A 56556-nucleotide genomic window follows, 5' to 3' on the forward strand; every position below is an offset into this window, starting at 1 on the left:
AGAGCTACCGCTTGAGAGAAAAATTGGAAAACTAGGGAGTGGGCAGGTGGGTCAATTTTGTTGTCCGAAAATGGATTAAATTTTTTGGCCATTGACACTTTGAATTTAATCTCTTAAACACCTTTAAAAAGGTAATACTTATTAGAAATTAAACGTGTATTTTTTCATTAAAAATTTTTTATAATATTTTATTTTATAAATAAAATATTATAAATAGTTAATATTTTTTAATATAAATTTAATTTTTATAGATAGAAAAAAATAATTTTTTTATTAAAAATAATAAAAAGTAGTACTTAATGACTGGATGTAAGGGAAGAGAGGTGAAACTCCTCCGCTGCCCCGCAGCCGTAACCGAGGACGAAAGCCACTTGGGCTAAGTTCAAAAACTCAGCCGACAAGCCACTGGGGATTAAAAATAACCCTGGGAAGGTGTGGCAAGTAGGATGATTCGGAAGCCGGAATACCGCTCCAGTTAAAAAACTCGAGGGGGTGAAACAATGAAAACCTTTTTCTACTATCTACTTCTTTAGTTTCTTTAGTCTTTTTAATTTAGCACTTTTCCATTTTCTATCAAATCTTTTATAAACGGAGGTAATGTATTGTGAAAACTCTGGCTTTTGGTTTTCCCAAATTAGGTGAAAATCGTGAATTTAAAAAAATTATTGAAAGTTACTGGAACAATTTGATTGACGAAAAAAAATTATCCAATGAAGTCGAAAAATTAAAATTGAAAATAGCCAAGATATATACTCAAAAAGTAGATATTTTTCCAAGCAATGAAGTTTCTCTTTATGATTTTATGCTCGATACTACAATAATGTTAGGAGCTATACCTAAAAGATTCAAACCCTACCAAGGGTTATCTACCTATTTTGAAATGGCTAAAGGGAAAAAGGCACTGGAATTAACGAAATGGTTCAACACAAATTATCACTATCTCGTACCAGAAATAGAAAAAAATAACTTTTTTCTTTTTAAAAATTTTCCTTTAGAAGATTTCATATTTTATAAAAATAAAGGATACAACACCCTGCCTAAACTCATAGGACCTTTTACTTTTTTAACTCTTTCTAAAGTTTATATCAATAACGAAAGAGAATCAAATCTTAATAAAATTGAGGAAAAAAGCATTTTTGAAAATTTTTTTAAAAAACTTATACCAGTATATAATAACCTTTTAAAAAAAATTTTTGAATTCGAAGCAAATTTAATACTAATTGAAGAACCTGCTTTCGTAATGGAATTAGAAACATGGAAATGGAAGTTAATAAAAGAAGCTTACAAAGAACTATCAAAGACTGGAGCAATATGTGTTCTTACCTATTACGATAGTGTCTCTGAATACAAAAATCTTATTGAACTTCCTGTCAAGGGAATCGGACTCGACTTAGTATCAAATTCTGAAAATCTTGAAAATATTTTAAAATTTGGATTTCCAGATGATAAATATCTCGTAGCAGGAATTATAAACGGAAGACAAGTTTGGAAGGCAAATCTTAAAGAAAAACTTATTCTGATAGAAAAACTTTCTAAAGTTTCCAAAAACCTTATAATTTCTAATTCCTGCCCACTTTACCACCTTCCTATATCATTAGAAGGAGAAAAGCATTTAGCTTCTTCTCTTAAAGAAAAACTTTCTTTTGCTAAAGAAAAACTTGAAGAGCTTAACATCCTAAAAAAGGCAATTGAGGGCAATCAAGATACTTTAAAATTTATTGAAAAAAATGAAAAGATTTTGAACAAAGAATTAGGGAAAAATGAACAAGTAAGACAAAAAATTATAAAACTCTCTGATACAGATTTTAAAAGAGAAACCCCTTATACAAAGAGGATATACATTCAAAAAAACATTCTAAAACTTCCTTTATTACCTACTACAACTATTGGTTCTTTTCCACAAACAGAAGAAGTAAGAAAAATGAGGGCAAAATTTAATAAAGGAGAAATCTCAGAAGCGGAATATAAACTCTTCATAAAAGAAAAAATTAAAGAAACAATAGAACTTCAGGAAAAAATCGGACTTGATGTACTGGTTCACGGAGAATTTGAAAGAACAGACATGGTTGAATTTTTTGCTCAAAAACTGGAAGGCATCGCTACCACCAAAAATGGTTGGATTCTTTCTTATGGTACAAGAGGCTACCGTCCTTCGATAATATATGGAGATGTATTTAGAACCTCCCCTTTAACCTTAGAAGAAATATCCTATGCTCAATCTCTTACTCAAAAACCTGTTAAAGGGATGCTCACAGGCCCAGTAACCATCTTGAACTGGAGTTATTACCGGGAGGATATTTCTAAGGAAGAAATAGCCTATCAGATAGCTTTAGCTCTATGGGAAGAAGTAAAAGATTTAGAAAAGGTGGGGATTAAAATAATACAAATAGACGAACCTGCTTTTAGAGAAGGAGCGCCTATAAAAAGAAAAGACTGGAAAAATTATTTTAACTGGGCAATAAAGGCTTTTAAGCTTTGTTCCAGAGCCAAGCCAGAAACTCAAATTCATACTCATATGTGCTATTCTGATTTTAACGAAATTATAGATTATATATATCAAATGGACTTTGATGTTATTTCTATAGAGGCTTCAAGAAGTAAAGGGGAAATACTTGAAGCTTTCGAAAACTATAAAAACTGGGATAGACAGATAGGAATTGGTGTCTATGATATTCATTCTCCAGCTATTCCAACAAAAGAAGAGATACGAGAAATTATAGAAAGAGCTTTAAAGATATTTCCAAAAGAACTTTTATGGATAAATCCAGACTGTGGACTTAAGACCAGAAAGTGGGAAGAAGTTATTCCTGCTCTAAAAAACATGGTAACTATCAGTAAAAATTTGAGAAAAGAATTATAAAAAGACAAAAATTACAAAAACCTAGCACACAACTGTTACCCAAAAGCCCCGCTCATTGGTGGGGCTTTTATTTCATTTCATATTTTTTATTTATTTTTTTTGGGTTTGCTTCACCTACGCCACCTAAAGCATAAGCGACATCAACCTGGAACTCTTTAATTTTCTTCCCTAACCTATCGCAAACAATCACCTTTAAATCAAACCAAAAAAATAGTTAGCTGAAATAGCTAAAAGAAAACCAATCATACTCTTCTACCTACTCACCTAACACTCAATAAAAATTAAAACCTCAATCCTTGACTTCCTGTATTTAAAAACTTAACTAAAAGTTAGTTTAAACTAATTTTACAAAAAGAGGTGAACTTGATGGAACATATTATTTTAGCAGTGATTATTGGCTTGAGTGTGTTTTTTTTGGGTAAAAGATTCTGGCAAATTTTTAAGGGCCAAAAGGGATGTGGTTGTGCAGGCTGCAAGTGTGGAAAATCTTAAAATCAACCTACTACCACTCTATTTTTACCTTCTTTTTTGGCCAGGTACATAAGCCTATCTGCTCTCTCCACAATGCTTTCTGAAGTATCTTCTGGAGAAACCAGAGTGGCTCCTACTGAAATTGTAAAGCGAAGAACTTTATCCTGATAAAAAGCCTTGCTATGCTCCACGATTACCCTTAACCTATTGGCTACTAACTGCAATTCCTTAAGGCCTTTCACTATGACCAGGCCTAAAAACTCTTCCCCACCAAAGCGGCCAAAGACATCTCCTTTCCTGGCCAGATTTTGCAAGGTTTTTCCCAGCACTTTTAACACTTCATCGCCTGCTCCATGACCATAGGTGTCATTTATCAATTTAAAATTATCTATGTCTAGAAATATTACACCAAAAGAAAAATTATAGCGTTTAAACAAATTAATATTTTCTTCTAGCTTGGTTAATAAATAACGACGATTGGGAAGGCCAGTTAACGGGTCTAACAGGCTACTTTGAGCTAGCTTTTCAAAGTGATTGAGTACAAAATAATCATCATAACTTTCTTGAAATAATTCTAAAACATATTTTTTATCCTGAATATAAACAGGAAAAGTTTTTATTTTTACTCCTACTCTATAACCCTTTTTATGTTGTAAATAAGCCTTGTTCTGTTTAGTTACGCCTTTTCGTAAAGATATTAAAGCTGGACATATTTCTTTACAAAGCTCTCTCCCATCTTCTCCAATATGCACCAGAATATTATCCCGACAGTGCCTACCCACAACTTCTTTTTGTGTATAGCCTGTAATAATTTCTGCTCCCCTGTTCCAGTAAACAATGGTCCTGTCCTCATCTAAAAGATAGGCTCCTTCCCAGAGATTATCTAAAATTTTAGTGCACGCATCTTCTAAAAACATATCTTTTCCCTTTTAGTTAGCAGGGGGCTATCCCCTGCTAAACTTGCATGGCAATAAAATCGCCCATTTGAGAGCAACTTACTTTTTTAAGACCTGGTCTTAAAATGTCTTTGGTTCTATAACCAAAACCAAGGGTTTGTTCAACAGCTCTGTAAATAGCGCCGGCCTCTTCTGAAAGGTTAAAGGAATATTCCAGAAGCATGGCCACAGACATAATGGTGGCAATGGGATTAGCCATATCCTGCCCGGCAATATCTGGAGCAGAGCCATGAATGGGTTCATATAAGCCAAATTCCTTGCCCAAGGAAGCAGAGGGCAAAGTTCCTAAAGAACCAGTAATTACGCCAGCTTCATCAGATAAAATATCCCCAAAAAGATTCCCTGTAACCAGAACATCAAAACTATAAGGCCTGCTTACCAGTTGCATGGCTGCATTATCCACATATAAGTGCTCCACTTCCACTTCTGGATAGTCAACTTTGACTTTTTCCACTACCTGTCTCCAGAGCCTGGACACTTCTAAGACATTGGCCTTATCCACAGAAGTTAATTTTTTCTTCCTTTTTAAAGCCAGTTCAAAGGCAAGCCTAACTATCCTTTCCACTTCTGCTTCTGTATAACGCATGGTATTTATGCCTACTAACTGGCCCTGTTCTTCAAAAATCCCTTTGGGCGTGCCAAAATAAATACCTCCAGTAAGCTCCCTTACCACCAAAAGGTCAATTCCCTTTTCTACAATATCCTTTCTAAGCACACTGGATTCCTGAAGCTGGGGAATGAGTTTTACTGGCCTGAGGTTGGCAAAAAGGCCAAGCTCCTTGCGAATAGCCAAAAGTCCTTTTTCTGGCCTGAGTTCTGGAGGATTATTATCCCATTTAGGACCACCTACAGCACCCAGTAAAATCGCTTTACATTCCTTACACTTTTTAAGGGTTTCTGCTGGCAAGGGTTCACCATACTTGTCTATTGCTGCGCCCCCAATAAAAGCTTCTTCTAGCTTAAGAGTATGCCCAAATTTTTGGGCCACAGCCTTTAAAACCTTTACCCCTTCTCTTACCACTTCAGGGCCAATGCCATCTCCTGGCAATAAACAAATTTCCAATTCCATTTCTAAGCTCCTTTTATCCTGGCTTGAGCAAAATTAATAAGTCCACCTGCATTAATTATTTTTTGCATAAACTCTGGAACAGGGTTTACCTTTATTTTTAGTTGTTTATTTACTATTTCAATTTCCCCTCTTTGGGTATCGATTTTTAGTTCATCTCCCTCAGAAATTTTTTCCACTTCTTCGCCTACCTCTAAAAGCAATAAGCCCATATTAAAACCATTACGGTAAAAAATCCTGGCAAAACTATGGGCAATTACCACAGGAATACCTGCGCCCAAAATGGCCAAAGGTGCATGCTCCCTGGAAGAGCCACAACCAAAATTCTTGCCTCCAACCAGGATGTCTCCTTTAGCCACTTTCTGGATAAAGTTTTCTTCTAACCCAGACAAACAGTGTTTGCCCAATTCTTCTGGGTCTGTGGTTACTAAGAACCTAGCTGGAATAATGGCATCTGTATCTATGTGATCACCTACCTTGTGTGCTTTTCCCTGAAATATCATAACGCCTCCTTAAATATCTTTGGGATGGGTAATTACCCCTGTAAGAGCTGAAGCTGCAGCCACATAAGCACTGGAAAGATAAACTTCGCTTTCCAAACTGCCCATACGCCCCTTAAAATTGCGGTTGGTAGTAGCAAGGCACCTTTCTCCTCCAGCTAAAATGCCCATATGCCCTCCAAGACAGGGGCCACAGGTAGGAGGTCCAACCACTGCTCCTGCTTCCAGGAAAATCTCCAACAACCCTTCTTTTAAAGCCTGTTTAAAGATATTGGGAGTAGCAGGCAAAATAATCAAGCGCACGCCTTTGGCCACTTTTTTACCCCTTAAGACTTCAGCTGCCTGCCTTAAGTCACTAATCCTTCCATTGGTACAAGAACCTATGACTACCTGGTCAATTTTTATTCCCTTTACTTCTTCCACTTCTTTTACATTTTCCGGCAGGTGAGGACAGGCCACCACAGGCTGCAACCCATTGGCATCTATTTCCACTACCTGCTCATACCTAGCCTCTTTATCTGGGAAAAGGGGTTTATCTTCCCTTCCTTTTTCCCTGGTATAAGCCAAAGTCTTTTCATCAGCAGCAAATAGTCCTGCTTTGCCTCCTGCTTCTATGGCCATATTGGCAATGGTGAGACGACCTTCAATATCCAAGAGTTCAATGGCCTCACCCTGAAACTCCAGAGCTCGGTACAGGGCCCCATCTACGCCAATAAGTCCAATTAACTTTAAAATAATATCCTTGGCAGTAACAAAGGGATTTAACTTGCCCCTAACCTTTACCAAGATGGTCTCTGGCACCTTGAACCAGGTTTCTCCAAAGGCCATGGCATAAGCTATATCTGTAGAGCCCAAACCAGTGGCAAAGGCACCCAGCCCACCATAGGTGCAGGTATGACTATCTGCTCCCACCACTATTTCTCCTGGTCCCACCAGCCCCAGTTCTGGCAAAAGAGCATGCTCTACGCCGGCTTCTCCTCCTTCATAATAGTGAAGGATTTCCTGAGCTGCAGCAAATTCTCTAACTTTTTTTACCTGCTCAGCAGACTTAATATCCTTGTTGGGAGTAAAATGATCACAGACCAAAATCACCCTATCTTTAGCAAAGACCCTTGTGGCACCCATCTTTTTAAAAGATTCTATGGCCAAAGGAGCAGTAATGTCATTGGCCAATACCTTATCCACCTTTACCTGTACAATTTGCCCTGGGCCTGTTATCTCTTCCTGGGTATGGGCCTGCAAAATCTTTTCCGCCAGAGTCTTACCCATTTTTCTTTTCCTCCTCTTTTTTTACCAACCTGTTCAAAGCATTGATGTAGGCTTTAGCACTGGCTACAATAATGTCTGGATCTGAAGCTCTGCCCACAGAAGTAAGGTTGTTTTCTTCAATTTTTACTGTAACTTCTCCTTGAGCATCAGTTCCACCAGTAATGGCATTGACAGAGTAGCGTAAAAGTTTAGGCTTTCTACCTACAATTCGCCCAATGGTATTAAAAACCGCATCAATTGGTCCTACACCAAAGTGAGCAAGTTTTTTCTCTTCCCCATTTACATCCATTTTTAATACTGCTGTAGGAATGGCCATATTGCCAGAAATGGCACTTAAATAAATCAACTTATACTTGTCTGGCAATCTAAAAATCTCTTCCAAAACCACAGCTTCCACATCTTCTTCAAAAATCTGCTTCTTTTTATCCGCCAATTTTTTAATGGCCATAAACACCTGGTCCAATTGCTCTTCACTCAAACGATAGCCCAGTTCTTCCAGTTTTTTCTTTACTGCATGCCTGCCAGAATGTTTTCCCAACACAATATCTGAAGAAGTTTTGCCCACACTCTCTGGAGTCATGATTTCATAAGTGGCCTTATGCTTTAATACGCCATCCTGATGGATACCAGATTCGTGAGCAAAGGCATTGGCACCCACAATGGCCTTATAGGGTGGAATGGGTTGGCCAATAATCATGGAAAGTAAACGGCAGGAAGGATATATCTGCTCACTTTTTACATTGGTAAGAAGTTTATAGCGGTCCTCTCTGACCTTAAGGTTCATAATCACTTCTTCTAAAGCAGCATTGCCAGCCCTTTCTCCTATACCACTTAAAGTCACCTCAGCCTGCCTGGCTCCTGCTTTTAAAGCCGCCAGGGTATTGGCCACAGCCAATCCCAAATCATTATGGCAATGAACACTAAAAATAACTTCTGGACCTCTTTTTACATGCTCTATTAAATATTTAATCAGCTCTGCAAATTCATCAGGCTGGGTATAGCCAACTGTATCCGGTACATTTAAGACCTTGGCTCCAGCCTGAACTGCTACATTAAAGACTTGAACCAGATAGTCCCAATCTGAACGAGAGGCATCTTCTGCAGAAAATTCCACATTGGGGCACAAACTGCTGGCAAACCCAACAGCCTCTCTGGTCAGCTCCAAAACCTCTTCTCTACTTTTCCTGAGTTTGTGTTTTAAATGAATATCTGAAGTGGCAATAAAGGTATGAATCCTGGGATTACTGCTCTCCTTAACAGCCTCATAAGCCAGTTCAATGTCCCTTTTCACTGCCCGGCAAAGGCCTGCAACCTGCACTTCCTTTACTGCCCTGGCTATTTCCCTCACGGCCTCAAAGTCTCCAGGACTGGCAGCAGGAAAACCTGCTTCAATAATATCCACGCCCAGACGCTCCAGTTGTCTGGCCAATCTCACCTTTTCCTGCAAATTCATGGTAGCGCCTGGAGACTGCTCTCCATCACGCAATGTGGTATCAAAAATATAGACCTTATCCATAAAAGGAATCCTCCTGTTTGTTTTAGTTAAACTTAAAAAAAGAGAAAAAAATTTTTATGTGGGGGGTTAAGTGCCTTACGAGAGTTCCTGGGGGAACTCCCGTAGGTTGGCCTTTCTTAGGCGTAGGTAAAAAAGGGAATAAGCATAACCAGAAATAAGATATGCTAAAAAGAAAAGAAATCCCAAGAATTTGGGTTCAGAAGCAATAAGGGCAAAAAGGAAAATAACTATTACCGTACTGGTAAAGGGATGATTTTTAACCATTTCTATATCTTTAAAAGATGCATACTTAATGCTGCTGACCATAGTCAAAGCCAGAACAAAAGTCAAACCCAGAGTCAAGGCAGCCAGCCATCTGGGAGTTATAAAGGCGGGCAAATAACTGCTAAAAAAGACAAAAGTAGCCAAAGTACAGGCAGCTGCAGGTATGGGTAAACCTAAAAAGAACTTTTTAGAAAGGGATTTGGTCTGGATGTTAAAGCGGGCCAAACGCAAAGCACCACAGGCCAGAAACAAAAAGCTAATCACCAATCCAATTCGCCCAAAAATATGGGTCTGCCAGAGATAGACCAGCACCGCAGGCCCCACCCCAAAGGCCACTAAGTCTGCCAGGGAATCGTATTGAATACCAAAATCTGAACTGGCCTTGGCCAATCTGGCCACTTTTCCATCTATACCATCAAAAAAACAGCTAATCAAAATGGCCAAGGCAGCTTGCTCAAATTTTCCCTCCAGGGAAAAAAGTATTCCCCAAAACCCCACAAACAAACTGGCTGTGGTTAAAAGGTTGGGTAAAATGTACAGAGATTTATATTTGGGTTTATCCTTATCCATCTTTTTTTCTAGCCAAAATGGTAGCGCCAGCTAAAACCTTATCTCCTATCTTTACCTCTGGTTCATAAGAGGAAGGCAGGTAAAGGTCAACCCTGGAGCCAAATTTTATCAAGCCAAATCTCTCTCCTCTTTGCAGGGCTTCCTCTGGCTTGGCAAAGGAAACAATACGCCTGGCTATAAGTCCAGCAATCTGTACCACTGTCCACAATTTACCTTCTTCATCCTGCAAGAGGATTAAATTGCGTTCGTTATCCTTACTGGCCTTATCCAGAGAAGCATTAAAAAACTTGCCTGGAATGTAAACTTGTTTTTGCACCTGGCCTTTGATGGGAGAACGGTTGATATGCACATTGAAAACATTCATAAAGGTAGAGATTAAAAGCCTATCTTCACCTGTTAAAGGACACTTTGCTGGCTCGATTTTGATAATTTTCCCATCAGCAGGAGCTACAGCCACATTGGCTTCTGGAGGAATAACCCGATGAGGGTCGCGAAAAAAATTCAAAATCAAAACAAAAAGCACAAAGGCCAAAAAGCTTAAAAATTCACACTCCCAAAGGGCCAAAAGCAAGGCTAAAAAACCAGTTACAAGAAGATAGGGCACACCTTCAGGACAAATTCTTGTTTTAGGCTGATACATTTTTTCTCCTTGGTTTTAATTTCTTCTCTTTTTTTAAGCACTTGTCAACCAGGTTGTAATCTGGACCTATTTTTTAGGGCCCAAGTACTGTTTTTTCCACTCTTCCAAAAACAAAAAAGCTGCCTCAATGGGAGTAAGCTCTTCTTGCCCCTGTTTAATAGTATGGATTATATCTGCAAGAGAACTATCCACTTTTAATCCCTTTTCCCGTAAAAAACGCTCTATTTCCAGCCTCACCTCTTCAGGTAAAGAAGAAGTCTCCAGTTTAAGCTCATCCAGAGGCTTTAAGCTCACCTTCTTTTCTAAAAAGGAAACCAGTGTCTGCATTCTGTGGGCATAAGTGTGTTCCCTTAAGGCCCTTGCCCTGGCCCTGGTTGCAATTTCATGCCTTTCCTCTTCCCGAGGTAAAAAATAGTTAATTTTCTCCTTTAAGTCTTCCAGAGACTCAAAGGTAATAACTTCTTCTTCACTAAACAAGGCAGGCAAAAGTTCTCTCCTGTCCACCAGTTGAAAACAACCACACCCTGCTATTTCAAAGGTCCTGGGATTAACAAAATCCCCTTTACTTACCAACTCCTGGTCCTGCAGGCTGGAATGCAGGTTTAAGTTTATTTTAGAGGCATTAAAAATCTTTACCACCTCTTCAGAACTGACCCTTCTTCCGCCTTCTTGCACAAAAGGTTCCAGTAAGGGCTCTCCTTCCCATTCTGTGCCCCAGATCTTTAAATCATACTCTACCAATTCCTTAAAGGCCTTTCTTCTATTGGGATAGCCTGCTCCCATAAAAGAAAGCTCACTGCCATAACGCTTCTTATCCACAATATTTAAGTCCAGAGGCCGATGAAAAGAAGGCAAACACGCCAGAGGGAGATAGAGGTGATTGCTTACGCCTATGTTATTCAAGGCAGAAAAAAAAGGTTCTTGTTGAATCACCGCAAAAACATCATACAAAGGAGCAAAACTTCGCCAATAGGTAAAGAGACGAAAATCCTCCACAAACCACATTACAGAAGGGATATTTTCCTTTTTCAGCCTGAGTAAGACCTGGCGGGTAAGAGGCGCCTGGGCTAAGGCCAGGACAAAACCTGGTTCAAATTCTTCTATTTTAGCCCAAATAGCTTCAGATACTACTTGAATGAACCCCTGTTCCAGTTGCTCCAACCTGGTGGAGTTGATTCTAAGTTGCTTTAAATTTTGCAAAGAAGAATAAAAAAGACCTGAATCAAAGACCTCCACCAGATGTCCCAGTTCCCTTAAACCTTCTGCAGCAAACTTACCTATGGGATAGGACCCTCCATAAAAGGGAAGGACCACCAGCACTTTGTATCTAGGCATTTATCTCCTGCACCAATTCTTCAGTTAAAAGATACATTTCTTCCCCATGCTCAAAACCAAGCAGGTGTAAAAAACCGTGAATGGCCAATCGCCAGAAGTGCTCCTCTGGCTCTTGAGCATAAAGAAAGGATTCTCTGACCACTGCCGGGATACTTATCACCAATTCTCCCAGATAATCTTCCCTTTCTGCTGGAAAACTAAGTACATTGGTAGGTCCAACGCACTGCAAAAACTTTTCATTTAGTTCTGCCAGCAAGGCATCTTCCGCCAGAATAACTTCCATCCCCTTGGAAGAACAGGCAAACTTATCCATCAAGAACAAAAATCCCTCTTTTATTTCCCTGGGACTTAAATGCACTAAAAAAAGAAGATTGGTCTTAAGACTTATTTCCATTGTCATTGGGAGCAAAATTTTCGTAAGCCTCTACTATTTTTCCCACCAAAGAATGCCTGATTACATCCTTTTGGTCAAAATAAATAAACCCTACTTCAGGTAAGTTTTTTAAAACTTGACTGGCCTGAATAAGCCCGGAGGTAACCTTTTCTGGCAGGTCCACCTGAGTAATATCTCCAGTAACTACCATTTTGGAATTAAAGCCCATGCGGGTCAAAAACATCTTCATCTGCTCAGAAGTAGTATTTTGAGCTTCGTCCAGAATAATAAAGGCATCATTGAGAGTGCGTCCACGCATAAAGGCCAAAGGAGCCACTTCTATCTGGCCACTATCTAACATTTCCTGTACTTTCTTAAAATCCAGCATATCATTTAAGGCATCATAAAGAGGTCTTAAGTAGGGATTTACCTTTTGCACCAGATCCCCGGGTAAAAATCCCAGTTTCTCCCCGGCTTCCACTGCTGGCCTGGTCAAAACAATCCTTTTGACCTTATTTTGTAAAAAATAGGCCACAGCTACAGCCACAGCCAAATAGGTTTTACCTGTGCCTGCAGGGCCAATGGCAAACACCAGATCCTTTTTCTTAATGGTTTCCAGGTATCTTTTCTGGGAAAGAGTCCTGGGCGAAATGACCTTTTTCCCAGCTACGGTTAAAACCTCTTCTTTAAAAAAACGATGTAAATCTGTTTTGTTATCTTTAGCCAGGACCTTTAAGGAAGCTTCTACATCAGCAGGATAAACTTTATATCCTTTTTTCAACAACTGGTACAACTCCAGAAGACACCTCTTGGCCCAACTAAGGTCCTCTTTATTTTCTGACCGCAAGATAAGTGTATTTCCCTTATTTTCCAGAAAAACCCCAGTTGTCTTATGGATTAGTTCCAAGTGCGAACCCAAAGGACCAAACAAGTCCACCAGGACTTTTTGGTCTTCAAATTCTAAAATTTCTTCTTTCATTCCTTTTCTTTATTCTTCCTCCCCATTGGTAATTTTATAGTTTTCTCTTTTAGCCTGTCTTACAATGGTACCTGGAGGCACATCATGGGTAATCCATACATTACCGCCAATAATAGAGCCTTTGCCAATGGTTACCCTGCCCAAAATGGTAGCACCAGCATAAATAATTACATCATCTTCCACAATAGGATGCCTGGGAAGACCTTTGATAAGAACATTTTTCTCATCTTTGGGAAAACTCTTGGCTCCCAAGGTAACTCCCTGATAGATTCGCACATTATTGCCAATAATACAAGTCTCTCCAATAACCGTGCCTGTACCGTGGTCAATAAAAAAACTTTTGCCAATGGTGGCGCCAGGATGAATATCAATACCAGTTTCTGAATGCGCCAATTCAGTAATAATCCTGGGAATTATTTTAACCCCCAGTTCATGTAAGGCATGGGAAATTCTATAATTGGTCAGAGCTCTCACTGAAGGATAACAAAAAATAGCCTCTCCTGGAGTTTTGGCCGCAGGGTCACCAATGTAGGCAGCCTGTACATCTGTTGCCAGTAAACTTCTAATCTCTGGTAACTTTTGAATAAAGGCTATGGCTACTTCCTCAGCTTCTTTTTCGCAACTAATACAGGTGGTGTCTTCATCGCCACAGACAAAACAGCCACCATAGAGGATTTGATTTTTTAAAGCTCGGTACACCCTGTCCAGAGTTGCGCCCAGATAATATTCCTTGGCTCTTTCGTCGATATGACAGGGACCAAAATAGCCAGGAAAAAGAACTGCTCGCAAATCTTCCACCACCTCCCTTAGCACTGCAATGGAAGGAAGAGGCTGGTTGCTTTCTATGGACAATTTACTCTTGGGAAAATACTCTTTTTCTACTAACTCCTTTACAACCCTTTGAAATACTTCTTTATCCATTTTATTCTTCTCCAAAAAGCGGTGTTGATAAGTAGCGTTCAGCAGTATCACAAGCTACAAAGACTATAAGTTTTCCTCTATTTTCTTCCAATCTGGCCAGTTTTAAAGCAGCGGCCAGATTAGCACCAGAAGATATGCCAGCTAAGATGCCTTCTTCGCCAATGAGCCTTCTGGCCATTAAAAAGGCTTCTTCATCTGCTATCTTTTCAATCTGGTCAACTACTTTTAAATCCAAAACCTTGGGGATAAATCCCGCACCTATGCCTTGAATTTTATGAGGTCCAGGATTACCACCAGAAAGCACCGGAGAGTTTAAGGGCTCTACTGCCACCACTTTTATGGCTGGATTTTTTTCCTTTAGCTTTCTTCCCACTCCCGTAAGGGTACCGCCAGTACCTACTCCAGCTACAAAAATATCCACTTTGCCCTCTGTATCCTGCCAGATTTCTTCTCCTGTGGTCAGGTAGTGAACCTCTGGATTAAAGACATTCTCAAATTGCATGGGCATAAAGGCCCTGGGCTCTCTTTCAACAATTTCTTTGGCCTTTTTCACTGCTCCAGCCATTCCTTCCTCAGCTGGGGTTAAAATCAATTCTGCTCCCATGGCCTTAAGCAACTTTCGTCGCTCTATACTCATACTCTCAGGCATGGTTAAAATTAACTTTAGACCCAGCACCTGACAGGCCAGAGCCAGCCCTATCCCTGTATTTCCACTGGTAGGCTCCACAATAACACTACCCTTCTCAATTAACCCCTGTTCCAGGGCCCGGGTCAACATATTTTTGGCAATCCTATCCTTCACTGAACTCGCTGGATTGTAATATTCCAGTTTGGCTGCTACCCTGGCTGGCAGACCCCGGGTCAATTTATTCAAATAAACCAGAGGGGTTTTACCCACTAACTCTAACACATTGGAATAAATCATTTTTTCACCCTAAAAGTTTTCTTCCCTAATGACAGGCACATTGGCCCCAGTTATCTTTTCCCTGTTTCAACTCCTTTTCCATTTCCTCAGGAGAAAAGGGAGAAATACTGCGTAGCTTTTCTATTATCCTGGGCATTTCTTTCAGCACAAGTTCTATTTCTTCTTCGCTATTATACCTGCTTAAACTAAAACGAATGGACCCATGGGCATAATTAAAAGGAACTCCCATAGCCCGTAAGACATGGGAAGGCTCTAGACTTCCTGAAGTACAGGCAGAGCCTGAACTGGCACAAATCCCCAACTCATTTAAAAGAAGCAAAATAGCCTCTCCTTCCACATAACCAAAGGAAACATTGCAGGTATTGGGAAGTCTTTTCTCTTTATGGCCATTTAAACGGGTATACGGAATTTTTAACAATCCCTGTTCCAGTTTGTCGCGCAAAGCCTTTACCCTGGTTCTTTCTTCCTCAAAATTATTTGCAGCCAGCTCACAGGCCTTACCCAGACCTATAATGCCAGTGGTGTTTTCTGTACCAGCCCTTCGGCCTCGTTCTTGATGGCCTCCAATCATAAAAGGCTGAAAAGGAGTTTTTTTACGAACAAAAAGGGCACCTACTCCCTTGGGAGCGTGCAGTTTGTGACCAGATAAAGAAAGCATGTCCACTGGAAGCTTACTCAAATCAATCTCCTCTTTACCCACTGCCTGGACTGCATCAGTGTGGAACAACACACCTTTTTCTTTGGCAATTTCAGCAATTTCTGCAATGGGGAAAACAACTCCTGTTTCATTGTTGGCCCACATAACGCTGATAATGGCAGTGTCTGGTCTAATACTTGCCTTTAATTCTTCCAGATCCAACTCACCCTGGGCATTAACTCCCAGATAGGTAACTTCGTAGCCCAATTTTTTTTCCAGGTACTTACATAAACTCAATATGGCTGGATGCTCTACCTTGGTGGTAATTAAATGCCTTTTTTCTGGAAAACTGCGTAAAGCAGAAAAAATAGCAGTATTATCGCTTTCTGTACCACAGGCAGTAAAAATTATTTCTTCAGGAGAACAGTTTAAAATAGCCGCAACTTTTTCTCTGGCCTTTTTAATCTCCTTTCCCACTTCACCACCAAAAGAATGCATACTGGAAGGGTTGCCATACCTTTCGCTAAAAAAGGGAAGTATCTCCTCCAGTACTTCCGGAGCTACCCTGGTGGTAGCATTATTATCCAGATAAACCACCTTATTCATTTGCTTCCTCCACTGTCAGTTGAGGTGAAACCTTCTCTTGTAAGCTCTTTTCCACAAAGTCCTTAAGAGTTAACTGGCTGGAAGGACACCTGGTACACTTTCCTCTTAAAGATACCAGCACCTTATCTCCTTCAATATCTATAAGTTCAATATCACCACCATCTCGCTGCAAAGCTGGTCTTATTTCTTCTTCCAGTACCTTAAGCACCTTTTGCATCTTCTGTACATTAGATAATTTTTTGGGCTTTTTCTCCTGAGCTTGTTCCAGTTCTTTACGCACTTCTGCTAAAATCTCTTCCAATTGAGGTAGACAATTTTCACATCCTCCACCAGCCTTGGTGTAATAGGTAATGTCTTCCACACTTTTTAAATCATTTTCCTTAATGGCCCTGCGAATCTCTTCATCTGTAACCCCAAAACACTCACAGACAATCTCTCCTTCCAGTTGCTTTTCTTCTACCTCTTCTCCTAGATAGTTCTTAATGGCTGCTTCTAAAGCCTGCTGCCCCATTACTGAACAGTGCATCTTGGCTTTGGGCAGCCCGCCTAAAAACTCGGCAATATCCTTATTGGTAATTTTTCTGGCTTCTTCAATGGTTTTTCCTTTGATAAGCTCAGTAAGAGCAGAACTAGAAGCAATGGCACTGGCACAACCAAAGGTCTTAAACTTGGCATCCACAATTTTCCCATCTTCTATTTTCAAATACAACTTAAGGGCATCTCCACAGGCAATGCTGCCCACTTCTCCCACTGCATCTGCATCCTCTATTTCTCCCACATTCTTGGGATTTAAGAAAAACTCTTTTACCTTATCTGTGTATTCCCACATAACCTTACTCCTTTGTTTACTTTGAACTTAAGTCTTAAAAAAGTTAATAAACTCTTTTAGCAAAAAGTAAAGAAAAAAGTTAGGAGAAACTAATATTTTTTAAAAAATACTCCCTTTACCTTTTTTCTTTTTTAGTCTACCTTAAAAGCTATGCCTAAAAAGCCTCAAATCAAGCTAGTTTTTTCCTTTTTACTCTGGTTAGCTCTACTTATAGGGATTTGTTTTAGCTTAGAAAATTTGCTTACCCAAAGAATCAAAAATAATTTTTTTCGTCAAAAGGGCCTGGAGTTTACTCAAAACATAAATTCCCGCTTTAAGCAAAACTACCTTCTTGCCACCAATAAGCCTGACCTTTTTTGGCCTAACCTGGCTACAAGCATAAGGGAATACTTAAAAGCAAAAGATGTTTTTATTATTGATGTAGACAGCTCTCTTCTAGCAAGTACCCAGATAAATCCAGACAACAAGTTATACCTGGAAGATAAAAATTATCACCTGGCTTTAAAAAAACAAACCTTTAGTTATACAGAAAAGGAGGATAGTATAATTTATTATCTTCCTTTTTATTTTGGAGATAAAGTTTTATACTTAAGAGTGGATTTAGATAAGACCTTTTACCTGCATAAACTAAAGCAGCTGGCACAGTTTCAAGACCTTTTACTTATAGCGATGCTGGCTATATTTATTATTTCTTCCCTGCTTTTTGCCTTTATTTTCTATAGGAATCACAAAGAAAAAAAGCAGATGATAGAAGAAGATACAGCCCTTATCGAAGCTCTAGCCTATCAGGCAGAAGGAAGGGATTTGGAGACAGGTAAACACCTGGAAAGGACCAAACTCTATGTTTATAATCTGGCTTTATACTTAAAAAAACATTCTCCTTATAAGAAAATTATTACTAATAGATACCTGGAAAACCTGATAAAAGCTTCAGTTATTCATGATATTGGTAAAGTAGCTGTGCCAGAAAATATTTTATTTAAACGAGGTAAGCTCTCTATTCAGGAATTTGATTTGATTAAAGAACACTGCCTTTATGGGGCTAAGATTATCAATAGAGCCAAGAGTAAGTTTCCCAACTCCCAATTTTTAACTCTGGCCATGGAAATAATTTTATATCACCATGAACGCTTTGATGGTACAGGTTATCCCAAGGGCTTAAAGGGAGAAAATATTCCCTTAAGTGCCAGAATTATGGCTATAGTAGATGTCTACGATGCTATGCGGAGTAAAAAGTGCTATAAAGAAGCTTTAGAGCATGAAAAATGTGTACGTTACATCCTCTCCCAAAAAGGCATGCATTTTGACCCTGTATTGGTGGATGCCTTTTATTCCCTGGAAAAAACCTTTTTAAAAATTTCTTTAGATTACGCAGATAATACCAATTATTTTTAACTTACTAAAGGAAAAAAGATGTTAGCTATTATTGATTACAAAGCAGGTAATTTAACTAGTGTCAAAAGGGCCCTGGATTATCTAGAAATTCCCAATAAAATAACTGCTTCTGCTCAAGATATTTTGCAAAGCAGGGGAATTATTTTTCCAGGCGTAGGAGCAGCAGGCTCTGCCATGCAACATTTACAGAAGACTCACTTGGACAAAGTACTAAAAGAAGCAGTGGCTAAAGATATCCCTCTTCTGGGTATCTGTCTGGGCTGTCAGATTATTTTAGATTTTAGTGAAGAAAATAAGACCCATACCCTGGGCCTTATTCCAGGAAAGTGCTTACGCTTTCAGGAAGATTTAACTGAAGAAGATGGCTCTCCCATCAACATTCCCCATATGGGTTGGAATCAGGTTACCTTAAAAAAAGATTGTCTGCTTTTTGAAGGTATTAAGCCAGAAGCTGAATTCTATTTTGTCCATTCCTATTATCCCGCTCCAGAAAAAGAGTTTATTCTAGGTACTTCCTTTTATGGTCTGGAATTTTGCTCTGTTTTGGGAAGAGAAAGCCTCTGGGCAGTGCAGTTCCATCCAGAAAAAAGCGGAAGACCTGGCTTAACCCTCTTAAAGAACTTCTACAATTATGTGAGGTCAAAATAATTATGCTTAGTAAAAGAATAATCCCCTGTCTGGATGTGAGAGATGGAAAACTCACCAAGGGAATAAAGTTTAAAGACAATGTGGACATTGGCGACCCTGTAGAAACTGCCAAAATCTATTATGAACAAGGAGCAGATGAAATAGTTTTTTACGATATAACTGCCTCCCATGAAGGCAGGTCCATCATGCTCAAGGTGGTGGAAAAGGTAGCTGCTCAAATTTTTATCCCCTTTTCGGTAGGAGGGGGAATCTCCTCTATAGAAGATATGCGAGCAGTTCTTCTGGCAGGAGCAGAAAAAATTTCCATTAACTCTGCAGCAGTGAAAAATCCTTCCCTCATTAGTGAAGGTGCTGAAGCCTTTGGCTCGCAGTGTATAGTGGTAGGCATGGATGTTTTAAAGGTCCCTGTATCTTCGCAAATACCTTCAGGGTATGAGGTGGTCATACACGGCGGCAGAAAGCCCATGGGGATTGATGCCCTCTGGTGGGCCCAGGAAGTGGAAAAACTGGGAGCAGGTGAAATCTGCCTTAATTCCATTGATGCTGACGGTACCAAAGAAGGATATGAACTGACCTTAACCAGGCTCATTGCTGAAAATGTCCGTATCCCAGTCATAGCCTCTGGAGGGGCAGGTCATCCTGAGCACATGGTAGAGGCAGTAAGTAAAGGAAAAGCTTCTGCAGCTCTCATTGCTTCTATTGTTCACTATGGAGAATGGTCTATTCCAGAGATTAAAAAATATATGCATAATCAAGGAGTAAAAGTAAGACTTGTCTGGTAAAGAGAATAAGAAAATAATTTTAGAAGTCATGACCCAATGCGAGGCAGAGGTAATCAGCAAAGAAATCACCATTAAAGAAGATTTAAAACAAGAACTTAAAGAAACTCTAGAAAAAATGCGCAAAAACAAGTTTCAAAGTGTGGCCTGGTTAGGAGATAAATACTTAGGTGGAACCTGGTTTGATCTAAAAAACTTTAAATGGAGTGCTGAACTGGAAGAAGAAGTATGGCAGGATTAAAAGTAAAAATTAATCTGCTTTAAAAATACCGCTCTTACCCCCCTCTTTGTATAAGAGCCTGCTCTTTTCTAAAATAATATCCTTTTGCACAGCCTTACACATATCGTAAATAGTAAGCATGGCTACATTGACAGCAACCAAGGCTTCCATTTCTACTCCAGTCTTATCTGTTGTTTCCACTTTACTTTCTATCCTAATTCTTTGCTCTTCTTCGAGTACTTCAAAACTCACATCCACAAAAGTAAGCTTTAAAGGATGACAAAGGGGAATAAGCTCTGCTGTTTTCTTGGCAGCCATAATCCCAGCTATCTTGGCGGTAGTAAGCACATCCCCCTTGGGCAGGGCCTTTTCTTTTAACAGCCTTAAGGTCTTAGCATTTAAGCGTATAAAACCTTCGGCAATGGCTATTCTTCTGGAGTCCTGTTTTTCTCCCACATTGACCATCTTTATCTGACCTTGCTCATCTAGATGGGAAAAGCCCATTTTATTCACCCATGACCTTGCGAAAAATATTTTTTACTCTACTTTTCTTTTTTTCTTTTTCTATGGCCTCAAATTCTTTTAACAACTCTACCTGTCTCTTGGTTAAATCAGTTGGCGTTTTTACAATGACTTCTACCAACAAGTCACCTCGATAGGCACTGTTTAAGGCGGGCAAGCCCATTCCTCTTATCTTCAGCACCTTACCAGACTGGGTTCCCTTGGGAATTTGCAACTCTATGGGGTCATCTAAAGTTGGGACTTCTATTTTACAACCCAACGCAGCTTGCACAAAACTGATTTCCTGCTGAATAATTAAGTCCTGTCCCTGCCTTCTAAAAACTTCGTCTTCTTCCACATAAATTACCACATAAAGGTCTCCTGGAGGGCCTCCAAATTCTCCAGGTTCGCCTTCTCCTCTAATCCTAAGTCTGGTCCCATTATCCACACCTGCAGGCACGCGCACCTGAATCTTTTTATTTACATGCACAACTCCCTGGCCTTTACAACGCTTACAGGGATTAGCAATAACCTCTCCTCGACCATTACACATGGGACAGGGCATGGATACCCTAAAAAAACCCTGGGAACGATAAACCTGTCCTCTACCTCCACACTGTCTACAGGTCTCCACAGAAGAACCAGGCTCTGCTCCACTGCCAGAACATCTATCACACCTATCCCGTTTGGGGATTTTGATTTCTACTTCTGTACCCTTGGCTGCTTCTCGAAAAGAAATCTTTAAATTATAACGCAAGTCAGCCCCAGGCCTTGCCCGAGAACCGCTTCCACCGCCAAATCCAAAAAACTCAGCAAAAATATCACTAAAGGTGCTAAAAATATCCTCTGCACTGCTAAACCCCTCAAAACCAGAGCCGTTTACTCCAGCATGCCCAAAGCGGTCATACTGGGCTCTCTTTTCAGGGTCTCGCAAAACCTCATAGGCTTCAGCAGCTTCCTTAAACTTGGCTTCAGCTTCAGGGTCGTCAGGGTTGCGATCTGGATGATATTTAAAAGCAAGTTTGCGATAGGCTCGTTTTATTTCTTCCTCTGTAGCATCTCTGGATACACCCAAAATTTCGTAATAATCTCTTTTACTCATAGCCAAAACTAGTTATCCTGATTTCCTTCTTCAGCAACCAAAACCTTTCCCGCAGCAATCTCTCTCAATGCTGTAACCACTTCTTTATTCTTACTTTCTACCAGAGGCTTATAACCTTCTTTATATTGCTTTATTCTCTTGATAGCCATATGAATAAGCAAAAAACGATTATTCACCTTTTTTAAACAATCATCTACAGTAATTCTAGCCATTTAAAACCTCTCCCTGTTAATTTTCTTTTAATTTAGAAGTTAAATTTTTCACCAAATCGGTCTGCACCAAATAATATCTATCTTCAGCAATTTTTACCCAAAACTTATCTTTATCTTTGGTGGAAAAGAATTCTACATCTACTAAGTCTTTGTTCATCTTGTTTTTAAGGGTAAGACTTAAAACAACAGATAAATCAGATGGAAGTTTACCAGTAATGTCTAAATATTCTAAATCCTGCAGTTCCCAAAGATAAAGACTGGCTCCACTAAATTCTTCTCCAGAACCAACCACCTTCCACACCTTTTCCCTGTCCTTATAAACAATATCCAAACTTTTTTCTGGAGAAGCAAGCTCTATTCTCTTCACGTCTTCTTGGACAAAATTCAAAAAGTGCCTATCCTTCAACAAAAAAGGTTTTTTATTTATCCCATTTAAGCCTGCCTGGTCAAGTAAATAATACCAGGGATTTTTATCTAATTTTAATAGATAGTTAGAATCCTCATAGGAATAGATTTGCAAAGAAAGAGAAGTTAAATTTTTTAATTCCAGGGTATAGGTATAAAGAGGTGGGCTCAAATTTTTTGGGTCCACATAAAGTAAGTCCTGGGCTTTTAGGGTAGCTAAATTAAAGAATAAACTAGTGGCTTCAGAGGAATTAACCTTTTCTTTTTTATACTCTTCAGGGTAAAGAAATTGAAAATCTTCCTTTTCTCCTTTTTTCAAAACTAGATAGGGCTGACCCTTTTTTTCTATTTGAACTTTTTTGAGGTCTTCATCAGCAAAGGAAAAAATAGCTAACTGATAAAAATCCTTAGGGTTCTTTTTCAATTCTTGCTCATAATCAAAGGGCAAAAGAAGCAAGGTATTGGGCAAAATATTACTCAGGGCATAGACTCCATCCTGGCTGGGATTTTCTCCTCCCAGGATAAGTTGGATTTGTTTTTCTTCAGCTTCAATTACCAAACTATTGTCCTTGTTTAAGCCAAATTGAGACCATTTATCGCTATTTATTTTATCCAAAACCCGCTTGGGTTTATTTTGGCTAATAAATCTAAGTAAACTCTCTACTTCCTCTTTATTGGCTGGAAAATCCTGCTCTTTTACCCTAACTTTCCACTTTCCAGTCTGATTAAGTAAAGAAAAATCTTTAAAAATAATACGGTTAATATTTAAAGAAACCAGATTAGGCCACTGAATCTGTTCTTCTTTAGAGCTATCTACGTGAGGCCATAAGTAAATCCCCAACCACAAGCCAAGAGCTATGCCTGATAACCACAAGATGCGTTTCATAACTCCTCCCTAAGAGCGTCTTCTTAGAGCAACCAATCCTGCCAAAAGCAAACACAATAGTGGTAAAACCAGCAAGGGCACCACAGTAATAGTTAACTTTTCCCCTTGACTTAAAAACAAAAAGGAATTGGCTACCTTAGGCTTAGACAAAGAAAGGAGCTTTTCTCTGGAACGTAACCAGCTTAACCCTTTGCTTAAAAGTTCTTTATTTCCTCCCAACTCCACATATTTATCAGTAAGCCAATCATCATCTCCAAAAACAAGGATGCGAGTTTCTTTTTTTCTATCCTTTTTATCCTTTTCCTCAAACCACACTGCCAGGTTTAAAGGACCTCGTACATCCTGCCCCTCATCAAACTGAGCTTCACCTTTTTTAAGGCGCTTTAAATCTGTTTCCAGCCAGGCGCCTTCACTGCTTTTAATCAAAGGAGAGGCCTTGCCCTTGCCTGCCTTTATTTCCAAAGCTAAAGCAGTGGGAAATACAGTCATAAAATTAAAATCCTCAGTAATGGGATGATAGGGATAATCCTGCCCCACTGCAGCCATAAAACTTCCTAAAACCAGCTTACCTACCGGGTCTAAAACAAATCCCTGTTTAAGTTGTACTCCCAGCTCACTTTCCAGCCAACCCCAGAGATTGTTTTTCTCTTCAGCCATAAGGGCTACCAGCAGTCTACCACCCTGATCCAGATACTCCTTAAGTATGGAAAGTTCTGATTCCAGAAAATCCTTTTTTGCTCCTACAATAAGCAAAGTTAAGGCATCTTCCGGTACCTTACCAGCCTTTACCAAACTTATTTCCTCTACCTTAAGTCCCTGCTCATTTAAAATCTTTTTAAGCTTGCTTAAACTTCTATCACCTCCAGCAAACAAGCTGGCTTCTCCATGTCCACTTACTATATATATCTTACCCTTTTCTTCACTACTTAATCGCATTAAAGCATTGCTTAGCTTTTCTTCATCGGGTAAAAATAACTTCTCCTTTTTATTTTTAAACTTTACAATTACCTCTCCAGATTGATGTATTTCATATTCTTTGGCCAGTCCAGGTGCTCTATCCGGGTCTATAAATTCATAATTAAAAAGTTTATTTTCTTTAGCATATAAACGCAAAAGATCTTCTAGTTGTTTTTTACCTCTCTCTCCTGGTCGATAAAAACAAAGTACATCCACCTTTTCTTTTATACTTTTTAGCAAATCTTGACTGGACTTACTTAAGGAATAGCGTTTATTTTTGGTTAAATCCATTTGCCAATCTATTTTTTTTACTAAAACATTGATACCTACCAATATAAAAAGTCCAAGCAAAACAGTTAATAGTAATTGACCTTTATTTTTCATCTTCATCTTAAGCTCTCCACCTCTGGTTTTCTATGCTTAGAAAAGTTAATCCCAGAAAGGCCACAATAAAAGAAAAAAAGTAAATCAAATCCACTCCAGTAAGAACTCCTTTGGCAAAGGACTCAAAATGGGAAAGCAAAGAAAGGCCTTCTATCCAGCTTTGATAGGTTTTAGGCAATACATCCTTAATCCAGGCCAAAAGCCATAAAATAAGTAAAGCTCCAAAACTCAAGGATGCAGCCACGATTTGATTCTCAGTTAAAGAAGATAAAAATAAGCCCAAAGCTACAAAGCTACAACTAAGTAAAAACAAGCCCAAATAACCACTCAAAGTACTTAAAACCTCTGGCTCAGAATAAATAAATAACAACAAAGGTCCACAAGCACTTAAAACTAGGGCCAGCAATAAAAACACTGCCACACTAAAGAACTTGGCCACAACCACTTCCCATTCCTTTACTGGATAACTTAAAAGCAACTCAAATGTACCTAACTTTTTCTCTTCACTAAAAGAACGCATGGTAATTAAAGGAATAAAGAAAAGTAAAATAATGCCTGAGTTTTGGAGATAAGGACGAATAATCCATTCCTGGGGAGTAAAATTTTCTATGCCTGAAAGTTGCATAGCCTGTAAACTAAAAAGCTGGTACTGACTGACCAAACTAACAAAAAAATAGCCACTTAAAAAAAGAAAAGAACTTAAAATAATATAAGCCAGTGGAGAACGAAACAAAATAATTAAATCCTTTTTCGCCAAAGTTAGTGCTCTCATTTCTGCTCTCCCTTATAAACAAGATTAACAAATATTTCTTCCAAGCTGGAACGTTTGGGCCTAAATTCTAAGACCTTACCTCCATAACTGGCCACCAAGTCAGCCACTACAAACCTTATATCTTCTTTATTTTGGGCCTTAAACTCCAAATGAACTTCCTTTTCTGTTCTATCTTCTGCAGTTATTCTTACGACCTTTTCTAAATCTGCCCTTAGTTCACTTTTATAAGAAGAACTCTCCAGACTTAAAAAGTACCTTTCTGTACCTTCTTTAATCAGGTCTTCTAAGCTAGCTTCAGTTAAAATCCTTCCCTGGTTAATGATAATGACCCGTTTGCAAATAAGTTCTACTTCAGACAAAATATGCGTACTTAATAAAATGGTCTTTTCTTTTCCCAGTTCTCGAATCAACTCTCTAATTTCTCTTACCTGGGTAGGGTCTAAACCTACTGTAGGTTCATCCAGGATAATCAACTTGGGATTTCCTATTAAAGCCTGGGCCAATCCTACTCGCTGGCGATAGCCTTTACTCAAGTGACGAATAAGTTTTTTCTCCACCTCTTTTAAGCCACAGCGTTCCATAACCCTATCCACTTCTTTTTGAGGCTCAGCCGCCTGTTTTAGCTCTGCTACCCATTTCAAGTACTCTCTAACGCGTAGCTCCAGATAAAGAGGATTGGTCTCTGGCAGATAACCCAGGTTTTCCCGTAAAAAAAGGGGAGACTTACTTACTTCTTTGCCCAGAAAACGTACACTTCCTGAAGAGGGAGTTAGATAACCTGTTAAAATCCGCATGGTGCTGGATTTACCAGCTCCATTAGGGCCTAAAAATCCCAAAATTTCTCCCTGTTCCAGTTTAAAATTTAAATCAAAAAGGACCTGGTATTTGTTGTAGAAAAGATTGACATTTCTCACTTCCAGCATGCATCTGCTCCTTGGAAAGTTGGAATTGGGGTTAAGAGGAACTGAAAATAAATATGATTAAAAAACAACTATAAATTCAGATTCTTACTTGTCAAGAAGATTACTTGACGGATAGATAACTCTTTTTTAGTTGTAACCTTTTAAGTAAGTACTATGAGCCGATTACGCAAACTTCACTATTCCCAAAAAAGGGTCCTGGGACTGTGTGGAAAGCTTATGCAAAGCCAGAAAATGCTTTTTCCCGGGGCCAAAATAGGTATAGCCCTGTCTGGTGGTGTAGATTCCTGGACCCTGGTTCAAACCCTTATCTTGCGCCAAAAAATCGTTCCCTTTTCCTTTGACCTGATGATTTTACATTTAAACCCTGGCTTTAATTCCAGGAGCCACGAGCCCCTTTTACAGTGGTTAAAAACCAATCCAGTCCCTGCCCATGTAGAAATAGGAGACTTTGGCCTGCAAGCTCATTCAGATAAAAACCAAAAAAAATCCCCCTGTTTTTTGTGTGCCTGGCAGAGAAGAAAGCGTTTATTTGAGCTCTGTGCTCAATATAATCTTACTCATCTGGCCTTTGGACATACTCTGGATGACTTAACCACCAATTTTTTCATGAACCTGATTCAAAATGGAAGAGTAGATGGACTTTCTCCCAAAGAACCCTTTTTTCAGGGAAAGTTAATAGTTATAAGACCCCTTTTAGCTGTGGACAAAAAAACCATTGTTGAAGCAGCTAAACGCTGGTCTCTTCCTGTATGGAAAAATGACTGTCCTTCAGCCAACAACACCAAACGGACTTATTACCAGGATTTAATCGCCCAAATTGCCCCTAATTCTAGACTTTACAAAAATATTGTCCAGGGTATAAGGCGGTGGCAAGTTGACTTTTAATAACTACTTGTCTATAAACTAAAAAATAAGGTCAAAGCCATGTTTAAATCCAAATATGAAATTCTAATTTTTAAAAGCTCTCAAGGTTTAAGTAAAAAAATCTGCATAAGTAAAAGAAGTGCTTTCTTTTTAAGTTTTCTTATTATTGCTGCCCTAAGCCTTAATGTCTATTTTGCCTATCGCTCCCTTAATTACTTTTACCTCCAAAAACGCTATGCTCAAACAGTGGCCAAACTGGAAAAACAAAATGTCCAGTTGCTTAATCTGGCTCAAAAAATAAAAAAATTAGAAGCAGATGTAATTCGCATGAGCGAACTGGATAGAAAACTAAGAGTAATGATGAATGTGGAAAATGACGGCAACATGATGCAAGCCATAGGAGGAACTCCAGAAAGTTCTTTTACCTTTGACCATATACCTGCCTATAGACAGGAAGCCCTGGCTCGTAAAATGCACAACTTCTTGGAGCAACTATCCACTCAAAGCAAACTGGAAAGCATTCGGCAAAAAGAACTTTTAGAATTGGTGCAGGATAAACAACAAATTTTGGCCAGCACTCCTTCTATCTGGCCCACTCAGGGCTGGATTTCTTCAGAATTTGGCTATCGTATTTCTCCTTTTACCGGGCAAAGAGAGTTCCACAAAGGTTTAGATATATCTGGACCAGAAGGTACGCCGATTATTGCTCCTGCTGAAGGTGTAGCCATTTTTACAGGTAAAAATGGTGCCTATGGATTGTCCTTAGTACTGGATCACGGCAATGGCATCACCACCCGTTATGCCCACTTATTAAAGATAGTTATAAAAAATGGAGAAAAGGTTAAACGAGGAGAGATTATAGCCTATATGGGTAATACTGGCCGTTCCACTGGTCCTCATCTTCACTACGAAGTACGCCTAAACGGAGTACCTGTAAATCCCTTGCGTTATATTTTAAATTAAAACCACTGGTCCACATTTTGCTAATTCCTAAATGTGGACCTTTTCAACTTTAATTCTCAAATTTTTTTCAGTTTCTTACTTACCCTTTTTAGGGTAAGTATTATCATCTTTTTTCTACCCTTTTTTGGTGCAGGGACCATTCCCGCTAGGGTCAAAGCCTTAATTGCCCTTATCTTAAGTTTTTTCCTCTGGCCCTACCTTAAATTCCCAGGCACTTACTTTCCTGCACATCCCTTTGATATTTTTCTAATTTTATTAGGTGAGAGCATTTTAGGACTCACCCTGGGGCTGGCTGTGCGTTTCCTATTTGCTGCCATTCAAACAGGAGGACAACTTATTGGCTTTCAAATGGGTTTTGCCATGATCAATGTGGTGGATCCAGTTACTGGCGTATCTGAAGCTGTAACTGCCCATTTCCTCTATATGGTTTCTATCCTCACCTTTTTAAGTTTAAATGGGCATCTTATGTTACTTAAAGGGCTTGCTGACAGTTTCAAACTGGTTCCTCCTGGAAGTATTTTTTTAGCACCTGAGTTAGTAGACAACATTCTCATCTTTTCCAGTCAAATTTTTGTCCTTGCCATCAAAATTGCGGCGCCGGTAATGGCTGCCCTTTTCCTGGTAGATCTGGCCCTGGCCCTTATTTCCAGAGCAGCTCCTCAAATGAACGTACTTTTTGTAGGCTTTCCCTTGAAAATCGCTGTTGGCTTTATCTTTTTAGCTTTTATCTTTGAATTTATGGTTCTCTACATGCAGGGATTTTTAAGTGATTTAGGTAAATATTTTTTCTACATTCTAAAGGGAATCTAAAATGCCTCAAAAAGATCCTTCTCGTACGGAAAAAGCAACCCCGAAACGCAGAAAAAAAGCCAGAGATGAAGGTAATGTCCCGCGCAGTACAGAATTGGGCAAAGCGGTATCCATTTTGGCTGGGGTGCTCATCTTAAGATTTTTAATTGAATTTCTAGATAAGAATATACGAGAAACCTACCTTTATTTTTTAAGGCAAAGTTTTTCTTTAGAATTAACCAGGGAAAACGTATATCACATCTTCCTATATTCCTCCAAACAAATTGGCCTTATGGTCTTACCCATAATGTTTTTTGTTTTTCTCATCTCTTTACTTGTAACCAGAGCCCAGGTGGGTTCACTCTGGACCACCAAGCCCCTTACTCCTAAATTTAAAAATTTTAATATTATTCAAGGATTAAAGAAAATTTTTGTCAACATCCAAACCTTAATCAATTTAACTAAAAGTGTTTTACAGGCCTTTTTTGTAGGTCTTGCTCCCTATCTGGTTTTAAAAAGCGAATTAACAGAAAATATTTTGCCTCTTTTTTACGCTTCAGTATCTGATATTGCTGCTTATATTTTAAACACAGGCTTTAAGGTCACTGGGTATGCCCTGGTCCCCATGCTCCTTATTGGAGTGGCTGACCTCATTTACACCCGCTGGGATTATGAGGAAAATCTAAAAATGACCAAGGAAGAAGTAAAAGATGAACGCAAACAGGCTGAAGGTGACCCACAGATAAAAAGCAAACAAAAACGAAAAATGCTTAAGGTCATGCAACAGCGCATGCTACAGGAAGTACCCAAAGCAGACGTGGTTATTACCAACCCCACCCATATTGCTGTGGCTTTGGCCTACAATCCCCTTAAAGCCCCTGCTCCCATTGTCCTGGCCAAAGGAGCAAACAAGGTGGCAGAAAAAATCAAGGAAGTGGCCCGTAAACATAATGTGCCCATCAAAGAAAATAAGCCTTTGGCATGGGCTTTGTATAAAAGTGTAGAAATTGGGGAGATGATCCCTGAAGAACTTTACCGAGCTGTAGCAGCTGTCTTGGCCCAGCTCTATAAATATCGCAAAAGGAAATAAAGCCTTAAGTCAAAAAAATGGCAATAAAAACACCTACCCTCAACATAGACTATTCTCGCTTTTCCAGACAAGGAGACTTCTTACTAGCTGCTGGAGTAGTAATAATTCTCTTTGTCATGCTTATTCCCCTGCCCACTATTTTTTTAGATGTAATGCTGGCCTTTAATATCTCCTTTTCCCTGGTGGTATTAGTTACCACCATGTTTATGAAAACTCCTCTGGAATTTTCCATTTTCCCTTCTCTACTTTTAATAACCACCCTCATGCGACTGGCCTTAAATGTTGCTTCTACCAGACTAATTTTACTTAATGGCGACCAGGGAACTGTGGCTGCAGGCAAGGTCATCCAGACCTTTGGCAACTTTGTAGTAGGTGGAAATTACGTTATTGGCATAGTTATTTTTCTCATCCTCTTTGCCTTAAATAAAATGGTTATTACCACAGGTACAACCCGTATTGCCGAGGTTGCTGCCAGATTCACCTTAGATGCCATGCCTGGTAAACAAATGGCCATTGAAGCTGACTTAAATGCAGGCATTATTGACGAAGAAGAAGCCAGACAACAAAGGGAAGCCATTCGGAAAGAGGCTGACTTTTACGGTGCCATGGATGGTGCAGGCAAGTTTGTCTCTGGAGATGTAAAAGCAGGAATGCTCATTACCCTTATCAACATCATAGGTGGTTTTTTTATTGGAGTTCTGCAAAAGGGAATGAACTGGATGGAAGCTGCCCAAACCTATACCCTTTTAACCATTGGAGATGGGTTGGTCTCCACGATTCCTTCTCTTATTATCTCCACTTCTGCAGGTATTATTGTCAGTAGAGCAGCAGCTGAAGCCCAGTTAGGTGAAGAATTCTTAGGCCAGCTCACCATGCATCCCAGGGCCTTAAAGCTGGTCAGTGGCATCTTGCTTCTCTTTGGTTTAGTTCCAGGCATGCCCACTTTTGCTTTTCTCCTTTTAGCTTCTGTTTTGTTTATGCTTTCCACCATAGCCAACAAGCAAAAGGCCCTTTTAGAAAGTCAAAGTAAAAAGAAAAGTAAAAGCCAGGCAACCTCTCTGGACACTCCAGAAGAGGTATCTGCTCTTTTACCTCTGGATACCTTGGCTTTAGAGGTAGGATATGGACTCATTCCTCTGGTAGATGAAGAGCAAAACGGGAACTTACTTACCCGCATCAGGGCCTTAAGGCGTCAATTTGCTCTGGATATGGGAGTGGTTATTCCTTCCATGCATCTAAAAGACAATTTAGAGTTAAAGCCAGGTGAATATAGAGTGCTCTTAAAAGGCAATGAAATTGGGCGAGGAGAAATCTTAATTGACCACTACTTGGCCATTGACCCTGGAGATATAAAACACCGCATTAAAGGCATAGAAACAGTGGAGCCTGCCTTTCAAATGCCAGCCCTATGGATACCCAAAAACAGAAAAGAAGAAGCACTCTTGGCTGGCTATACCGTAGTTGACCCTGCTACAGTTATAACCACTCATCTAACTCAACTTTTTAAGAGACATTTACATGAGTTCCTGGGACGCCAGGAAGTGCAAAACCTTCTGGATACCCTGGCTCAACGCGCTCCCAAAGCTGTGGAAGATTTGATACCCAATATCCTGTCCCTGGGTGTGGTGCAAAAAGTCCTGCAAAACCTGGTCAAAGAAGGCGTCTCCATAAGAGACATGCTGACCATAGTGGAAACCCTGGCTGACTATGGTCAACAAACCAAAGACCCGGTTCAGCTTACAGAATATGTGCGCCAACATATGGCCAGAAACATTGTCAGTCCCTACTTGGCCAAAGACAATACTCTACCCATTATCCTTCTGGATCAGGAAATAGAATCCCTGTTTCAAGAAAATATCAAACAAACCGATACTGGGGCCTTTTTAACCATGGACCCCCACCTGGCTCATCAAATTATTCAAAAGATTATCAAGACCCTGGAAAAGGCCATAGTTAAAGATGGTCAACCAGTGCTTTTGGTCTCTCCTCCTCTAAGACCCCATCTGGCACAAATTTGTGTGCGTTTTATTCCCAACTTGCCGGTAATTTCCCAGGCAGAAATTCCACCAGAAATTCAACTGGAAACCATAGCTCAAGTGAGATTGGACCATGCAAGTTAAAACCTTTCAAGGCAAAAATCTTTCCCAAATTATGGCCCAAATCAAAAAAGAAATGGGGCCGGAAGCAGTTATTTTAAGTAGTGAATGTATTGGACAAAATGGCTCCTCTCGTTATGAAGTGGTGGCTGCCCTAGAGACTCCTGCAGCCAGGACAGCCAGTAAAACTCCTGACTTAGACCTGCTTCAACAATTTTACTCAGAGTGGGAAAGCTTCAGGGACTCCTTACTTACGGTCTTAAAACCAGAAGAACAGTTAAAAGTTCCCTCCAAGTATCTACAAGCCTTAAACTACTTAGAAAAACAAGGCGTGAAAAAAAACATTCTTCTCCAATTAAGCCTGCAACTGAACCAGGGACATTCTCTTTTAACTCTCTTAAAAAACCACTTAAAGGTAAAACCCTGGCCAGAACACTTTCTGGATAAAAAATATCATCTCTTTTTAGGCCCCCCAGGCAGTGGCCAAACCTCTTCTTTACTTAAAAGCGTGCTGGCTTTAAAAAGAAAAAATAAAAAAATACTCCTTGCCTATCCACCTAACAGCTCTCTGGAAGGAAAACTACTTTTAGAACACTACGCCCAGTTAATTGACCTGGATTTTCAACCCTGTAGTTTAGAAGAACTGCCTTCTTCTAAACACGAGTCCTATGATTTTATCTTTTTAGACTTACCCCATAACTCTCTTGACTTAAAGAATTTTTTTGAAAAAATAAAAACTTTAGCCCACTTACATCTGGTGTTAAGCCCTGTCTATCAGGAAAATTATCTACGCTCTTTTTTGAATCAAGTAGGCAGTAAGCATATCTCCAGTATTATCTGGACAAGAGTAGATGAAGCCTGTAACTTGGGTAGCATGTTAAATTTTAGCTTTGACTACCCCATTCCCATCTCTCTGGTCAGTTATGGGGCTCATCTAAAAAACAGTTTTTTTAAAGCAGATGCAGGGAAAATTTTACGCTACTTATTCAAAAGGGAATTTTAAGGAAGGTAAAAAATGAGTTTTTCTCCTTTAGTCATATCTGTTACTTCAGGTAAAGGTGGAGTAGGCAAGACCAACATTTCTGTAAATCTGGCCTGTGCTCTGGCTGAACTAAACCAAAGAGTGCTTCTCCTGGATGGAGACCTGGGCTTAGGCAACGTAGATGTGCTTTTGGGACTAAATCCTCCCTTTAACCTGGCCCATCTTTTAAGTGGAGAAAAAGAAATAGAAGAAATAATTTATCCCACAGAGTTTGGCTTTTCCATTCTGCCTGCAGCCTCAGGGGTACCAGAAATCACCAAACTAAGCCAGGGACAAAAACTAGAACTTTTAGAAGCCTTTGACCCTTTAGAAAAAAAAGTGGACTATCTTATTGTGGACACTGGAGCAGGACTTCACGACCATGTTATTTATTTTAACCTGGCAGTTGAAAAAAGAATCATTATTTTAACTCCAGAACCCACTTCTTTAACTGATGCCTATGCCTTAATTAAGGTGCTAAAAAATCATCACCAGGTAAATAGCTTTGAAGTAATTGTAAATATGGCCAAAAGTGAAAAAGATGGTAAAGAAGCCTTTAAAAAATTATACCTGGCCTGCGAAAAATTCTTAGGAAGTATTTCTCTAAATCTTTTGGGCATAATTCCTTTGGAAGCAAAGATAAAAAAACATGTACAAAATCAGGAGCCTTTTTATTTAAATAAAACCTTAAATAGCAGTCGGCAGTTAAAAAACATAGCTACTGCTATCTACAATTGGCCTAAAAAAAGAGTAATTGATGGAAACATTAAATTCTTCTGGAAAAAACTCCTCTTTCAGGAAGGCTAATCCCTGGCAAACCAGTGTAGCTCCACGAAAGTTTTCTCAACTCTCTTTAAGAGAGCAAGAATCTTTAGTCAAAAAATATGCTCCAAAAGTAAAAATAATAGCCCTGCGTCTTAAGAGCAAACTTCCCCATCATGTGGAATTAGAAGAATTGATCAGTGCTGGTACTCTAGGTTTATTAGAGGCCTTAAAAAATTTTGACCCTCATCAAGAAATTCTTTTTGAGACTTATGCAGAAAACCGTATTCGAGGAGCTATGCTAGATGAGTTAAGGAAAATGGACTGGCTTTCCCGCAATATGCGCTCTAAAATAAAAAAAATAGAACATATTCTACAAAATCAAAACAATCTCAATCTAAATTCAGAGGAAGCCAGAAAAAAAATAGAAGAAGAAACAGGCTTTAAACCAGATGAAATAGAACAACTGCTTGTAGCCTTGCAAAATCAGATTTTAATTAGCTTAGATGCTATTCAGCAAAACTTAAGCACCCCAGAGGAACTTACCTATCAACCTCAAGAAAAAGTCATTAACCAGGACCTGGTTGACAAAATTGCCAAACTCATCAAAGAATTGACTAAAAAAGAGCAACTGGTCCTTTCCCTCTACTATGTAGAAGAGTTGACTATGAAAGAAGTTGCCAATATTTTAGAAATCACAGAAGGAAGAGTTTCCCAATTGCACGCTCAGGCTTTACAAAAGCTAAAGAAAAAATTTAAAGAACGATTTGAACAACCTTGAGGAGGAAAACATGGCTGTTAACAAAAATATGCGGATTTTAATCGTAGATGACTTTTCTACCATGCGCAGAATCATAAAAAACATTCTTCGACAACTGGGCTTCAACAATATAGTAGAGGCAGATGACGGCACTACTGCCTGGGATATCCTTAATAAAGACAAAATTGATTTTGTTATTAGTGACTGGAATATGCCTAAAATGACTGGAATTGAGCTTTTAAGAAAGGTACGCGCCAGTGAAGAATTTGCTGATCTTCCCTTTTTAATGGTCACAGCAGAAGCTCAGCAGGAAAATATTATTGAAGCAGTTCAGGCCAAGGTTTCCAACTATATCGTAAAACCCTTTACCGCTGAAACCTTACAACAAAAAATAGATAAAATTTTTGAAAATAGATAAATATGCCTGATAACTTAGATGAAGAAATCTTAGAAAAAAAACAAGATTCGCCAGAAGAAAAAGTAGAGCTGGACCTAGATGAATTAGAAGACATAGACAGTAGTACTGAAACCCAAGGAGAGAAAGTAGAGTTAGATTTAGATGACGCTCCTTTTTTACAAGAAGAGAAAGAAGAGGAGAAAACAGAGGAAAAAAAACCTGAAAAAGAAGATAAGCCAGTTGAAGATGTAGAGCAGGCAGAAGAAAAGGCAAAGCCTTTTTGGAAAAATAAATGGTTTTTGATAGGAGGAATCCTTTTAATTTTAGGCATAGGAGGAGGAAGTTACTTCTTATTAAGTAAAGAAAAAGCAACACCTCCCCCGCCTCCGCCTAAAAAAGTAGAAAAAAAAGAAGAAGCAAAGCCCAAAGCTCCGCCACCACCAGAAGAACAACTGGTAGAACTGGATGGTTTTATTGTAGAACTGACAGATAACCAAAAGAACCCTCATTTTCTGGAAATAAAACTCAGTTTTGCTTCCACTGATGGCAGATTGGTGTGGGAAGCCAAAAGGAAAAAAATAATCCTGAGAGATGCTATTTACTATTATTTAAACAATAAAGAACTTAGCTTTCTCCAGAATCCTAAAAACCTGGAAAAAGTAAAAAAAGATATTTTAAATGTAGTTAATCAATATTTAAACAACGGACAACTCCAAAAGGTTTTAATAGAAAAGTACATAGTGAGTTAAAGATGGTTACCCCTATTGATTTGCCTGTTCTATTTTCTCAGCTTCCCCATTTACAACACCTGCAACATCAGGCTCAAAATGGGCCCCAGGGCAGTCAAAACATCCTGGCTGATGTAGTTGTACAAAAACAAGAAGAAGCCAAAAATAAAATTTTTCAAACTGAAAAGGCTAAGGCCCAAAGCAAGGTATCTCCAGACAAGGAAAAAGACTCTGCCCATACTCCCAACTTTACCTCTTCCCAGAAAGAAAAAAAATCCAAGCTGCCTGAACTTAAAGACAAAGGACAGATCATAGATCTCCAGGTCTAGTTTATGAACAAATGGGAATTTATCTTGCTTATACTTTCCTTTCTGGAAGTAATTCTTTTAATTCTGGTCATATTTTTCTTTTTACGCCTTAAAAAATCAGAAAAATTTCTCAAAGAACTCCAGCAAAAACAGGAAGATTTTATTCAAAAGCTCTCCTTTAGCAGCCAGTTAGAAAAAGAACTGGTGGAAAGCTTTGCCTTACGCCAGGAAGAATTACTAAAGTTAGAGGAAAAGCTCTCTGCCCGCAGCGAGGAATTAAGAAGGTTGATTTTACAGGCAGAAAAGTTTACCAATTCTCCTCTTTTCTTAAGGCAAGTAATTATCATGGGCCATAAAGCTGGTGAAAGTATCGAAAGTTTAGCCAAAAATTTTGGTTTAACTCAAGAGGAGGTAGAATTAATCCTTGAACACCAAAAATAATGTCTATTTAAGCATAATCATCCCCATCAAAGATGAAGAAGATAATATCCCTATTTTAGCCAACGAAGTAAATGCAGCCCTCAAAGACTTTAGTCAGCCCTGGGAGTGCATCTGGATAAATGATGGCTCCACAGACAGAAGCAGGGAAAAGTTAATCCAGCTTACCCAGGAAAAGGCCAATCATTGGTTTGTGGATTTAGACCAAAATTATGGCCAATCTGCAGCCATGTACACTGGTTTTAAGGTAGCGCAGGGGCAAATTCTGGTTACTCTGGATGGAGATGGCCAAAATGACCCCAAAGATATACCTCGTTTGGTAAGTTTTCTGGAAGAGCACCAGGCCCATGTGGTAAATGGCTATAGAGCAAAACGACAGGATAGTATTTTACGAAAAATCGCCTCAAAAATAGCCAATGGCTTTCGCAACTTCATTACCAAAGACAAAATTAGAGATGTGGGGTGTTCCCTAAGGGCCATGCGCAAGGAATGTGTGCAGAACATTTTTTTGTTTAAGGGAATGCACCGTTTTCTCCCCACTTTAATTCGCTTACAAGGTTTTGAAAAAATTGTAGAAATACCTGTAAATCATCGTCCTCGCACCAAAGGACAAACCAAGTACACTATTAACAATCGTCTCTGGGTAGGTCTTTTTGACAGTTTTGGAGTTCTTTGGATGCGTAAAAGAAGGGTATTACCTCAAATAAAGGAAATAAAAAAATAATGGCTGAAAAGATTTGGTTAATTATTGGTTTTTTAGCCCAGGCTATGTTTTCTGCTCGTTTTATAGTTCAATGGATTGCCAGCGAGCGAGCTAAAAAAAGTATTATCCCGGTTTATTTCTGGTATTTTAGCCTTATAGGTGGCATTATGCTTCTGGCCTATTCTCTTTACCGCAAAGACCCGGTCTTTATTCTGGGGCAGGCTACAGGAGTGATTATCTACAGCCGCAATCTTTATCTTATCTATAAAGAGAAAAAAGGATATGCCTCTGCAAAAGAAGAGAGTGGCCAGGTTTAAGGAAAAACACCAGCCAGGCGAGGTAGTAAAGGGAAGAATAATTAGATATTATACTAAAGAAAAGGCCTTACTGGAAGTTGAAGGGTTAAAGTTAATAGCCAAGGTATTTACCTTTTATCCTGAAGGCACACTTATCGACCTGGTCATCCTATCCCTATCTCCCCAAATCCTTTTAAAAGAATTAAAACCTGGAAGAATAGAAAAAATTATTTAATTTTCCCATGAAGGACTCTCTGCCCACTAAATCTCCCTGGTTAGCACCTCTGGCAGGCTTTTCTGACCTGCCCTTTCGCCTGGTTTGTAGAGATATGGGGTGTAGTTTTGCCTTTACTGAAATGGTCAGTGCTACCGGGCTTATTTATAATACACCTGGCACCTATAAACTCCTGGCAACCAATCTAAAAGACACTCCTTTAGCTGTACAAATCTTTGGGGCAAAGCCCAAAAACATACTGCTGGCCACTAAAAAACTGCTAGAAATGGGTTTTACCTATTTTGACTTAAATTGTGGCTGCTCTGTAAAAAAAGTAACTAAAACCGGAGCAGGTGCAAGTTTACTCAAAGAACCCAAGCAAATTGTAGAATTAGTCAAAGTCATGGGCGAAGTAGTCCCCTTTTCCCGCTTAGGCGTAAAAACCCGTCTGGGTTATGAGCTAAATCAAGATGTCTATCTCTTGCTGGCTGAAGATTTAGCCAAACTAAATATAGGCTGGTTTACCCTGCATCCCCGCTATGCCAGACAAAAATTTTCCGGCCAGGCTGACTGGCAAAAATTAAAAATTTTAAAACAAACTATTCCAGAACTCACAGTAATTGGCAGTGGGGACCTCTTTACAGCCCAAGATGGACTGCGCTGTCTGGAAGAAACAGGTATTGATAATATCATGTTTGCCAGAGGAGCCCTGCGTAATCCCTATATTTTTACTGAATTTAAACTCTTAAAACAAAAAAAATCCCCTGGAGAAAAGAACAAAATTATCGCCCTTCTTTTAAGAAAGTTTGTCCACTATTACCAAACCCTTAAACCCGGGCTTTCTGCTTTAAAAATGCGAACCATCCTTCCCAAAATGGTCAAAGAGCTGCCTGCAGCTAAAAAAATTCGCCATAAATTAACTCAAATTTCCTCCTGGGAAGAAATAGAAGAAATAGCTTTTTTACTAGAACAAGGAGCCTACCATGACTAGAGAAATCCTTTTGGCCTCCAAAACTGGTTTTTGTCTGGGAGTAGATCTGGCCCTAAAAAAACTGGACCTGGCTCTAACCCAAAGTAAAAAGCTGGCTACTTTAGGGCCCATTATCCACAATCCTCAGGTACTGGATAAGTATGCTCAAAAAGGAGTAAAAATTATCTCTTCTCCCCAGGAGATAACCGATGAAGATACTGTGCTCATTAGAGCACATGGCTTACCTGCCTACTTAGAGGCAGAATTAAAAAACAAAAACATTAATATTGTGGATGCTACCTGCCCCAAGGTCAAAAAGGCTCAAATCCTTATTGCCAAAAACACCCAGACCAACCCCCTGCTCTTGTATGGAGAAAAAAAACACCCTGAAGTAAAGGGACTAATTAGCTATGCCCAAAATGAAGTTTTGCTTTTTGAAAGTCTAGAAGAACTGAAAAGCTTAACCCTAAACACCAGCCTCACTTATACGCTGGCCTCCCAGACTACTCAAGATCAGCATGAATTTGAGGAAATCCAGTCCTATCTCAAAAACAAAAAAATCCAGTTTAAAACCTTAAATACCATCTGCAATGCCACGGAAGAAAGGCAACAAGAAGCCTTAAAAATCGCTAAAGAAGTGGAATTAATGATTGTGATAGGTGGAAAAATGAGTGGCAATACCCGCAGATTGGCCAAGCTGGTAAGTCAGGTGACCTCTCACATCCACATTGAAACCAAAGAGGAACTTCTAGAACAGGAAATAAAAAAGTATAAAAAAATTGGCATTACTGCAGGGGCTTCCACGCCTAAAGAAATAATTGAAGAAGTTATTGCCAAACTAAAAAGTATTAGCTAATTATCTGGTCTCTAAAATAAAATAGAGCCTAAAAATATGTTACAAGAAATAAATGCCTTTCTAACTTATCCTTTGCTCCAATTTAAAGATGGAGAAATTACCACCTTAAGCCTCTTAAAAGCCATTCTGCTTTTGGGCTTAGGGCTCTGGCTAATTCGTTTTAGCAGAAAAAAAATTTTGAATTGGCTTTTAGGTCATACCAAAATTTCTCCTGCCCTGGCCAATTCCATAACCACTCTTACCTATTATGTTTTACTGATTTTATTAATCTTGAGCACCATTTCAACCATTGGCATTGATATAAGCCAGTTAAACATTTTAATTGGAGCTTTGGGTGTTGGTGTAGGTTTTGGCTTACAAACCATTGCCAATAATTTTATTAGTGGCATAATTTTATTAGGTGAGCGTGCCATAAAAATTGGGGACCTGGTAGAACTAGAAGATAAGACCATAGGAGAAGTTAAAAAGATAAACATCCGCTCCACTGTAATTAGAACCTATGAAGGACAGGAAATTATTGTGCCCAATTCAGAATTTATTTCCAAAAGGGTCAACACCTGGACCCATAGTGATGACTGGCGCAGAGTCCACATACCCTTTGGGGTATCCTATAAAGAAGACCCGGAAAAAATAGCCAAAATAGCTGAAGAAGTGGGCAAAACCTGCCCTTTAACCGCTGAAGATGAAGACCACCCTGTACGAGTCAGATTTGAAAGTTTTGGCGATAATAGTCTAAACTTTACTCTAGTAATCTGGACCAGGGCAGAAAAGATTAGAAAAGCCCATTCAGGAATAGTTAGTGATTATTATTTTGCTCTATTTAAAAAATTCAAGGAGCACGGAGTGGAAATACCTTTTCCCCAAAGGGATTTACACCTGCGCTCTGTCTCTCCAGAAGTTATAGAAAAATTCAAACAAGCCCTAAAAGAAGAAAGTTAATCCCTTTTTAGCTTTTAATTTTACTCTGTACTCTTCAAAAATCCCCTCTTTTTTACAATTGCCCTTTATTTAAGAAAAGGATATACTTGGTAAATTCAAATTTTAAGGAGGATAAAATGATTCCTAAAGATTTACTCTATACCAAAACCCATGAATGGATAAAAATAGAAGGCGATACAGGCATCATAGGCATTACCCACTTTGCCCAGGAACAATTAGGAGATATCACCTTTGTAGAGCTTCCAGAAGTGGGAGCAAGCTTAACTCAAGGGGAAGAAATGGGCAGCATTGAATCTGTTAAGGCTGCCAGTGAACTTTACGCTCCAGTAGATGGCGAGGTACTGGAAGTAAATACTGCCTTAGAAGACGCTCCAGAAAAGATAAATGAAGACCCCTATGGTGAAGGCTGGCTGTGTAAAGTAAAAATCACTGGTGGAAAGGAAAACCTTTTGGATGCTGATGCTTATGCCCAGCTAGTAGCTGAAGAAGAACACTAAAAAACAAAGAAGGTAAAGAAAATGCCTTATATCCCTTATACTGAAGAACAGGTAAAAGAGATGCTGGCTACTATTGGGGCCAACAGTATTGAAGAACTTTTTGCTGATATTCCTCAAGAACTAAGGCCCAAAAGCTTTAATCTGCCAGCTGGAAAATCTGAACAGGAAGTAATCAACCACCTGGAAAACCTGGCTCAAAAAAATAACACTCACCTGACCACCTTTTTGGGAGCTGGCTTTTACGACCACTACATCCCGGCAGCTATAAAAGCCATCACCAGCCGCTCAGAATTTTATACTGCCTATACACCTTATCAGGCAGAAGCTTCCCAGGGCACTCTCCAGGCTATCTTTGAATATCAAACAGCCATGGCCAGGCTTATGGACATGGATTTTGCCAATGCCTCCCTATATGACGGAGGCACTGCCCTTTATGAAGCCATGATGATGGCCTTACGCCTGACCAAACGCCAAAAAATTGTTATTTCTGAAGGGGTAAATCCCATTTATCGCCAGATGCTAAAATGCTATACTCTCAACCTAAACTTAGAACTCATTACCGTACCTCAACAGCAGGGAAAAACCGACCTAAAGGCCCTGGCTGAAGCTCTGGATGAAGATACAGCCTGTGTCATTGTTCAAAACCCCAATTTCTTTGGGCAGATAAATGACTTCACTGAACTTTTTAATCTGGCCAGAGAAAAGAAAGTCCTGAACATCATCTCTGTATATGCGCTTATGCAAAGTGTGTTAAAAACTCCAGGAGAAATGGGAGCAGACATAGCAGTTGCTGAAGGGCAATCCCTGGGCTTACCCCTTTCCTTTGGAGGTCCTTATCTGGGCATTATGACCACCAGAAAGGAACACATTCGGCAGATGCCAGGAAGGGTGGTGGGAAAAACCACAGATACAGAAGGAAATCCTGGTTTTGTACTCACCCTGCAAGCCAGAGAACAACACATCCGCAGAGAAAAGGCGACTTCCAATATTTGTTCCAACCAGGCCCTTTGTGCCTTTCAGTCCCTGCTTTATGTCTCTTTGCTTGGACCTGAAGGCCTGAAAAGAACAGCAGAAGTATCCATTGAAAATGCCCATTATGCCGCCCAGAAACTCACTTCCATTCCAGGGGTAAGCTTACTGAACGACGCTCCCTTTGCCAATGAGTTTACCCTGCAATTACCAGTTCCTGCCTATGATTTAATAAACCATCTAACAGAAAAAGGTTTTGTGCCTGGCTTTCCTGTAGGCAGGTATTATCCTGGTTTGGAAAAGTGTTTGCTGGTGGCCTGTACAGAAAAACACACCAGAGAAGAAATTGGCATTTTAAAGGAAATGATGGCCAGCTATCTGGAAAATCTCTTCTAAAAGCATAAACCAAAGAGGTATAAGAAATGGAAACCATTTTTAGTAAGTCAAGACCAGGCCGAAGAGGAGTTTGGCCCAAACCAGCTCAAAAAGAAGCTAAAAGCTATCTCCCAGAAAACCTTCTCCGCTCCCAAAGACCTAAGCTGCCAGAAGTAAGTGAACTGGATGTGGTTAGACATTACACTTTACTTTCTCGCAAAAATTTTGGGGTAGATAGCAATTTTTATCCCCTGGGCTCCTGCACCATGAAATATAATCCCAAATTTTTGGAAGAAGTTGCCAGTTTACCAGGATTTACCAAGCTCCATCCTCTTCTTCCTCAGCTAAAAAGTGCAGGGCACCACACCCAGGGAGCTCTAGAAATTTTGTATGAAACAGAAAGGTTACTCTGTGAAATCACAGGTATGGACGCCTTTACCCTGCAGCCCCTTGCTGGTGCGCACGGAGAGCTCACAGGAGTTATGCTTATTGCTGCCTATCACCAACACAAAGGCAATAAAAAAACCAAAATCATAGTGCCTGACTCTGCCCATGGCACCAATCCTGCCTCAGCAGCCATTGCTGGCTATAAGGTAGTAAGCATTAAATCCAAAGATGGCATTATTGACCCCAGGGCCCTGGAAGAGGTCCTGGATGAAGAAGTGGCTGGTCTGATGATGACCTGTCCCAATACCCTGGGACTTTTTGAAAAACATCTTCCAGAAATAGTAAAACTCATTCACTCTGTGGATGGTCTACTTTACTATGATGGAGCCAATTTGAATGCTATTTTGGGTAAAATGCGAGTGGGAGATGTGGGCTTTGATGTGGTGCATCTAAACTTACACAAAACCTTTGCCACTCCTCACGGAGGAGGAGGACCTGGAGCAGGGCCTGTAGGAGTAAGTAAAAAACTGGAACCCTTCTTGCCCATCTCCAGAGTGGTCAAGCTGGAAGATGGTCAGTTTTTCCTCAATTACAACTATCCTCTTTCCATTGGTTATGTTGCTCCCTTTTATGGCAACTTTGGGGTTATTCTAAAGGCCTATGCCTATATTTTGCGTTTGGGTAGAGAGGGATTAATTAGAGTTTCTGAACACGCAGTACTAGCAGCCAATTACCTGCGCAAAAAATTGGAAGATTACCTGGAAATTCCTTATAACCGCACCTGTATGCACGAATTTGTGGCTTCAGCCGTAAAACAGGCTAAAAAGGGAGTAAGGGCACTAGATATTGCCAAGGCCCTTTTGGACAAAGGACATCACGCTCCTACAATTTACTTCCCTTTAATTGTTAAAGAATGCCTGATGATTGAACCCACAGAAACAGAAAGCAAAGAGACCCTGGACCGTTTTGTAGACGACCTTATTGACATCCTAAACACTGCAGAAAAGTATCCAGAGTATCTCTTGCAAGCACCCAGCAAAACCCCGGTAAGGCGTTTAGACGAAGTAAAGGCAGCCAGAAACATGGAGTTGGTGGAAAATGTATGATGTAGTGATTATTGGAGGAGGACCTGGTGGTTATGCTGCAGCCAAAGAAGCTGGCCTGCTGGGTTTGAAGACTGCCCTGGTGGAAAAAAAATACCTGGGTGGGACCTGTCTTAACTGGGGATGCATTCCCACCAAGCTTTTTTTAGGAGCTACTGAACCCATTGAAGCTATCCAGCATCTTAGCAGGCTAAGACTGGGTACAGGAGAGTTTTCTCCAAACCTGCCCAACTTATTAAAGAGAAGGGACACGCTAGTAAAGGCGACCCAAAAGGCCATTGCTGAGACCTTAAAAAAGCTGGAAGTAGACATCTATGAAGATGAAGGTTCTTTAATTGATGCCCAGACCATAAGTTTAAAAAATAGCGCCTCCACCCTAAAGGGCAAAAACATTATTCTGGCCACAGGCACCAAAGAAAGTGCCCTCCCAGGCCTTCAATTTGATGGTAAATACATTCTATCTTCCACTCAAGCCCTGGACTTAGAGTCTGTACCTTCCACTTTGGCCATTATTGGCAGTGGCCCCATAGGTTTAGAAATGGGAAGGTTCTTTTCCAGGCTGGGCAGTAAAATCATTTTAATTGAGGCCTTAAACCAACTGGCTCCCCTGGAAGACGAAGATATAGGCAAAGAACTGTTGAAAACGCTCAAAAAAGAAAAATGGGAAATCCATTTGGGCGTAAGGGCTGAAAAGATAGAAGTCCAGGGAGAAAAGGTTCTGCTTACACTTCCCCAAAAATCCATAGAAGCAGATGCCTGCCTGGTGGCAGTAGGACGCATACCCAACACTGCCCATCTGGGTCTGGAAAATATCCCCCTTAAACTCACGGAAAGAAAATTCATCCAGGTCAATGCCAAGCTCCAGGCAGCAGAAAACATCTGGGCTATTGGCGATATCAACGGCCTTTATTTGCTGGCCCATGCAGCCAGCGACCAGGGCGAATATGTGGCTAGGCTTATTGCAGGTAAAGAAACTAAAGACTACTTACCTCGCCTCGTACCTTCTTGTATTTATGGTTATCCAGAAATCATCCAGGTAGGAAAACGCGAAAAGGACTTAAACCAGGACTATAAGATTAGCAAAGCTTCCCTTCTGGCCAATCCCATTGTTCAGGCCAAAGGCGGTGGTTTAGGGTTTATTAAGGTATTGTGGGAAAAGGATAAAATAGTGGGCATATCAGCTATTGGCCCTATGGTCTCCCACCTCATTACCCTGGCTACTATTATTGTGGCCAACCAGTGGACCAGAGAAGAAGCCAGGAAATACATTTTTGCCCATCCCACTCTGGATGAAAGTTTGAGAGAGGCAATCCTGGGTTAGATGTTTTTGCGTGGCCCTTTTAGAAATAAACAGGACCTGGTTTTGGCTTCCAAATCCCCAAGGCGTCAGAGCTTACTGGCTTCCTTGGGGATACATTTTTATGTCCAGCCCAGCAAAGTAAAAGAGCCAAATCCTGAAGACTTTTCTACCCCTAAAGAATATGCCCAGGCAACAGCCCTCCTCAAAGCCCAGGAAGTAAGTAAAAGCTTTCCCCACCAAGCCATCTTAAGCGCTGATACCATTGTGGTTAAAGATAAAGAAATTTTGGGCAAACCCAGAGACTTTAAGCAGGCACTTGCTTTTTTAGAAAAGCTAGCTGGCACTTCCCATGAAGTAATTACTGGCGTGTGTCTTTTGTTTCAAAGGGAACAACGCATTTTTAGTGTAGAAACAGAAGTGATTATGGAAAAGTTTTCGCCAGAAATTTTAAAGGCCTATGTCTTAACCCGGGAACCAATGGATAAGGCTGGAGCCTACGGTATTCAGGGCATAGGTGGATTTTTAGTTAAAGAAATAAAGGGCTCCTATAGCAATGTGGTAGGGCTTCCCTTAACTGAAACCGTAAAAAATCTTTTAGAACTAGAAATAATTGGCCTGGAAGAAAATGAATAAACTCTTTTACCATTTAAACTTGTTTCTGGCCTCAGGTTTTTATCTGGGATTTTTCCCCAAATTCCCGGGAACTGTAGGCTCTTTTTTTACTCTACTTCTACTTTTGTGGTTAAAACCAACAAAGTTTGTTCTTGTCTTTGGCGTAATAATCGTGTTTTTCCTGGGTACCTGGGTAAGTAGCCAAATAGAAAAACATCTCTGCCAAAAGGATCCTTCTTTTGTGGTCATAGATGAAATAGGTGGACAACTGCTTACCTTTATCTTTGTGCCTTTAACCTGGACCAACCTGGGTTTAGGTTTTCTTCTGTTTAGGTTGCTGGATATTTTCAAGCCCTGGCCAGTAAAAGAAGGGGAAAAGCTGGCTGGTGGCTTAGGAATAATGGCTGATGACTACCTGGCCGGCTTTTTAGCTGCCCTGATTTTAAAGGCCTTAAACTATCTCTTCTAATGCAAACCCTTATTTTTGTAAGTATTATTTTTAGTGCTGGCTTTATTCAAGGACTTACAGGTTTTGGCTCTGTACTTATTTCCCTGCCCCTGCTCTGTTTTTTTTATCCACTAAAAACAGTAATTCCCCTGGTAAGCCTCTTTGCCCTGATTATAAACTCTACTTTGATGTGGAATTTGCGTAAGTATTTTTCCTTTAAAGCTGTTTCTCCTCTACTCTTAACCACTTTGCTAGGGCTTCCACTAGGAGTCTATCTTTTAAAAAGTCTTCCTTCCTTTTACCTGGAAGTTGCCCTGGGACTTATTCTCTTCTTTTATTCTCTCTATGGACTTTTTATCCGCCTGCCAGAACTAAACCTGGCTCCGCACTGGGCCTATCTCACAGGATTTTTAGCTGGCATACTGGGAGGAAGTTTGGGCACCAATGGTCCTCCAGTTATTGTTTATAGTTCCCTTTTACCCCTGCACAAAAATAAAATAAAATTTATCTTAACAGGTTATTTTTTCTTTGCTGGATTTGGCATAAGTACTATTCACCTGGCAACAGGACTTATCACCAGGGAAGTCTTATCCTTGTTTGTAAAAGGCATCTTCTTTCTCCTCTTAGGAGTATTTTCAGGAATACTTTTATATCAAAGGATTTCAACCCAAAGTTATAAAAAACTGGTCTTTATTTTACTCTTAGTTTTAAGCCTAGTGTTCAACTATAGATCGCTTAGCAAAATAGGAGTTTTCTAGTGAAAAATTACAACCCTAAAATGCACACTGCAGAGCACATTTTAAACCAAACCATGGACAGAATGTTTCAATGTGGCCGTTCCTTTAGGGCCCATATTGAAAAGAAAAAATCCAAGTGTGATTATAAGTTTTCCAGAATGCTTACAGAAAAGGAAATAGAAGAAGTAGAAAAACAGGTAAATCTTATTATCTCTAAAGACCTGCCTGTAAAAACCTATTTTTTGGATTTAGAAGAAGCCAGGAAACAAGTAGATACCAGTAAACTACCCAGTACTGCTAAAGACAAAATTAGAATAGTAAAAATAGGCGATTATGATCAGGCAGCCTGCATTGGCGAACATGTTGGTTCCACCAGAGAAATAGGTAAGTTTAAAATTAGCTCTGTTAGTTTTGACGCAGGAATTTTACGCATTCGTTTTAAATTAGAGGAAGAATAATGCTTTACTTGGGTGCGCACATGTCCATCCAGGGTGGTCTTAACAGGGCTATTGAAAGAATACAAAAGGTAAAAGGCACAGCCCTTCAAATCTTTTCCAAAAATCAAAGACAGTGGAAAATTCCTCCCTTAAAAGAGGAAGAAATTGAAACCTTTTTAAAAAAGCGTAAACAATGGGGAAACTATCCCATTGCCATTCACACCTCTTATCTGGTCAATCTGGCTAGCCCAGAAGCTTCCTTGCGTAAAAAATCTGTGGAAAACCTGAAAGAAGAAATCAAAAGGGCAACCTTACTTAAAATAGAATATATCATCACTCATCCTGGAAGCCACAGGCAAAAGGGACTGGATAAGGGCCTAGTTTTTTTAAAAGACTCCCTGCAAGAACTACTGGATTTTGCCAGCAAACTTGCCTATTCAGGGAAAATTCTTTTGGAAAACACCTGTGGTTCTGGCAGTCTTCTGGGAGGAAACCTGGAAGAGCTGGGACAGGTCTTAGAGGAGTTAAACTTTCCTTCTAATCTGGGCTGCTGTTTAGATAGTGCCCACCTCTTAGCTGCAGGTTATGATTTAAGTGCCAACTACCTGCTTACCCGCAAAAAAATAGACACTTCTTTAGGACTGGAAAACATCTATTTCTGGCATTTAAATGATAGTGAATACCCCCTGGGCAGCAAAAGGGATAAACACACTCACATTGGTCAGGGTTATATAGGGCTGGAAGGTTTTAAAAATATTTTAAATGATTCTGCTTTTATTCACTTACCCAAGGTCATAGAAACGCCCAAGGGTAAAGATGAAAGTCTGGATAAAGAAAATTTGCAAAGATTAAAAGAGCTTATCTCCTGCAAGACAAATTAAAAAAGTCAAAAAGATTAACCACACATAGCTAAGCACCAACAACAGCAAACATTCTTGAATTTTGCTTTTATCTGGCTTTGCTCCTGCCACACCCAGTACAGGTTTGACCTTTTCCTGGCCAAAGTAAATGGCCTTTCCTCCAAGTTCTACTCCCAACAAGTGCGCTGCCATGGCCATGGGCCAGCCCGCATTGGGGCTTTCGCTTTTATGGGCATCCTGATAAAAATTTTTGAAAACAATCCTTTTTTTAAGCAAAGTAAAACCAGCTAGATAAAACAAAAGAGCACTTATCCTGGCTGGCAAATAGGCCAAAATATCATCCAGCTTAGCTCCCCAAAAGCCAAGTTTTTGATAATAACCCTGTTTATATCCCCACATGGAATCCACAGTAGAAACAGCTTTATACATCCAGGCCAAAACCGGCCCTCCCAAGGCCAGATAAAAAAAAGGAGCCACCACTCCATCATTAAAGTTTTCTGCCAGGGTCTCTATCAAGGCCTTGTGCATATCTTCTGGCTGCATCTTTTCTGTGTCTCTACTGACCAGAAAACCAAGTTTTTTTCTGGCCAAAAGCTCATCTTTGGTCAGTAAATTATAAATCTTCAGGCCTTCTGTAAAAAGGGAACCAAAGGCCAGTACAGCATAGCCAAAATATAAATCAAAGAACCAGCCCAGGCCGGTCTTACCTAAAAGATAAACAATGCTGCCACTAAAAAAAACAACTCCCCAGGTCCCCAATCCACCCCAGAGTCTTAAGGCAGACCTTTTTTGCACTCGCGCTTCCCACCAGGCTAAAAATCTTCCCTGCAACCTTACTGGATGCCAGAGGTATTCTGGGTCCTTAAACAAAAAGTCTAAAAATAAAACTAATAATAAATAGGTAAACTTTTCCATCACCACTTTGCCCACTCAACTTAATCCGTGTGGCTATTTTAAATTTTGCTCAAAGGCAAACAGATTTTGTCAAAAGAATAATCCCCAAGACCTATTGACTGAATCTAAATTACGAATAATTCCAGGGAAGTACTATGAGGGTTTTGCAGTTCATCCTCCCTGTATACGGGGAAAACGAAACAGGCTCGTAAAGCTCTATCAAACCACTCGGTTCACCCCCGTGTTTACGGGGAACACCTCTTTATCCCACCTTTCCCAATCTCACTCATAAAACCATTCTCTTAAGCGCGAAAATTCTTCTTAGGAGAGAGACTCAATTGATGACAATAATTTCTTCTACATTAGCCATTACTTTTTATCCTTTATCTTAAATGAATTAACCTCCAACCTCACCTGTCGCTATTAAGCGCAGTGTAATAGCGAATCGGTATAATTATTAGGCGCTTTATTCTGCACTTAGATTTTTCAATATTTTCTTTGTTAAAGGTTCTTTGATTTCTTTATGCCGAGGAACAGCTTCAATAACCCCGGTCTTTGGATTAATCCATAGTGAGTGCGACGCACCTTACCTTTTAAGATAACACCCTGCTATGCGCAATTTTCTTTCTAAATCCTTGCGTTTCATGCAATTACAATCTTTTCCTGGATTGCATCTTCAGGTAATCCACGCAGAATATCCTCTGTTCGATCTTTGAGAATGAGTTCAATAGCTTGACGTAAATTCTCTTTTGCTTCATCTATTGTCTCTCCCTGTCCATTGGCACCTGGCACTTCAGGACAAATAGCCCAATACCCACCTTCGGGTGCAGGCTCTATAATTGCTGTAAACTCACCTTTCATGCCAAACCTCCAATTTATATTGGCCTAATCTCTAAACCCATCTGTCGCTATTAAGAACAGCAAATCGACGCGGTGGAGCTAATTGTTAGCTAAATTACTTTTCTCTTGCTTCAATAAGTACCTTGATAACTTCTGGATGTAAATTTTCCCCGCATAAAATAAAGGCACAAATCTTTCATTGCCTCTTTGGTATACCTGTGCCCCCTTTTGCTCTTAGCGAACAAAAATGAGTTTCAAACATTCTTTCAAAAGCCCAATATGTCAGCATCAAGGATGATTTTTTATAGAACTGTTCATTAAATCAATTAAATCTATTATTTTGAGTATACTTTATTTAACATTACCTAAAATAAACCATAAAAAAATATTCTACCAACCCAGGTTGAATTTTTCTAATATATTTAAAAAATAAAAAGGTGTCTAAAAATCTTTAGACACCTTCCAAAAAAAAATCTTTTATATATTCTATTTTAAACGTAAATAAATTTAACTATTTTTTCTTTGTTGGGATTTAATTCAAGATAATGGGTAGAGCAAGAAATACAAGGGTCATATGCTCTAACCAGCATACTCAAAAGCAGTTCTATCTCTTCCTCAGACTTGCCATTTAAAGTAGGAGCAAAGACATTAAAGTCTTCTTGAATATTGGCATGGTTCTGGTTGGTGGGGATAACACAATCTGCTTTTACAATTCTTCCCTGCTCATTGTATTCATAAGAGTGGAATAAAATACCTCTGGGCACTTCTACTGCACCTACTCCCTTTCCCCATCTGGGAGTTATTTTTATAGGAGCTTCTTGCTTAAGCCCTTTGCTTAGCAAACTATCAATAAGATAAATGGAATCTTCAGTGGAATGTACACATTCCACTAACTGAGCCAGAGTAATGTAAAAAGGATTGTGGCAGGGAGCTACCAATCCCAATTTAGAAGCTGCACTCTTGGCCTGGGAAGAAAGCAATTCATAGTTTAAGTTAAACCTGGCCAAAGCGCCCACCATATAAGAATCTTTTACATTTCTGGTCCACTTGGCAGTGGACTGAGGAATACAGTACTCGTTGGTAATCTGGTTATAAAAACTATTGGGTTTTCTCTCATCCAGGGAAGAACCAATTTCTCCCTGGTATAAGGCATACTCTCCATTACTTACCAGGGCTATATATTCTGTAGGACGATTAAAAACAGGGTACTTATCCTTAAGCGCGGCAAAAAGCTCCACCATTCTGGAAAGATTATTTAAGGACTTCTGCAATTTAAGTTTTAGTTCTTTTAATTCCTGAACAGAAGGAATGGCTTCCATCCCACCTGGACACAAGCGTTGAGGATGCGTAGTGCGACCACAGATGGTAGCACTAAACTCATTGGCCAGTTTTCTACATTCAATTATATTTACCAGTTCTTCTTTATGGGTTTCAGCCAGAGGAAACACAGAGTCTACGCCCAAAAGGTCCGGCAAAACCAGATAGCCAATATGCAAGAGATGGCTTTGCAGGTTTTCAGCATGCAAAGCTAATTTGCGCAAAATAAGGGTCTGCTCTGAGACCTGAACATTAAAGGCCTCTTCTGTAGCCTGAATAGAAGCCAATTGATGCCCAATAGAACAGATTCCACATATTCTAGAGACAATGTGGTGAATATCCTGATAGGGCCTTCCCACTACCATGGCTTCAAAAAAACGAGGAGCTTCTGGCACTTCCCAGGAACAACTTTCAATTTTTCCCTGCTTATCAATTTTAACCACAATATTGCCGTGGCCTTCTACCCTGGTTAAATACTTTACCTTTAAAGTCTTGTCCTTGGATTTTGGAGACTCTTTTGCTTCTACTTTTACCTTTTCTTTAGCCATTTTTTCACCTTTATCTAATTAAACTTTAAAAAGTGGCCCAAATAAAGTCTTAATCTATCTTCTACTTCCACCCAGCTAAAGCCATGTTCATCCATAACTTCTCTGGCTGCATCCAGGTTGGCACTGGGTGCAGGACCTCTACAGCCCCAGCACACGCTACCTCTACTGACACACACTCCTCCACAACCTGCTCTGGTAATAATACCCAAACACAACCTACCACGCTCAAACTGGCAAATATTCCCTGCCTTTTTACATTCCACGCAAACCGGATAATCTGGAGGTGTGTACTTCTTGCCCAAAAGTAAACTTTTTACCACTTCTACAAACTCTTCTTTATCAATGGGGCAGCCGTGAATTTCTCCATCCACAGGTACTACTGCAGAAACAGGCCTGGCAGCATAGGTGGAATAATACCTTGCCCAGGGTCCATAGACCATATTTTTATATTCCTGCTCATTTAAAAAATTCTTTAAACAGTTTATGCCTCCAATAGTGGCACAGGCTCCCAAAGCTATTAAAATCTTGGCCCTGGAACGAATTTCCTTAATCCTTTCTTCATCTTCATACCTGGTAATAGAGCCTTCTACAAAAGCTATTTCATAATCATCACTATGACCTGTCTTTACTTCTCTAAAACTTACAATTTCCACATGAGAAGCAATATCTAAAATTCTCTCTTCCAGATTGGCTATTTGTAATTGATCTCCTTCACAGCCAGCAAAATCAAAAAAAGCAACTTTTGGCTTAGACATTTTTATCCCCTTTAAATAGCCTCTTCTAAAGAGGCAATTTCAGTATAACAAAAAACAGGACCATCAACACAACAGTTAATGCCATTTATTTGGCAATGGCCACATTTACCTAAGCCACACTTCATTCTTCTTTCTAAAGACACATATATTCTCTTTTCATCTATGCCTATTTTTTTACATTCATTGATGACAAATTTATACATTACAGGTGGCCCAACCATGGCCACATAGGTGCTTTCTGGCTCTATTTTTACCTTGGGCAGCAAAGTGGTGATAACGCCCACATTGCCTTTCCAGGTTTCATCCGGGCTATCCACTGTCTCCAATACTTCCACATCTGTTCTTTTTTTCATCTCTTCGATTTGATCTATAAAGATACGCTCTTTGGGATTTCTAGTGCCCACCAAAACCATTATCCGCCCATATTCATCTCTGTGCCTGAGCATATAGTTAAGCAAACTTCTTAAGGGAATAAAGCCCAGTCCTCCAGCCACAAAAAGTACATCCTGCCCCACAAACTTATGCATGGGAAAATAAGAGCCATAAGGACCTCTTACTCCTACTTTGGCTCCCACCTCCAGGTTATGCAGGGCTGTAGTAACAGTACCAATCTTACGCACAGCTATTTCAAAATGGTGATGATCACTTCTTGGAGGAGAAGTAATGGAAAAAGGGGCCTCTCCTATCCCAAATAGGGAAAGTTGAATAAACTGACCAGGGCGGTGGGCCAAAGGTTTGCCATTGTCCTGAGCAAACTCAAAAAGAGTTACAAAGTCAGAAAGTTTTTTCTTGGCTTTTAGGGTTGCCACCCTGGGAACATAAGGAGAAAATTTATCTTTCATAACTTAGAGCCTCCCACAAAACATTGAAAACTTCCAGAGGATTAGCAATGCGAGCTGTGCACACTCGCACACACCGCCCACAACCAACACACCCCAATTCACCTAACATGTCATAAATGTATTTTCCCTTGCGAAAATAGCGATGTCTATAGCGCTCTGCTGCTCTTCCCCTAAAGTTGTGCCCGCCAGCAATCTTAGCAAAACTTTCCAGCATGCACCCATCCCAAGTACGATAGCGTTTGCCTTTATTTAGTTTGTCGTCTACTTCGTCCAATATATCAAAACAATAACAAGTGGGGCAAATGAGGTTACAACTTCCACAGGCCAAACACTTTCTGGACTTTTCTGCCCACAAAAAAGAATCAAAACTCTTTTCCAAAACCCTGGGAACTTCCTCCCAGGAATATTTTAACCTGTTTTGTTTTTGCACAAGGGACACTATTTCTTGCTTCTTTCTCCTGGCCACTTCCCTTTCTGCAGAAGTAGCCTTATCTACCCTTCCATTGACAAAAAGGAGCTCTTCTCCCTTTTTAGAACCCACCTCTACCAGGAAGGTAGCTGGCCCAATCTTGGTCCAGAAAAGGTCAAAGCCAAAATCTACATTAAAAGCATTTACACTGCCCCAAAAGGCTTCTGGACACACCCTTAAAGGAGTAAGGCCCATAATTATGGTATTATCCCGACGCTGCCTGTAATTGACATCCACACTTCCCATATCCATCACCTGATCCAACTGATTTAGGGCCTTGATATCGTAGGGGTGCAGACCAAATAAAATCTGAGAGCTAGCTGTCAAAAGAGGTTTAGATTTATAGGTTTTTAAGTCAAATTCAATTAAGTCTTCTCGTGGAGGAAAAATAAAGCTCTTAGGAGGATTATAAAGGAGGTCATAATCAAAAGAAATCTCAGCCTCAGGGCTATATTCTTCCAAAAAGTAAAAGCCCTCTTTTTCCTGGGGGACAAAAAGCTTATACTTTTCCTGCCAACCAGCAAAGAGACCCTCTAACTGCTCTAAATAAACGATATAGTTACTCATCTCCCTCCCCACCTCATACTTTTTTACACATTTTGACCTTTTTTTTATATTTTTTAGTGAGAGTCAAATAAAAGAATATTTTCACAATCCCTCACGCTACCGCTAATTCCTTCATCAAAAAAATACCTCCTTTTACCACTTCTTTAAATCCATTTATGGAATAGTATCTTTTTCTTTTTTTCTTTTTAGGAAAATAATGAAAGGTTTAATCTGACTCTAACTCAAAAAAAGACATCCTTTTCTTGACGAAAACCCTCATCTTTGATTTAAGTTTAGGCCAAAAGTTTTATCCCAAAAACCAAAAAAAGGAGTGGGTATGTTTAAAAAATGGTTTATTAGCTTAGCGGCTATTTTAGGTCTTGTTTTGAGTTTTAATTTGCCTGTATCGGCCAAAACTTTTCTGTCCTTTGGAGGTGGTCCTGTAGGTGGAACCTTCCAATATTTTGCCAATGGTATCTCTGTTTTTGTCCAAAAAAAGTATGCAGACATTGAAATTTCTGCAGAGGGCACAGGAGGCTCTACTGCCAATTTAAAACTTTTGGACAAGGGGGACATTGACTTTGGAATCGTTTATTCTGGAGACGCTTACCTGGGCAGAGTGGGTAAACTTCCCAAAGATACCAACCAATATACTAATGTCAGAGCCGTAGCCTACCTTTATGGCGCCCCTGCTCAGCTGGTAGTAAGGGCGGATTCAGGCATCAATTCTGCTCTGGATTTAAAAGGAAAAAGAGTAGCTGTAGGTAATGCAGGTTCTGGTGCAGCTACTGCTGCTGAAAGGTTTTTCAGACACATTGGAGTATGGGACAACTTCTCTCCTCAATTCCTGGGATATAGTGCTGCTGCAGCAGCCTTTAATGATGGTAAGATTGACGCCTTCTGGGTCTTTGCTGGCTATCCCACAGCTGCCATTATTGAAGCTGCTACTAGAGATAAAATCAAACTCATTGATGTTCATAAAGACGCTGAAAAAACAGGTTTTTACAAGGTTTATCCCTTTTATACCCCTTTAGAAATTCCAGCCAATACCTATTCTAACCAGACCAAACCAGTACTTTCCTTCCAGGATGCTGCTTACTGGTGTGCCAACCAAAATGTCCCTGAAGATGTAGTTTACCGCAGTGTAAAGGCCATTTACTCTCCAGAAGGTCTAAAACACATGGTAAACATCAAAAAGACAGCCAAAGAAATGTTCATAGAAAATGGTTTAAGGGGCGTTTCCATTCCTGTTCATCCTGGGGCAGCTAAATTCTGGAAAGAAATGGGCGTGAAAGTGCCTGATTTAAAGTAATTTAGAAATTATATTTGCTATTTTCTGACCAGGCTTGTATCTAAGCCTGGTCTTTTTTATCTAAAAATTTTCTTTTGTGGAGTAGATATGAGCGAAGAAAAATTGTTAGAACAGGACATCCAATTAGCTGAAGAACAAAAACAAGAACTAAAAAAAATCATCTCCAAAGAATCCAGAAGCGGAAGAAAATTAAAGGGTATTTGGCACATTATTGCCTCTATCCTAGGACTAATCATGGTCCTTCTTTATTTTTATTCTTCTGGAATCAGGCCCATTTCTGCCCAGTATAATCGTGGAATTTATGTACTTATAACTTACGTGATGATTTTCCTTTACTTTCCTTTCTGGAGAAAATCTAACCAAGAACGACCCACTTTTTTTGATATTTGTCTGGCCTTATTAGCTGCTTTTTGTGTTGGTTATTGGATGCTGGAATTTGAAAACCTAAACTATCGGGCAGGAGTATATACTCAATTAGATTTTATAGTTTCTATTATTGGCATACTCTTATCTCTAGAGGTTTGCAGAAGGGTCTTGGGCTGGTCCATGACCTTATGTGGTATATTCTTTTTAATCTATGGTCTTTATGGCCGCTATTTCCCCTCCCTTTTTGCCCACAGGGGCTTTAGCCTGGAAAGGCTCTCCACAGTTCTCTTTTTGGAACAAAACGGTATTTTTGGGGTTATGGCCAATGTTCTGGTGACTTATGTAATTCTTTTTATTTTCTTTGGGTCCTTTTTACAAAAATCTGGAGTGGGGAAATTTTTCATTGAATGGCCCCTGGCCCTGGCCGGTAAAACTGTAGGCGGGCCAGCCAAGGTTTCGGTGATTGCCTCTGCTTTTTTTGGCTCTGTATCTGGCTCAGCCATTGCCAATACAGTTTCCACAGGCACCTTTACCATTCCCTTGATGAAAAAGGCAGGGTTTAGACCCCATGTAGCTGGGGCCATTGAACCTGCTGCCTCTATTGGTGGAATGTTTATGCCTCCTATTATGGGTGCAGGTGGCTTTTTGATGGCAGAGCTTACCAATACTCCCTATGTAGAAATAATGAAAATGGCCATTTTTCCAGCTGTTCTCTACTTCCTTTCTGTACTTACCATGATCCATTTTGAAGCCAAAAAACACAATATTAAAGGCTTGGAAGAGGGAGAGTTACCCAAACCTGGAAAAATATTTAAAAAACACTGGTACAAATCTGTACCTCTAATAA

General features: G+C 39.7%; 62 protein-coding genes and 1 riboswitch (1 of these 63 only partly in view). Of the genes, 35 read left to right on the top strand and 27 right to left on the bottom strand.

Annotated features, from left to right (window positions below; genetic code table 11):
* Positions 1-287: 287 nt before the first annotated feature.
* Positions 288-490: riboswitch (cobalamin riboswitch) on the top strand.
* A gap of 114 nt (positions 491-604) precedes the next feature.
* Entirely contained in the window at positions 605-2860 is a 2256-nt protein-coding gene (gene metE, locus ACTCIM_RS03455) for a 5-methyltetrahydropteroyltriglutamate--homocysteine S-methyltransferase (protein WP_472313877.1), read from the top strand.
* Between the two features lie 366 nt (positions 2861-3226).
* Positions 3227-3352, top strand: a complete 126-nt coding sequence (locus tag ACTCIM_RS03460; protein ID WP_472313879.1) for a hypothetical protein — start codon at positions 3227-3229, stop codon at positions 3350-3352.
* Between the two features lie 2 nt (positions 3353-3354).
* Here ACTCIM_RS03460 and ACTCIM_RS03465 read toward each other — a convergent pair whose 3' ends face one another.
* The 14 genes from ACTCIM_RS03465 to nifU all read right to left on the bottom strand — a co-directional run bounded on the left by ACTCIM_RS03465 (position 3355) and on the right by nifU (position 16717).
* The gene (locus ACTCIM_RS03465) at positions 3355-4248 is read right to left on the bottom strand and encodes a sensor domain-containing diguanylate cyclase (RefSeq protein ID WP_464279466.1); all 894 of its coding nucleotides are present in this window, start codon (positions 4246-4248) and stop codon (positions 3355-3357) included.
* Positions 4249-4285: 37 nt separating this feature from the next.
* Positions 4286-5356 (bottom strand): 3-isopropylmalate dehydrogenase, encoded by a 1071-nt coding sequence (gene leuB, locus ACTCIM_RS03470; protein ID WP_464279465.1) that lies wholly within the window; start codon positions 5354-5356, stop codon positions 4286-4288.
* 2 nt (positions 5357-5358) lie between these two features.
* On the bottom strand, positions 5359-5856 hold the full coding sequence (locus ACTCIM_RS03475; RefSeq protein ID WP_029970080.1) for a 3-isopropylmalate dehydratase small subunit: 498 nt from the start codon (positions 5854-5856) through the stop codon (positions 5359-5361).
* A gap of 9 nt (positions 5857-5865) precedes the next feature.
* Entirely contained in the window at positions 5866-7122 is a 1257-nt protein-coding gene (leuC, locus tag ACTCIM_RS03480; protein WP_472313881.1) for a 3-isopropylmalate dehydratase large subunit, read from the bottom strand.
* On the bottom strand, positions 7115-8647 hold the full coding sequence (locus ACTCIM_RS03485; protein WP_464280280.1) for a 2-isopropylmalate synthase: 1533 nt from the start codon (positions 8645-8647) through the stop codon (positions 7115-7117). Before ACTCIM_RS03485 ends, leuC begins: the two co-directional genes overlap by 8 nt.
* Before the next feature lie 66 nt (positions 8648-8713).
* A complete protein-coding gene (pssA, locus tag ACTCIM_RS03490) occupies positions 8714-9472 on the bottom strand; it encodes a CDP-diacylglycerol--serine O-phosphatidyltransferase (protein WP_464279463.1) in 759 nt (252 codons plus the stop codon).
* Positions 9465-10112: a phosphatidylserine decarboxylase family protein gene (locus tag ACTCIM_RS03495; protein WP_029969343.1), complete on the bottom strand. Its 648-nt coding sequence runs from the start codon at positions 10110-10112 to the stop codon at positions 9465-9467. Before ACTCIM_RS03495 ends, pssA begins: the two co-directional genes overlap by 8 nt.
* 66 nt (positions 10113-10178) lie before the next feature.
* Positions 10179-11447, bottom strand: coding sequence for a CgeB family protein (locus tag ACTCIM_RS03500; RefSeq protein WP_472313883.1), 1269 nt, complete (start codon positions 11445-11447; stop codon positions 10179-10181).
* The gene (gene ybeY, locus ACTCIM_RS03505; RefSeq protein WP_464279460.1) at positions 11440-11841 is read right to left on the bottom strand and encodes an rRNA maturation RNase YbeY; all 402 of its coding nucleotides are present in this window, start codon (positions 11839-11841) and stop codon (positions 11440-11442) included. Before ybeY ends, ACTCIM_RS03500 begins: the two co-directional genes overlap by 8 nt.
* Positions 11825-12799 carry a PhoH family protein gene (locus ACTCIM_RS03510; RefSeq protein WP_029969351.1) on the bottom strand — a complete coding sequence of 325 codons (975 nt, stop codon included), beginning with the start codon at positions 12797-12799 and terminating at the stop codon, positions 11825-11827. The genes ybeY and ACTCIM_RS03510 overlap by 17 nt, the downstream gene beginning before the upstream one ends.
* A 9-nt stretch (positions 12800-12808) precedes the next feature.
* Positions 12809-13720 (bottom strand): serine O-acetyltransferase EpsC, encoded by a 912-nt coding sequence (epsC, locus tag ACTCIM_RS03515; protein ID WP_464279459.1) that lies wholly within the window; start codon positions 13718-13720, stop codon positions 12809-12811.
* A 1-nt stretch (position 13721) separates the two neighbouring features.
* A complete protein-coding gene (cysK, locus tag ACTCIM_RS03520; RefSeq protein ID WP_464279458.1) occupies positions 13722-14645 on the bottom strand; it encodes a cysteine synthase A in 924 nt (307 codons plus the stop codon).
* A gap of 25 nt (positions 14646-14670) precedes the next feature.
* Positions 14671-15888: a cysteine desulfurase NifS gene (gene nifS / locus ACTCIM_RS03525; RefSeq protein WP_472313885.1), complete on the bottom strand. Its 1218-nt coding sequence runs from the start codon at positions 15886-15888 to the stop codon at positions 14671-14673.
* On the bottom strand, positions 15881-16717 hold the full coding sequence (gene nifU / locus ACTCIM_RS03530) for a Fe-S cluster assembly protein NifU (protein WP_464279457.1): 837 nt from the start codon (positions 16715-16717) through the stop codon (positions 15881-15883). The genes nifS and nifU overlap by 8 nt, the downstream gene beginning before the upstream one ends.
* Before the next feature lie 150 nt (positions 16718-16867).
* On the opposite strand from nifU, the gene ACTCIM_RS03535 reads away from it, so the two are divergent.
* From ACTCIM_RS03535 to ACTCIM_RS03550, 4 genes are read left to right on the top strand one after another with little or no spacing between them, the layout of a single operon-like run.
* Positions 16868-18112, top strand: coding sequence for an HD-GYP domain-containing protein (locus ACTCIM_RS03535; RefSeq protein WP_464279456.1), 1245 nt, complete (start codon positions 16868-16870; stop codon positions 18110-18112).
* A gap of 18 nt (positions 18113-18130) precedes the next feature.
* The gene (gene hisH, locus ACTCIM_RS03540) at positions 18131-18760 is read left to right on the top strand and encodes an imidazole glycerol phosphate synthase subunit HisH (RefSeq protein ID WP_464279455.1); all 630 of its coding nucleotides are present in this window, start codon (positions 18131-18133) and stop codon (positions 18758-18760) included.
* A 2-nt stretch (positions 18761-18762) separates the two neighbouring features.
* On the top strand, positions 18763-19542 hold the full coding sequence (gene hisF, locus ACTCIM_RS03545; protein ID WP_464279454.1) for an imidazole glycerol phosphate synthase subunit HisF: 780 nt from the start codon (positions 18763-18765) through the stop codon (positions 19540-19542).
* On the top strand, positions 19532-19780 hold the full coding sequence (locus ACTCIM_RS03550; protein ID WP_029968433.1) for a hypothetical protein: 249 nt from the start codon (positions 19532-19534) through the stop codon (positions 19778-19780). Before hisF ends, ACTCIM_RS03550 begins: the two co-directional genes overlap by 11 nt.
* A 9-nt stretch (positions 19781-19789) precedes the next feature.
* Here ACTCIM_RS03550 and moaC read toward each other — a convergent pair whose 3' ends face one another.
* The 7 genes from moaC to ACTCIM_RS03585 are packed head-to-tail and all read right to left on the bottom strand — an operon-like array spanning position 19790 to position 25901.
* Positions 19790-20263, bottom strand: coding sequence for a cyclic pyranopterin monophosphate synthase MoaC (gene moaC, locus ACTCIM_RS03555; RefSeq protein ID WP_464279453.1), 474 nt, complete (start codon positions 20261-20263; stop codon positions 19790-19792).
* Between the two features lies 1 nt (position 20264).
* Positions 20265-21362: a molecular chaperone DnaJ gene (gene dnaJ / locus ACTCIM_RS03560; RefSeq protein ID WP_029968429.1), complete on the bottom strand. Its 1098-nt coding sequence runs from the start codon at positions 21360-21362 to the stop codon at positions 20265-20267.
* A gap of 8 nt (positions 21363-21370) precedes the next feature.
* On the bottom strand, positions 21371-21574 hold the full coding sequence (gene rpoZ / locus ACTCIM_RS03565) for a DNA-directed RNA polymerase subunit omega (protein ID WP_029968427.1): 204 nt from the start codon (positions 21572-21574) through the stop codon (positions 21371-21373).
* Between the two features lie 16 nt (positions 21575-21590).
* Entirely contained in the window at positions 21591-22865 is a 1275-nt protein-coding gene (locus ACTCIM_RS03570) for a DUF4340 domain-containing protein (protein ID WP_472313887.1), read from the bottom strand.
* Positions 22866-22874: 9 nt separating this feature from the next.
* Entirely contained in the window at positions 22875-24212 is a 1338-nt protein-coding gene (locus ACTCIM_RS03575) for a GldG family protein (RefSeq protein WP_464279450.1), read from the bottom strand.
* 1 nt (position 24213) lies between these two features.
* A complete protein-coding gene (locus ACTCIM_RS03580) occupies positions 24214-24978 on the bottom strand; it encodes an ABC transporter permease subunit (protein ID WP_464279449.1) in 765 nt (254 codons plus the stop codon).
* A complete protein-coding gene (locus ACTCIM_RS03585; protein ID WP_464279448.1) occupies positions 24975-25901 on the bottom strand; it encodes an ABC transporter ATP-binding protein in 927 nt (308 codons plus the stop codon). The genes ACTCIM_RS03580 and ACTCIM_RS03585 overlap by 4 nt, the downstream gene beginning before the upstream one ends.
* 153 nt (positions 25902-26054) lie before the next feature.
* Between ACTCIM_RS03585 and ACTCIM_RS03590 the strand changes: the two genes are divergently transcribed.
* From ACTCIM_RS03590 to ACTCIM_RS03720, 27 genes are all read left to right on the top strand, one after another.
* On the top strand, positions 26055-26786 hold the full coding sequence (locus ACTCIM_RS03590; RefSeq protein WP_464279447.1) for a tRNA lysidine(34) synthetase: 732 nt from the start codon (positions 26055-26057) through the stop codon (positions 26784-26786).
* Between the two features lie 39 nt (positions 26787-26825).
* Complete coding sequence (locus tag ACTCIM_RS03595; protein ID WP_464279446.1) at positions 26826-27728, top strand: M23 family metallopeptidase; 903 nt, start codon at positions 26826-26828, stop codon at positions 27726-27728.
* Between the two features lie 33 nt (positions 27729-27761).
* Complete coding sequence (gene fliR, locus ACTCIM_RS03600; protein ID WP_464279445.1) at positions 27762-28538, top strand: flagellar biosynthetic protein FliR; 777 nt, start codon at positions 27762-27764, stop codon at positions 28536-28538.
* 1 nt (position 28539) lies between these two features.
* Positions 28540-29607, top strand: coding sequence for a flagellar biosynthesis protein FlhB (flhB, locus tag ACTCIM_RS03605; RefSeq protein ID WP_464279444.1), 1068 nt, complete (start codon positions 28540-28542; stop codon positions 29605-29607).
* 17 nt (positions 29608-29624) lie between these two features.
* Positions 29625-31727, top strand: a complete 2103-nt coding sequence (gene flhA / locus ACTCIM_RS03610; RefSeq protein WP_464279443.1) for a flagellar biosynthesis protein FlhA — start codon at positions 29625-29627, stop codon at positions 31725-31727.
* Positions 31717-32706, top strand: coding sequence for a flagellar biosynthesis protein FlhF (locus ACTCIM_RS03615; RefSeq protein WP_029968400.1), 990 nt, complete (start codon positions 31717-31719; stop codon positions 32704-32706). The genes flhA and ACTCIM_RS03615 overlap by 11 nt, the downstream gene beginning before the upstream one ends.
* A gap of 12 nt (positions 32707-32718) precedes the next feature.
* Positions 32719-33531, top strand: coding sequence for a MinD/ParA family protein (locus tag ACTCIM_RS03620; RefSeq protein ID WP_029968398.1), 813 nt, complete (start codon positions 32719-32721; stop codon positions 33529-33531).
* Positions 33482-34267, top strand: coding sequence for a FliA/WhiG family RNA polymerase sigma factor (locus tag ACTCIM_RS03625; protein WP_464279441.1), 786 nt, complete (start codon positions 33482-33484; stop codon positions 34265-34267). The genes ACTCIM_RS03620 and ACTCIM_RS03625 overlap by 50 nt, the downstream gene beginning before the upstream one ends.
* A 10-nt stretch (positions 34268-34277) precedes the next feature.
* Positions 34278-34664: a chemotaxis response regulator CheY gene (locus tag ACTCIM_RS03630; RefSeq protein ID WP_464279440.1), complete on the top strand. Its 387-nt coding sequence runs from the start codon at positions 34278-34280 to the stop codon at positions 34662-34664.
* Between the two features lie 2 nt (positions 34665-34666).
* Positions 34667-35392: a flagellar basal body-associated FliL family protein gene (locus tag ACTCIM_RS03635; RefSeq protein WP_472313890.1), complete on the top strand. Its 726-nt coding sequence runs from the start codon at positions 34667-34669 to the stop codon at positions 35390-35392.
* A 2-nt stretch (positions 35393-35394) separates the two neighbouring features.
* Positions 35395-35700, top strand: a complete 306-nt coding sequence (locus ACTCIM_RS03640) for a hypothetical protein (protein WP_472313891.1) — start codon at positions 35395-35397, stop codon at positions 35698-35700.
* Positions 35701-35703: 3 nt separating this feature from the next.
* Positions 35704-36120, top strand: coding sequence for a hypothetical protein (locus ACTCIM_RS03645; RefSeq protein ID WP_029968382.1), 417 nt, complete (start codon positions 35704-35706; stop codon positions 36118-36120).
* Positions 36104-36841 (top strand): glycosyltransferase family 2 protein, encoded by a 738-nt coding sequence (locus tag ACTCIM_RS03650; protein WP_464279437.1) that lies wholly within the window; start codon positions 36104-36106, stop codon positions 36839-36841. Before ACTCIM_RS03645 ends, ACTCIM_RS03650 begins: the two co-directional genes overlap by 17 nt.
* Positions 36841-37137: a lipid-A-disaccharide synthase N-terminal domain-containing protein gene (locus ACTCIM_RS03655; RefSeq protein ID WP_464279436.1), complete on the top strand. Its 297-nt coding sequence runs from the start codon at positions 36841-36843 to the stop codon at positions 37135-37137. Before ACTCIM_RS03650 ends, ACTCIM_RS03655 begins: the two co-directional genes overlap by 1 nt.
* On the top strand, positions 37103-37351 hold the full coding sequence (locus ACTCIM_RS03660) for a hypothetical protein (RefSeq protein WP_029968376.1): 249 nt from the start codon (positions 37103-37105) through the stop codon (positions 37349-37351). Before ACTCIM_RS03655 ends, ACTCIM_RS03660 begins: the two co-directional genes overlap by 35 nt.
* Positions 37352-37358: 7 nt before the next feature.
* Positions 37359-38321, top strand: a complete 963-nt coding sequence (locus ACTCIM_RS03665; protein ID WP_464279434.1) for a tRNA dihydrouridine synthase — start codon at positions 37359-37361, stop codon at positions 38319-38321.
* The gene (gene ispH / locus ACTCIM_RS03670) at positions 38314-39156 is read left to right on the top strand and encodes a 4-hydroxy-3-methylbut-2-enyl diphosphate reductase (RefSeq protein WP_472313894.1); all 843 of its coding nucleotides are present in this window, start codon (positions 38314-38316) and stop codon (positions 39154-39156) included. Before ACTCIM_RS03665 ends, ispH begins: the two co-directional genes overlap by 8 nt.
* 36 nt (positions 39157-39192) lie before the next feature.
* Entirely contained in the window at positions 39193-40095 is a 903-nt protein-coding gene (locus tag ACTCIM_RS03675) for a mechanosensitive ion channel family protein (protein ID WP_464279433.1), read from the top strand.
* Positions 40096-40211: 116 nt separating this feature from the next.
* The gene (gcvH, locus tag ACTCIM_RS03680; RefSeq protein WP_464279432.1) at positions 40212-40592 is read left to right on the top strand and encodes a glycine cleavage system protein GcvH; all 381 of its coding nucleotides are present in this window, start codon (positions 40212-40214) and stop codon (positions 40590-40592) included.
* A gap of 21 nt (positions 40593-40613) precedes the next feature.
* Positions 40614-41957: an aminomethyl-transferring glycine dehydrogenase subunit GcvPA gene (gcvPA, locus tag ACTCIM_RS03685; protein WP_464279431.1), complete on the top strand. Its 1344-nt coding sequence runs from the start codon at positions 40614-40616 to the stop codon at positions 41955-41957.
* 26 nt (positions 41958-41983) lie between these two features.
* Positions 41984-43429, top strand: a complete 1446-nt coding sequence (gene gcvPB / locus ACTCIM_RS03690; protein WP_029969441.1) for an aminomethyl-transferring glycine dehydrogenase subunit GcvPB — start codon at positions 41984-41986, stop codon at positions 43427-43429.
* On the top strand, positions 43422-44747 hold the full coding sequence (locus ACTCIM_RS03695; RefSeq protein WP_029969444.1) for a dihydrolipoyl dehydrogenase family protein: 1326 nt from the start codon (positions 43422-43424) through the stop codon (positions 44745-44747). Before gcvPB ends, ACTCIM_RS03695 begins: the two co-directional genes overlap by 8 nt.
* On the top strand, positions 44748-45359 hold the full coding sequence (locus ACTCIM_RS03700; RefSeq protein WP_029969447.1) for a Maf family protein: 612 nt from the start codon (positions 44748-44750) through the stop codon (positions 45357-45359).
* On the top strand, positions 45352-45807 hold the full coding sequence (locus ACTCIM_RS03705) for a phosphatidylglycerophosphatase A family protein (protein ID WP_029969451.1): 456 nt from the start codon (positions 45352-45354) through the stop codon (positions 45805-45807). Before ACTCIM_RS03700 ends, ACTCIM_RS03705 begins: the two co-directional genes overlap by 8 nt.
* Positions 45807-46544 carry a sulfite exporter TauE/SafE family protein gene (locus ACTCIM_RS03710; protein WP_029969454.1) on the top strand — a complete coding sequence of 246 codons (738 nt, stop codon included), beginning with the start codon at positions 45807-45809 and terminating at the stop codon, positions 46542-46544. The genes ACTCIM_RS03705 and ACTCIM_RS03710 overlap by 1 nt, the downstream gene beginning before the upstream one ends.
* Entirely contained in the window at positions 46544-46981 is a 438-nt protein-coding gene (locus tag ACTCIM_RS03715) for an alanyl-tRNA editing protein (RefSeq protein WP_464279430.1), read from the top strand. The genes ACTCIM_RS03710 and ACTCIM_RS03715 overlap by 1 nt, the downstream gene beginning before the upstream one ends.
* Positions 46981-47841 (top strand): deoxyribonuclease IV, encoded by an 861-nt coding sequence (locus ACTCIM_RS03720; RefSeq protein ID WP_464279429.1) that lies wholly within the window; start codon positions 46981-46983, stop codon positions 47839-47841. Before ACTCIM_RS03715 ends, ACTCIM_RS03720 begins: the two co-directional genes overlap by 1 nt.
* On the opposite strand, the gene cbiB is transcribed toward ACTCIM_RS03720, so the two are convergent.
* The 6 genes from cbiB to ACTCIM_RS03750 all read right to left on the bottom strand — a co-directional run bounded on the left by cbiB (position 47809) and on the right by ACTCIM_RS03750 (position 54052).
* Positions 47809-48735 (bottom strand): adenosylcobinamide-phosphate synthase CbiB, encoded by a 927-nt coding sequence (gene cbiB / locus ACTCIM_RS03725; protein WP_472313976.1) that lies wholly within the window; start codon positions 48733-48735, stop codon positions 47809-47811. The genes ACTCIM_RS03720 and cbiB overlap by 33 nt on opposite strands.
* A 621-nt stretch (positions 48736-49356) precedes the next feature.
* Positions 49357-49575, bottom strand: coding sequence for a type II toxin-antitoxin system HicB family antitoxin (locus ACTCIM_RS03730; protein WP_029967204.1), 219 nt, complete (start codon positions 49573-49575; stop codon positions 49357-49359).
* 470 nt (positions 49576-50045) lie between these two features.
* Positions 50046-51419, bottom strand: a complete 1374-nt coding sequence (locus ACTCIM_RS03735) for a Ni/Fe hydrogenase subunit alpha (RefSeq protein WP_472313896.1) — start codon at positions 51417-51419, stop codon at positions 50046-50048.
* A 14-nt stretch (positions 51420-51433) separates the two neighbouring features.
* A complete protein-coding gene (locus tag ACTCIM_RS03740; RefSeq protein WP_029967209.1) occupies positions 51434-52174 on the bottom strand; it encodes an NADH-quinone oxidoreductase subunit B family protein in 741 nt (246 codons plus the stop codon).
* A gap of 11 nt (positions 52175-52185) precedes the next feature.
* Positions 52186-53016 (bottom strand): FAD/NAD(P)-binding protein, encoded by an 831-nt coding sequence (locus ACTCIM_RS03745; protein ID WP_464279426.1) that lies wholly within the window; start codon positions 53014-53016, stop codon positions 52186-52188.
* Positions 53006-54052, bottom strand: coding sequence for a 4Fe-4S dicluster domain-containing protein (locus ACTCIM_RS03750; RefSeq protein ID WP_464279425.1), 1047 nt, complete (start codon positions 54050-54052; stop codon positions 53006-53008). Before ACTCIM_RS03750 ends, ACTCIM_RS03745 begins: the two co-directional genes overlap by 11 nt.
* A gap of 316 nt (positions 54053-54368) precedes the next feature.
* On the opposite strand from ACTCIM_RS03750, the gene ACTCIM_RS03755 reads away from it, so the two are divergent.
* Together ACTCIM_RS03755 and ACTCIM_RS03760 are read left to right on the top strand one after the other, a co-directional pair.
* Positions 54369-55343 (top strand): TAXI family TRAP transporter solute-binding subunit, encoded by a 975-nt coding sequence (locus ACTCIM_RS03755; protein WP_472313899.1) that lies wholly within the window; start codon positions 54369-54371, stop codon positions 55341-55343.
* Positions 55344-55430: 87 nt separating this feature from the next.
* A protein-coding gene (locus ACTCIM_RS03760) for a TRAP transporter permease (protein WP_472313902.1) crosses the window boundary here: on the top strand, positions 55431-56556 show its 5' portion. 860 nt of this gene lie beyond the right edge of the window; 1126 of the gene's 1986 nt are visible here — the first part of the coding sequence; the start codon lies at positions 55431-55433; its stop codon lies beyond the right edge, outside the window.

This window comes from Desulfonauticus sp. (assembly GCF_055126295.1).

Bases quoted from the DNA above. Each gene is read 5' to 3' on its own strand.
- ACTCIM_RS03460 (WP_472313879.1), top strand. From the start codon at position 3,227: ATGGAACATATTATTTTAGCAGTGATTATTGGCTTGAGTGTGTTTTTT.
- ACTCIM_RS03465 (WP_464279466.1), bottom strand. From the start codon at position 4,248: ATGTTTTTAGAAGATGCGTGCACTAAAATTTTAGATAATCTCTGGGAA.
- leuB (WP_464279465.1), bottom strand. From the start codon at position 5,356: ATGGAATTGGAAATTTGTTTATTGCCAGGAGATGGCATTGGCCCTGAA.
- ACTCIM_RS03475 (WP_029970080.1), bottom strand. From the start codon at position 5,856: ATGATATTTCAGGGAAAAGCACACAAGGTAGGTGATCACATAGATACA.
- leuC (WP_472313881.1), bottom strand. From the start codon at position 7,122: ATGGGTAAGACTCTGGCGGAAAAGATTTTGCAGGCCCATACCCAGGAA.
- pssA (WP_464279463.1), bottom strand. From the start codon at position 9,472: ATGGATAAGGATAAACCCAAATATAAATCTCTGTACATTTTACCCAAC.
- ACTCIM_RS03495 (WP_029969343.1), bottom strand. From the start codon at position 10,112: ATGTATCAGCCTAAAACAAGAATTTGTCCTGAAGGTGTGCCCTATCTT.
- ACTCIM_RS03500 (WP_472313883.1), bottom strand. From the start codon at position 11,447: ATGCCTAGATACAAAGTGCTGGTGGTCCTTCCCTTTTATGGAGGGTCC.
- ybeY (WP_464279460.1), bottom strand. From the start codon at position 11,841: ATGGAAATAAGTCTTAAGACCAATCTTCTTTTTTTAGTGCATTTAAGT.
- ACTCIM_RS03510 (WP_029969351.1), bottom strand. From the start codon at position 12,799: ATGAAAGAAGAAATTTTAGAATTTGAAGACCAAAAAGTCCTGGTGGAC.
- epsC (WP_464279459.1), bottom strand. From the start codon at position 13,720: ATGGATAAAGAAGTATTTCAAAGGGTTGTAAAGGAGTTAGTAGAAAAA.
- cysK (WP_464279458.1), bottom strand. From the start codon at position 14,645: ATGATTTATTCCAATGTGTTAGAGTTAGTGGGTAAAACCCCTCTGGTT.
- nifS (WP_472313885.1), bottom strand. From the start codon at position 15,888: ATGAATAAGGTGGTTTATCTGGATAATAATGCTACCACCAGGGTAGCT.
- nifU (WP_464279457.1), bottom strand. From the start codon at position 16,717: ATGTGGGAATACACAGATAAGGTAAAAGAGTTTTTCTTAAATCCCAAG.
- ACTCIM_RS03535 (WP_464279456.1), top strand. From the start codon at position 16,868: ATGCCTAAAAAGCCTCAAATCAAGCTAGTTTTTTCCTTTTTACTCTGG.
- hisH (WP_464279455.1), top strand. From the start codon at position 18,131: ATGTTAGCTATTATTGATTACAAAGCAGGTAATTTAACTAGTGTCAAA.
- hisF (WP_464279454.1), top strand. From the start codon at position 18,763: ATGCTTAGTAAAAGAATAATCCCCTGTCTGGATGTGAGAGATGGAAAA.
- moaC (WP_464279453.1), bottom strand. From the start codon at position 20,263: ATGGGCTTTTCCCATCTAGATGAGCAAGGTCAGATAAAGATGGTCAAT.
- dnaJ (WP_029968429.1), bottom strand. From the start codon at position 21,362: ATGAGTAAAAGAGATTATTACGAAATTTTGGGTGTATCCAGAGATGCT.
- rpoZ (WP_029968427.1), bottom strand. From the start codon at position 21,574: ATGGCTAGAATTACTGTAGATGATTGTTTAAAAAAGGTGAATAATCGT.
- ACTCIM_RS03570 (WP_472313887.1), bottom strand. From the start codon at position 22,865: ATGAAACGCATCTTGTGGTTATCAGGCATAGCTCTTGGCTTGTGGTTG.
- ACTCIM_RS03575 (WP_464279450.1), bottom strand. From the start codon at position 24,212: ATGAAGATGAAAAATAAAGGTCAATTACTATTAACTGTTTTGCTTGGA.
- ACTCIM_RS03580 (WP_464279449.1), bottom strand. From the start codon at position 24,978: ATGAGAGCACTAACTTTGGCGAAAAAGGATTTAATTATTTTGTTTCGT.
- ACTCIM_RS03585 (WP_464279448.1), bottom strand. From the start codon at position 25,901: ATGCTGGAAGTGAGAAATGTCAATCTTTTCTACAACAAATACCAGGTC.
- ACTCIM_RS03590 (WP_464279447.1), top strand. From the start codon at position 26,055: ATGAGCCGATTACGCAAACTTCACTATTCCCAAAAAAGGGTCCTGGGA.
- ACTCIM_RS03595 (WP_464279446.1), top strand. From the start codon at position 26,826: ATGTTTAAATCCAAATATGAAATTCTAATTTTTAAAAGCTCTCAAGGT.
- flhB (WP_464279444.1), top strand. From the start codon at position 28,540: ATGCCTCAAAAAGATCCTTCTCGTACGGAAAAAGCAACCCCGAAACGC.
- flhA (WP_464279443.1), top strand. From the start codon at position 29,625: ATGGCAATAAAAACACCTACCCTCAACATAGACTATTCTCGCTTTTCC.
- ACTCIM_RS03615 (WP_029968400.1), top strand. From the start codon at position 31,717: ATGCAAGTTAAAACCTTTCAAGGCAAAAATCTTTCCCAAATTATGGCC.
- ACTCIM_RS03620 (WP_029968398.1), top strand. From the start codon at position 32,719: ATGAGTTTTTCTCCTTTAGTCATATCTGTTACTTCAGGTAAAGGTGGA.
- ACTCIM_RS03625 (WP_464279441.1), top strand. From the start codon at position 33,482: ATGGAAACATTAAATTCTTCTGGAAAAAACTCCTCTTTCAGGAAGGCT.
- ACTCIM_RS03630 (WP_464279440.1), top strand. From the start codon at position 34,278: ATGGCTGTTAACAAAAATATGCGGATTTTAATCGTAGATGACTTTTCT.
- ACTCIM_RS03635 (WP_472313890.1), top strand. From the start codon at position 34,667: ATGCCTGATAACTTAGATGAAGAAATCTTAGAAAAAAAACAAGATTCG.
- ACTCIM_RS03640 (WP_472313891.1), top strand. From the start codon at position 35,395: ATGGTTACCCCTATTGATTTGCCTGTTCTATTTTCTCAGCTTCCCCAT.
- ACTCIM_RS03645 (WP_029968382.1), top strand. From the start codon at position 35,704: ATGAACAAATGGGAATTTATCTTGCTTATACTTTCCTTTCTGGAAGTA.
- ACTCIM_RS03655 (WP_464279436.1), top strand. From the start codon at position 36,841: ATGGCTGAAAAGATTTGGTTAATTATTGGTTTTTTAGCCCAGGCTATG.
- ACTCIM_RS03660 (WP_029968376.1), top strand. From the start codon at position 37,103: ATGCCTCTGCAAAAGAAGAGAGTGGCCAGGTTTAAGGAAAAACACCAG.
- ACTCIM_RS03665 (WP_464279434.1), top strand. From the start codon at position 37,359: ATGAAGGACTCTCTGCCCACTAAATCTCCCTGGTTAGCACCTCTGGCA.
- ispH (WP_472313894.1), top strand. From the start codon at position 38,314: ATGACTAGAGAAATCCTTTTGGCCTCCAAAACTGGTTTTTGTCTGGGA.
- ACTCIM_RS03675 (WP_464279433.1), top strand. From the start codon at position 39,193: ATGTTACAAGAAATAAATGCCTTTCTAACTTATCCTTTGCTCCAATTT.
- gcvH (WP_464279432.1), top strand. From the start codon at position 40,212: ATGATTCCTAAAGATTTACTCTATACCAAAACCCATGAATGGATAAAA.
- gcvPA (WP_464279431.1), top strand. From the start codon at position 40,614: ATGCCTTATATCCCTTATACTGAAGAACAGGTAAAAGAGATGCTGGCT.
- gcvPB (WP_029969441.1), top strand. From the start codon at position 41,984: ATGGAAACCATTTTTAGTAAGTCAAGACCAGGCCGAAGAGGAGTTTGG.
- ACTCIM_RS03695 (WP_029969444.1), top strand. From the start codon at position 43,422: ATGTATGATGTAGTGATTATTGGAGGAGGACCTGGTGGTTATGCTGCA.
- ACTCIM_RS03700 (WP_029969447.1), top strand. From the start codon at position 44,748: ATGTTTTTGCGTGGCCCTTTTAGAAATAAACAGGACCTGGTTTTGGCT.
- ACTCIM_RS03705 (WP_029969451.1), top strand. From the start codon at position 45,352: ATGAATAAACTCTTTTACCATTTAAACTTGTTTCTGGCCTCAGGTTTT.
- ACTCIM_RS03710 (WP_029969454.1), top strand. From the start codon at position 45,807: ATGCAAACCCTTATTTTTGTAAGTATTATTTTTAGTGCTGGCTTTATT.
- ACTCIM_RS03720 (WP_464279429.1), top strand. From the start codon at position 46,981: ATGCTTTACTTGGGTGCGCACATGTCCATCCAGGGTGGTCTTAACAGG.
- cbiB (WP_472313976.1), bottom strand. From the start codon at position 48,735: ATGGAAAAGTTTACCTATTTATTATTAGTTTTATTTTTAGACTTTTTG.
- ACTCIM_RS03730 (WP_029967204.1), bottom strand. From the start codon at position 49,575: ATGAAAGGTGAGTTTACAGCAATTATAGAGCCTGCACCCGAAGGTGGG.
- ACTCIM_RS03735 (WP_472313896.1), bottom strand. From the start codon at position 51,419: ATGGCTAAAGAAAAGGTAAAAGTAGAAGCAAAAGAGTCTCCAAAATCC.
- ACTCIM_RS03740 (WP_029967209.1), bottom strand. From the start codon at position 52,174: ATGTCTAAGCCAAAAGTTGCTTTTTTTGATTTTGCTGGCTGTGAAGGA.
- ACTCIM_RS03745 (WP_464279426.1), bottom strand. From the start codon at position 53,016: ATGAAAGATAAATTTTCTCCTTATGTTCCCAGGGTGGCAACCCTAAAA.
- ACTCIM_RS03750 (WP_464279425.1), bottom strand. From the start codon at position 54,052: ATGAGTAACTATATCGTTTATTTAGAGCAGTTAGAGGGTCTCTTTGCT.
- ACTCIM_RS03755 (WP_472313899.1), top strand. From the start codon at position 54,369: ATGTTTAAAAAATGGTTTATTAGCTTAGCGGCTATTTTAGGTCTTGTT.